The following is a 57,671-nucleotide window of genomic DNA, read 5'->3' as shown; positions in this document are numbered from 1 at the left end:
GCAATGCTTCATCGGCATTCAGGCCCCACATCACCAAGCGAAGCATCAAACGTTGCAGCGTTTCAGAGGGGTGGCATGCCAACGTATGCGATTGGTCAAGGTATACGTGACGATCTAAATCAGCAACGTTAAATTGCGCTTTATAAATGGTGGCTTTAAGTGCCATGATGTTCTTTCCTGCTCGTTTGCTGATGCATCTCCCCACCCATGGGGAAAATATGATGCCCGAGTGTAAGTCCTAGTTATTCCGCATTCAAATTCTAATTCGTACTCTGTCTGATATTTCTATCTACACCACAACAAATTGATTAAATTACCAACAATCACACGGTTATCCGCTACGCAAGCAACATCCTGAACGATGTCTTACCCCTGAATATCGATCAATTCAGCAACAGTGCATTCCCTCGCCACCAGCCGCTCTTTTTTCTTTTTCGGTAGCTGTTTGATCCGGTACTCCACTTGCATTGCCTTACGCTTGTCACCGATTTCCTCAGACCATGCCAAGCTCAGTGGCCCTTTGCCTTTAAGAAATTTGGCCCCCTGTGGGGTAGACTGGTGTTCACGGAAACGGCGTTCAACATCGGTTGTCACCCCGCAATAGAGCTGATTTGCCGCCGTTCTAATTAAATAGACCGACCATGGCGGGGAAATCTTCTCAGCCGTTTTTTGTTCTGTCATTACACCCTATCCGCGAATTCAAGCTCAACATAAAAAAAGCCCAGCAAACGCTGGGCTCGGTGATTCATTATTACTGATGCATGCATAGCCGCATGTATAGGCACATATATAAGCGTATGCGCCAAACGGTTATGACGTTAGTGAATCCAATAACGCTTTTAGCTCCGCCATCTCTTGTTTCAGTTCTGCCACCTCGTGCTCTAGCGACTCAATGCGCTCAAGATGCGCTGATGCCGCCGCAGGGGCTGTTGTGACAGAGGCCACCTGAAACGCGTCTACATCCACTTCACCACAGAAAAGGTGCATGTAACGGCAATCACGCTTCGTTGGCTCTTTCGGCAATTTCACCAAGAAAGGCCCTTTCGGATGGTCAGCTAAGTGATCCATTACCGTTTCCGCTTCTTTCACGTCACTGAACGTGCAAAGGCGATTGGTTCGTGTGCGGATTTCCCCTGCCGTCTGCGCGCCACGTAGCAGCATGACACAAAGCGCCGCTTTTTCTTGTGGAGAGAACTGGAACGTACTGAATTCTGTATTACAGAAACGGTGTTGATATTTGGCGACACGACTACCAAAGCCTGCCGTCACCTCTTGAATAAAGCGTTTCGCTTTCAATGCTTCAACCGTATCCAATACCGTCGCTTCATCCAGCGCCATCACAGGCTCTCGACTACTCTTCTGGTTACATGCGGTTGTTAATGCATTCAACGTTAACGGGTATTGATCCGGGGTTGTCACCTCTTTCTCAAGCAGACAACCCATCACGCGCGCTTCAATTTGTGAAAAGCTAATATCCATGATCTTCACTCACCCTTCTTTCATACAATACGAATTCAACTGGATAAACCTGCATCTTTTACTCTACCCCTGCCCACAAAGGCGGCATGGGTCTATACCAAGATATGTTCAGTGGAATTCGCACTGGCTCGCTGGGAGATTAGCATGGTCGGGGGTAACAACAAGCACAAAGTGTGTTATTTGGTTGTAAATTCAGCAAATGACACTGAAGTAAAATTTTTTTGTTACCCAGATCAAAAAAATCGCAATGCTTTACCGTGTTTTATGCCTAAGATCACGGCATAAGAAAGGCGGTGACGCAGGAAGTGGCGTGGTGGTATATAGGGGGGAAATTAATGGACCAGAGAATACCAGTCCATTTATTCTGCCTTTTTGCATCAATGCTTAGGTAAATTCTGCCGCGACAAAACGGTTACGCCCTTGCGCTTTGGCTTTATAGAGTACCTTGTCGACGATTTCATACATATTTTCAGCCGTCTCTAGCCCGGTGGGTACCCATGACACCATCCCTTGGCTGACCGTGACACTGTCTGCCGTTAAAGACTGTGAATGGGGAATATCCAACTGGCTAATCGCATCTTTCAATCGTTCACATTCGCGCACCGCACGGGTTTTGTCGCAATTGCTCAGCAGCACCACAAACTCTTCACCGCCGTACCGAGCCACCAGCTCCCCTGCTCGACTGAATTGAATTTTCAGTTCTTTCGCTACTTGTTGCAAACAGCGATCCCCTTCTAAGTGACCATAATGGTCATTGAAGGTTTTAAAGTGATCGACATCTATCATGATCACGGTAAACGGGAAATTATTTCGCCCGTGCCAAGAGATAAATTCGTTGAACTTCGCATCCAAATGTCGGCGGTTGGCAATACGGGTCAAACCATCTTCATTCACTTGCTGGGATAATTTCTCGTTGGCCGATTCCAATTTGTTGGAGGCATCTTTGAGTTGATGACGCATATCGGCAATACGCTGCATGGCTTTCAGTTTGGCCGCAAGCACAATCTTATTGACGGGTTTGACTAGATAATCATCACCGCCCATATCAATCGCCGTTGCGATCATCTCTGGTTCATCATGTCCGCTAAGGAAGATGATCGGCACCCATTCTGGATAGATCTGACGAATTTTTTCTGCCGTTTCAGTGCCCGACATCTCTGGCATACTGATGTCCAACAATAAAAGATCAGGGTCAAAAGAGGCGTATCGGTCGATCGCTTCTTTGCCCGACGATACTGCTTCAACCGTATGCCCTAAACGCTGCAGACGCATTGCTAACTGCATGCGTTCTAAGTGGACATCGTCAACCAGTAAAATCCGCATCGCTTCCATGTAGGTATCCTATTGATATATTAGCCATTCCCATAGGGTATTTATAGCACAGGTATGATGAGAACCCAGTTTTGTTCATCAATTTCAATCAACTCTCCCCTTTAACGTGATAAAGCTAACAGGTTTACGCATTACATGACTATTATTCGTTAACATGCGGGTTATAGTACCCGTATGTTCAACGCCTGAGCTTGTCACACATACAACGTACGGTTACTGTTGACATTTATTCAAAGGGCTTTAGGATTCCCACCCTAAACAATTCATGCTGTAGGAATTAGCGATGTCTGATATCGAAAACAAAGAAGAAAAAATCGTTGAAGAAGTAACATATACACTGGAAGATTGCTCTCCTGAGCTAAGCCATGTGATTAAATATGAAGAAGTACCTGCTGAGCTGCAGGACATGCTAATCAACGTGTACAAAGCTTCTGAGCCAACTTCCCGCGAAGCATGGAACCAACTACCGGCTAGTGCGCAAAACGTACTGGACAACTTCGAGCAGTTCCACGCGCTGATCGCACTTAGCCAGAGCTACTCAGGTGTCGATTTCCTAGGTGAGATGCAAGAGACAGAAAAACCTTCTGATATGTCAGACGAAGAGTTTACTGACTACAAAGCAGTCATGCTAGACAAAGTGCTACACAACTGTGTGAAAGACATGTGTAAGCAGCTGAAGAAAGCCCGTCAGAACCCACCAATGAAGCGTGAGTTCCAGGAAATCTTCAAGAAGTAATACCAGACAGGGAGCACGCGCTCCCTGTTTTTTCATCTAAATACTCTCTCGCCAACCGCCCCACCCTGACTCATCGCGCTTTCAGGGTATATACTTTTCTCCATCATCACTTTGTTACAGAAAGCCTTTTCATGCCTCAATTTTTTATACACCGTAAACGCTTCTTCCTCGTTTTGCTCACGCTTGTTTTTTCCGGATGTGCCGTGTACGCCGGCCTGAATTTCGATCAACGTTATGGCAAAGCGGTACCACAAGACCGTATCGTGCCCGCAGCAACACCGCTGGCCAATCACTACCTCACAGAGGTTAAACCTATTTTGGAAAACCGCTGTGTCGTCTGCCACGCTTGCTACGATGCGCCGTGCCAGCTCAAACTGTCTTCCGCAGAAGGCATCGATCGCGGCTCGAATAAAACCAAAGTGTATGAAGGCACTCGCTTGCTGGCCGCCAATACCACCCGCATGTTCATTGATGCACAAAATACCGCTCAATGGCGTGAAAAAGGCTTTAATGCCGTTTTGAATGAACGCGAACAATCGCCAGAAGCCAATACTCAAGCGGGCGTGATGGCGCGTTTACTGCAATTAAAACAATCGCACCCGCTGCCAGATCAAACGGTGCTCGATCATGAACAGTGGGGCTTTTCGCTCGACCGTGATCAGCAATGCCCGACCATTGAAGAAATGGCGCAGTATGAGCAAAGTTATCCGAAATGGGGGATGCCGTATGGCTTACCGCAAATCAGTGATGCTGAAAACACCACATTAATGAACTGGCTGACCGCTGGTGCGCCTATGGCCAGCGTGCCCGCCCCCGATGCAGCTATCCTGAAACAGGTTGATGAATGGGAAGCTTTCCTCAATGGCGAGACGTTAAAACAGCAACTTGTCAGCCGTTATATTTACGAGCATTTATTTGTCTCGCATCTGTATTTTGCCGATCACACCAAGCCGGTTTTCTTTAACCTCGTGCGCTCACGTACTGCACCCGGCACTCCGATTGATGTGATCGCCACCCGCCGCCCGTTTGACGATCCCGGTGTCAATCGGGTGTATTACCGTTTCCAACAAGTGCGTGAAACCATTGTTGATAAAACGCATATGCCTTATGCCTTGAGTGCGGCCAAAATGGCACGCTATGCCGATCTGTTTTTTACACCGACTTACACCGTTTCTGCCTTACCGGGCTATGCGCCTGAACTGGCCGCAAACCCGATGGAAGCGTTCAGCCAACTGCCCGTTAACAGCCGTTACCGTTTTCTGATCGACAACGCACAGAACACCATCATGGGCTTTATCAAAGGGCCTGTATGTCGTGGTCAATTGGCCTTGAACGTCATTAATGATCGCTTCTGGGTGTTCTTTGTTGATCCCGCCATGTCGGATACCCCCAGTGTGGATGCGTTTTATCAAACCCAAGCCCACAACCTGCGCTTACCGGCAGAAAAAGAAAGCAACACCTTGCCTATCCATAACTGGATCAACTACGCCAAACAGCAAGGGCGTTTCCTGCGTGCAAAAAATGCGTTTTTGGATGACACCTTCAAACATGGCGAACACCTGACCACCGATTTAATTTGGGATGGTAATGGCGTTAACCCACACGCCAGCTTGACGGTGTTCCGCCACTTTGACAGCGCCACGGTTACCAAAGGCTTGGTCGGTGCACAACCGAAAACCGCGTGGGTGATTGATTACTCGTTGCTTGAACGCATTCACTACCTGCTTGTGGCTGGTTTTGATGTGTACGGTAACTTTGGCCACCAGTTAATTACCCGCATGTATATGGACTTCCTGCGCATGGAAGGAGAATCCAACTTCCTGTCGTTGCTACCGACTGACGTACGTCGTCAGGAATTAGCCGATTGGTATCAGGGCGCGAATCAGCAGCTCAGTGATTTCTTGCAAGGCGACGTGAATGCGTTTGATCAGCCGACGGGTGTGAAGTACACCACCGCGGATCCAAAGCGTGAATTACTTAATCGTCTAAAAACCAAACTGGCACCTGTCACACCGCACCGTTATGACTTGCGTGAAACGCCACTATCAGCCAACGCGATCACCGCTTTAACGGATATTGATCGCCTACACGGCATTTATACGCATTTATTCCCAGAGCTGACCTTTATCATCGTTGAACCGACCGACGCCACAACGGAGCCTCAGTTATTTACGTTGGTGCGTAACAGTGCCCACAAAAATATTTCGAGCTTATTTGATGAAGAGTCAAACCGTGTGTATGCAAAAGATGACGTCACACTGGTACGTGGCTTAATTGGCAGCTACCCAGGCGCATTTTGGCAGGTGAAAGAAGCACAATTGCCATTACTGGCCGTTCAGGTGAAGCATGTGAAGAGTGAGCAAGATTATCGCGCGCTGCTAGATACCTTCGGCGTGCGACGTACGGCTGCTGACTTCTGGCCATTCAGTGACAAGCTGAACGAGATTAATCATCGTGATCACCCCATTGAAGCGGGCTTGTTAGACTATAACCGTATTGAAAACCGCTGATCCAGCGGGGTTTCATCATCATACAAAGGGCCATTATCGGCCCTTTTCTTTTATCAGTACCCATCAAAACAAGTGTGAAATGTAAATCAATGAAAATGAGATACTGCCAATGTGTCACTTATGAGTAAAATAATTGTCATTCGCCGTGACGATACAAGGTCATAGGGCAGCACAATGTCGCAAGGAGAGCATCATGGCAACATCCACCACCACATTACCTATTTGGGATGGATTCATTCGTGGATACCATTGGCTACAAGCGTTGTCGGTATTAGGACTGTGGTATACCGGCACGGAAGGCTTAATGGATTGGCATTTTTCTATCGCCTATTTCCTCATGGCGTTGTTGCTTACCCGCCTCATCTGGGGCGTATTTGGTAGCGATACCGCACAGTTCCAACAATTTGTTCGCCCTCCTCGCGCCGTATTGGCCTATTTTCAGCGCCCTGACAACGCCACCCAGCACGGCCATAACCCAGCAGGTGCCTACATGGTGCTGTTCTTCATGTTGTTATTGCTATCGCAATTGGTAACGGGACTTTTTGCCAATGACGACATTATTTCAGAAGGCCCACTAGCCTATATGGTCAGCGGGGCCACCAGCAGTTTGATGACCGGTATTCACGCACTGAACTTCGATGTGTTGTTAGGGGCGATTGGCTTACATGTCGCTGCGGTGCTCATCTATCTACTTAAAAAAGACAACCTGATTACCCCAATGCTTCATGGCAAAAAACCGTCACAAGGCCTCCCTGCCCCACAATTACGTAACGGCATTATCGGCTGGGGCATTTTCTTGGTGATCGGGTATGTGATTTACACCTACTGGGCAAAAGAGGTGGTGGCGTATTTATTTTGATCACAACGACGTCAATGCAATTCCATCAGGCCTGACAAATTAATCAGCCGCCGCCATACCATTGGTATGGCCCAACATACTATTGATGGTGACCTTGCTGCCAATAATAGCGTGCTGATACTCTTTTCATGCTAAGTCCTTTTCACCATGAAGCGAAAATCTTACCATCTAATAAAGTGTCGGAATCATAAAACCGCTACAAAGGCCTGTCTTCTGGATGGTCTTGATACCAAGCTTCAAGCAGCTCTCTTCCGAAAATGATTTCCGTCTGCATGTGCATACAAAGTAAAAAGATAACGAGCACCAAACTGACGCCGTTCACCCAGCGTAATGCTTGCTTCCGTTCTTCATCGTAGAAATACATACTGATACCGACAAGGATGAACGGATATGAAGCGAGCAATACTAACAACCAACCGAGGTAGCTGGAGATTGCCATTTCTGTCATTGCACCGGCCATTACAGCCTCCTGGATAAACGAGGGATTTTGTTTAACCAGTATCCAGACTTTTCGTCTAAACTCCCGCTGTCATTGACGCTATTTATGAATATTCTCGACCTGATCACTGCGCTATGGCGATCTCTGTCAATTTATTGCAGGGGAACGACGAACCAATGGTTGATGATGAAGAATGGGATGATAAAGAGTTACAGCTATTTACGGGAAAACAGAATAACGCAGGGCACGAATAGTTGACTCAACGAATAAGAAAGAACAATCGCCAAGCATGAGATGCCATCGTCGTTTGCTATAACCACATGTTTTCGCGGACTTCATAATGGTTAACGTGACGATCGGGATTTAATTTATACTTCTCATCTTCTGGATACAATTTAGCAATACTTATATCTTCGCCAGAAAATGCTTTGATACACTCAAGATCTTTCCAATACGTCAGTAACGTAATTTCTGCATCGCCATCTAAGTCTCGATTGAAAATTTGTGCCCCAAGAAAGCCAGCGGTACCCGACGTATCTTTAATGCCAGTTTCATATAAATAGGCGATAAAGCCTTCTTCGAATGCTTTAGGGCAAGTTGCTTTCCATTCCCTTGCTATCATAAATACTCCATTTTATCGTGTGGTGATAACGAATGACATGGACTCTCCCTCATCCGGCCCAGCTACACTTGATGAGTCTGGTTCAATAAAACCTCGGAGGCCCCCTATCACTTTTAATCTATAGCATTGATCTTATTACGCAATTCAACGCAAGTGAGTGTCAGTATCCATGGCGAAGCTACGACAGGCAACATGTTGAGCCACAAAACGGCCTTTACAACGTAAAACTCAGGGGGCGCTCTAAGGTTCTTGTAACGTTTTTGCAAACCTACCACCCTCGCTCATCGAGATGGGAGCGTGTGGCAGGAAGATGGTTGTGATCCGGCATTCGATGCTTCGAAATGGCGTCATATGGGATGAAAACATCGCCAAAAATTCGCTATTGACGCCATCGTCGTTATTTAGCGTGCGCTAAAGCAAAGTCATTCAACTCAGAAACTGTTTTGATTATGTAGACATCTTTACTACTCGAGTATTCAATTAGCGTAGCGGTGAAGTCATCGTTCCAGAACTTAGGACACAACTTAAGTGTCTTGTAGCTATTCACTGTCCCTTTTAATATTGAACTTCCATCAGGCCACCCCTCTGGCTTTACAAAGAGCCCTTTCAAAAGGCGCTTGGTCACAAACCAGTAGCTGACCGAGTATGGCAGATCGATGTAAACGAGAGTGTCTGCTGCCGCTAATCGCTCGTTAAAAGCACCGATGGGTCCAAGACCATCAATAACCCAAGATTCTGAACGCAGAATAGCACTGTGTGCAACGTCAAATTCTTCTCGAGCTATAAACTCACCGTTTGGTTTGTAAACGAGTGAATCTAGTTGATGAAGCGGTAAACCGCTTGCTAAGGCTAATGATTTGCTTACTGTAGATTTCCCGCTACCCGGCTTTCCAAAAACAGCTACCTTTTTCATTTAAATCCCTTTCAGAGGTTAATTCCCAAAAGGTAGAAAAAGAAAACCCACCTTCTAGGGTGGGGTCGATTTATCCAAAGTCTATCAAAATCCCACCATTCCTAAGGAATGATGATAATTCGTTTATTGAGTTGCAATAGATTAAATTTCATACAACCAATGTCATATAAATACGGTCAATTGTCAATTGTTCTACGCATTCAGGATAGTAGTTCGCAAAAGCATATAACACCGCCATAATTAGTGCCACGGCACACTTACCAAACCAGCCAAATTTCAGACCAAAAATGCGCAACAAAACGGATCAAGTCCAGCATCAAATTAATGGTATTGTTAGGTGAATTACTCACAAACCATCTCGGGACGTAAAGTAGGCTTTCCAGTAAATGCATCAAAGTACAATAAACTTTTATCACGCTCCCCCATCATCATTTGTTCTGCAATCATCAGTGCAGAAAAGTAACCCACAGGAGTTGATACTTTAGGGGCTCCATTCCGATAAGTTTGAATGTTTAATATTGCTTTTGAACTCTCAAACTTATCGGATTCAAGATTTATGCTTGCGACCATTCCATTGTAACCCTTGGACAATTTGGGATGAGTTACATACCCAGTGACCGAGCAATATGGAATACCATACGAGCAATTAACTTCAAATACATTTGCTTCTTCTTGCAATTGATATGAACAAATGCCCGCGAATGAAAATCCCGAATATACAAGCAACAACTGACCGAATACCTGTTTAATCAAAGCTACCTCAATTCACCTAACAACATGATATACGAAATGATGCTACGTTACCGCTCCACACATCTCTGTTGGCACATGCCAATATTATCATTAACACATTGATATTAATCGACTAATGAAAATCAAGAAAGATGAATTGTAGAATTATTCTACACATCACACGCTATATTTTCCGCATCTGCGTAATCTATCACGTTATGAAACGCGAAAGCCTTCAGACGTGAAAAAGCCGACAATCACGTCGGCTTCTGTAATGAGTCACTGCTCTGCGCATTTGACGCCATGCAATGATTACTTGTATTTATAATCACTGTGGCAAGATTTGCAGTTCTTCGCGGCCACACCAAAGGCTTTCTTGGTGGCGCGTTCATCCCCTTCCATCGAGACTTTCGCTAGGTTGTTCATGTCGGTTTGAAATTTTGTCAACTTGGTTGTAAAGCCCGCCCAATCAGACCAAATGGCAGGTTTCGCTTTGGTGTTATCCCCAGCCTCTGCCCCTTTAAACTGGAAGGCTTCTTCCGGCATTTGAGCCAGTTGCGCGATAAACTGTGCACGCTGGCTGAACTGGTTTTGATCCCAGTCTTTACGCCCTTTCACCATGTTGGCCATGTCACCAAAGTTCGTGGCGATCATGCTAAATGCCGCTTGACGGTATTCGACCGCCTCTGTCGGTTTTTCAAACGGACTGGCTGTTACCCCTGCGGCAAACAACACACCGGCAATCATTAGTACTTTTTTCATTGCTCACTTCCCTATTCTTTTATCACCCTTGACGGCGTCCCTCACCCTTATTTCACGGCGTGATGCCACTCAAGTGTCTGTGGGTATTTCGCCAAAATGATAACAAGTTACCGATCATTGTAAATAATGTGCAGTCGCATATTACAAACATTTACATAACCAATTCGCTACACACCCTACCCCATGTGATATGCCGCGTTTTATGGCACGTATTGGGACAGTTTCACCGCATCTGATTGCCCATTCTCGGATTCTTGCAGCACAACCGCAGCGAGGCTGGTATGATCTAACAAAACACACAATAATGAGCAAAGTCATGCAAGGAACGTTAAGTAAAATGCATTCCCACCTCGGGGATGTGGTGGAGTACCAATTACCGATTGGCGACCAACGTGTTGCCCTGAATCCCTACATTGCTCATCCGCTGAAGCTGACCTTTACCGGCAATATTTTCTGCGATGCGTGCGGGAAAAAAACCAAGAAAAGCTATTCACAAGGCCACTGTTTCCCGTGCATGAAAAAGCTGGCACGTTGTGACATGTGTATCATGAAGCCGGAAACCTGCCATTACGCCAAAGGCACGTGCCGCGAACCAGAATGGGGCGATACCCACTGCATGGTGCCGCATTACGTGTACTTGTCGAACACCTCAGGCTTGAAAGTGGGCATTACACGCCACACACAATTGCCAACCCGTTGGATCGATCAAGGGGCAACACAAGCGCTAGCTATCCTGAAAGTGAAATCCCGCTATTTATCCGGCCTGACTGAAATTGCCCTTGCCGAAATGGTGGCGGATAAAACCAACTGGCGCGCCATGTTGAAAGGCGATAACGCCAATATCGATCTGAAAGCGGAAGCCGCTCGCCTACTGCCCGCGATTGAAGCGCGTATTACGGAACTACTGAGTGAGTTTGGTGATGATGCGATTGAGCGATTGGATAACGAGGTTGTGGATATTCACTATCCGGTACAGCAGTACCCGACCAAAATTGCCTCACACAACTTCGACAAAGAACCGGTGGTTGAAGGTATTTTGCTCGGCATTAAAGGTCAGTATTTGATTTTCGATACCGGTGTGATCAATGTGCGCAAATTCTCCAGCTACGAAGTGACGCTAGAAACGCCATAATCGTTGCTTAACGAGACAAACAAACGGCGGCGAGTAGTCATTCCCCTCGCCGCCTTTTCCGTGTTTTTAGTTGAGCCGCTTTACCGCACAGGGCGACTACTTGGTTTTGGGCTGCACAAACGTGCGCTGACTGTCTACGGTCGCCACATCGCGAATGAAATTGATCCCCAAAATAATGCCCTGACCCGCCGTCAGCACAAATTCGGTTAACTCGTTCAATTCCCCCAGTTTGGCACGCAATTTCACTACGGCTTCACGGCTACCGCCATTTTTGGGTTTCACCCACCGCTCAACCGGTAATTCAACTCGCTGATCACCGGCTTTGAATTTAACCCATTCTTTGCCATCTCGCTCAAAGGCTTTCACGTTGGTGACGCCAATGCTCGACAGGGTCTTGTCTTTATCAACAGCGGCTTTGACGTGGGTTTTCGCACCAGGCAGCCACACCCACTCTTCACGGCCCAAAATGTATTTACCGTCCTGATTTTTGGTCACAACAGGCAAAGGTACAGGTTTAGGCTTGGGAGTAACAGGCGGTTTAACGGGCGGCTGAACCACGACAGGCAACGGTACAGGCTCTGTCGGCAAGGTAACAACTGGCTCCGGCAATGGCGTGACAGATGGTGACGTCGGTACGTTCCCTTCCATGCCGCCGCCTGTCTGGGTACCCGCTGTTTCTTGTTCCGCGCCTGAAGGGGATGGTGTTCGTTGTGCGGTCTGCTGTGCACAGCCCGCCAATAGCACCAATATTCCACACGCAATACTTCGTTTCATTGTATTCATCCCTAAAACCGTAACGTATTGGTTTAAGGATAGTAAATATTGCCCATAAAAAAATGCGCCTGTAACGGCGCATTTTTTATGTGTGATCGTAATGTCTAAATGTGAATGCCATCAAAGGCCTTAGTGGTTTAACGCCTGATGGAGGTGGTCAAATTTGCTCTGTAGCCATGCTTCGTCATACCAACCCATATTTCGGCTGTGTTTCGCATCATCCCAAACACTGAAGAACCAACGTCGCATCGCAAAGCCGTCATCCAGCCGATGGTGCGCTTGGTAACATTCCGCCAGTTGCAAATCTGGCCGCACGTCATACAGGTGAAAAAGATCCATTTCCCGATGCTTATACCCCACATCGCAAGGATCAAGAATGGCGGACACCTGATAGGTTTTCGGATCAAACAACACATTGCCGACGTGGCAATCATCATGCACTAAAGACGATTCCTGCGAGGTGGTTGATAAAATACGGTCTTTCATCTCCCACGCTCGGCTGTACGCGTCTTTCAACGGTTGTGAAAAGGGAGAGCCGCTGCTCATCACATAGCGGAACACGGGGCCCATCCAGCTTTCAAACGCACGAGGCAAATCGCGGGCATACTTTTCGCGGCCAATTTCAAAGCCAGAGGCAGCGTTGTGATCATGCAGCGCCAGTAAGAGTTCAAGGTAACTCTCACGAAATGCGGACACGGCTTTTTGATCCTGAGGCAAATTATGGGCTGACACGCCATCAAGCCAATCCATCATCAGGTAGTTGTAGCCTTCTTCGCGGCCAAAAAAGAGCACCTTAGGTACTGGACAAGGCAACGCGCGACGAAGACGCTCTAACCCTTCCACTTCTTTTGCCAGACGTCCTATTTCCCGAGAAAACTTCACCACCACACGGCCCTTATTCGAGGCCAAGAAGACAACCCAACCGTAAAAGGTTTCTTGAATGTCACTTAGATCTGGAGCTTGCCGGAACATCGTCTTATAGGCAAATTCAGCGATATTTTTTAGCTGTTGCTTATTCACCAGCACTCCTTATATTTCACACTTTTAATTCCCCCAAGGAATAACCATTAAATACATGAATTAACACGACTTATTTGGAGGTACTTTACCTTTATACCATACCTTGTCAGAGGCAGAATTTGGGTCATAAAAGTCAATAATGAGTTAGGGATCTCACAAAAACTTGTTAATTGGCGCGGATCATTGCCACCAACAAATGTATCTACGATGTTATCAATAATGAGTGGTCTAAATACGAGAATGGGAGCAGCTTAAAACTGTGGCTGAGGCTGATAATAAGTCCCTCAACAACTAATTAATATTATGCTTTATACACATAAGGTCATCGCTACAAAGTGACAGGGTCACCATAATATGATGACCTCTCTCGCATTATGCTTGAATCGCGATCCCAATGGCGTCTGACACCGCCTGCAATTGTTCTTCAGAATCCAGTCTTACCGACCAGCTCACCCCCGACCCCATCGCGGTAATCACATTAGCGCCACGCCCCATTAAGGTAATGTCATCCACCATCGCTTGTAACGTCGCGCGTGCCTGTCCGTCCAATCGCACCACGAGCTCATGTTGATTGGCAATCACTCGCCCTTCAGAAAACGTAATATTCATCTTACTTCACCGCTTTTTTCTGTTTCATTACTGCAATGGTTAATCGACTGGTGCACACCATTCGACCCCGTTCATCCGTCATATCAATTTGCCAGACTTGTGTTGTGGCGCCCAAATGCGTAGGGGTGGCCTTCCCGATGACCATCCCCGATCGCATAGCACGAATATGGTTGGCATTAATGTCTAACCCCACACAGTAATAGCCGTCAGACACACACATATTGGCCGCCAACGATCCCAACGTCTCCGCCAGCACGACCGATGCCCCGCCATGTAGCATGCCCAAGGGTTGATGTGTTCGTGCTTCAACCGGCATGGTGGCAGACAGGCTGTTGTCATCAAAGACGGTATAGACAATGCCAAGGTGCTCCACCAAGGTGTTCACTGACGTTTTATTCAAGCTGTCTAGGCTGAATGTTTTTTTCCATATTGACATGCGTTTACCCCAATATTATTTCTGTTTACGATCATACAGGAACTGAGTTATCTCACAATTAGCAATCTGGCTATCTTGTTCTCCCTAACATCGTGCAATAGGCAAGGTGAATATCGTCAACAGCGCCGCAACATTGCACTAAAAACCTTGAAATCTCGTGTTTACCATCCGTTAGGGATAGATTTCAGATAGGCATTTGCAGGTATAATTCCGACCTTGGAATTGCATTATATTTTGACAGGAGTCACGCATGAATCGTCCTTTGGCCATTGCCAGCCTTATCGCGGCCACTTTCGCCCTTACGGCTTGTAGCAGCTCACCCACCGGCCGCAGCCAAATGTTGCTGTATTCACAGCAAGATATGTCACAATTGGGCGCGCAATCTTTTGATGCGTTGAAAAAACAAGAAAAAATCAATACAGATAAAAAAACCAATCAGTATGTGCAATGTGTGACAAACGCACTGACCGCCAAACTGACTGGCGAACATGCCAATGAGCAATGGGAAGTGGTGGTGTTTAACAGCGATCAGGTTAATGCCTTTGCTTTGCCGGGCGGCAAGATCGGCGTGTATACCGGCCTGTTAAACGTGGCGAAAGATCAAGATCAACTGGCGACCGTGATTGGCCACGAAATCGGCCACGTGATTGCCCAGCACAGTAACGAGCGCCTTTCACGCAGCAAAATGACCGATGTGGGTTTAGAGCTGTCTAGCTTGGCCACCAGCGGCACCCAGTATCACGGCGCCGCAATGGCAGGGCTGGGCCTTGGGGTACAATACGGTATTTTGATGCCTTATGGTCGCTCGCAAGAATCAGAATCTGACATTATTGGTTTACGCATCATGGCGGAAGCCGGTTTTGATCCGAACGCCAGCATTGCCCTGTGGCACAATATGGCACAAGCCTCTGGTGGCAACCAACCACCAGAACTGATGTCGACGCACCCTTCACACGATACGCGCATCGATGATCTAAAAGCAGAAATCAAACAACTGCCAAGCTATAAAACACCGCGACCGCAATGTAGAATATAAGTCAGTCCGATTTCGTCAAAAAAGCCCCGTTCTAAGCACCGTTTCGGTGCTTTTTTGATCCTACTATTTTGCGCATTGACTACCGCGTGACGAGTCGCATCATGAATCTAGATATAAAATGGCTGGAAGATTTCCTTATGCTGGCCGAACTGCAGCATTTCTCTCGCGCTGCAGAAGCCAGACATATCACCCAACCCGCATTTGGTCGCCATATTCGCGCACTGGAAAAAGCCATTGGCCAGCCGTTAATTGATCGTTCAACCACGCCAATCAGCTTAACACCGGCGGGACGACAATTTCGGACGGTAGCAAGGAATGTGATTGCCCAAATGGAAGACGGCTTAAAAATGCTTAATGGCATCGAACAGCCTCTGTTAAACCCGATCCGTATTGCCAGTCCGCACTCTTTAGCATCACCGGCGTTGTTGGATCTGATCGAGCACATTAATCAAACCCAGCACGTGCCCTTCTCGGTGGATATTCTACGAGTGGATTGCGCGGTCGATTCACTGACCCAAGGCCAGTGTGACTTTTTTCTCGGGTTTGAAATTCATTCATTACTCCAGCCCCCTTTTGCCAATCTCTGTATTGGTCAAGGCGACTTCTTACTTGTCTCTGCCACACAAGACGATGGCACAGCGTGTTTTGATCCCCTTCATCACGCCACGCCGATGATCCGTTACAGCGCCGATTCCTACAGCGCCCGTTTAATCGAACAGCATCAACCCCGTTTAGCGCCCCTTAACACCTACCCTGTTTTTGAAAGCTCCATGTGTCAGTTACATAAAGACATGGCGCAGAGGGGCAAAGGGGTAGCGTGGTTACCGGATGTGCAAATCCGCGATGAACTCGCCGCAGGCACACTTACCGCCATTGATCCCGATCACTTCCGCTTTCCTTATCAGATTCGGCTTTATCGCAATTCCGCCCCGTTGCGTCATCCAGCACAGCAACTTTGGCAACAGTTAGAACAGGAAATCCAACAAGGGTGGCAACTCACTCACGCTTGGCACCGCCCTGCATCACCGCTTTCATTGCCTAAAACGTCATAAGCTGACAGGTCAGTGCCGATTCGGCACTGACATATCGATATTTGCATTTCACATTTCCCCATTTGAGGTAGATACTCCGCGCAAAAGCAAACGTTTGCGCAAATTGTTGCGTCAAAGAGGTTACTGTGGCACCCGATACACTTTCGCTTTCTGCGTTTTACCACCAATTTCCCAAAGCAGATCTGCACTACCACTTATTGGGCGGTGTGCGTCTTGAAACCATGCTGGCCTTTGCCCATAAATATGGCGTCGACCTGCCCGAGCATGAGGCAAAGTGCTACTACCGTGCCCACCAAGAGGTAGGTGGCGTTATTAAAGGCGGCATTGAAGCCCTGACATTTTTGTATCAACTGATGCGCGAACCGGAAGATTACGCCCGTGTATTGCATGAAGTGGCGGAGGACGCCCATGCCTGCGGTGTGCGCTACATCGAAACTTTCTGGAACCCAAGCGATACATCATTGACGTATGCCGAGGTCACCAACTCGCTCGCCCACGCCATTGACGATGTACAAGCACGTTTAGGCTTGGTAATCCGTTTGATCCCGTCAATTAACCGAGAAAAATCCCCAGAGGACGCGGTAGAGATGGTCAATGCGATGATCCGTTATCCGCACCCTTATGTGCTGGGTATCGGTATTGATTACAAAGAACATAACGCGCCTGTCGAGCACTTTTGGAAAGCCTACGCGTTAGCCAAACAGCATGATTTACGCTTAACCGCCCATTGTTCAGAATTTGGCCTGCACTGGCGCAACGTGGAAACCGGTATTGCATTGATCCAGGTTGATCGTATTGATCATGGCTACACCATTATCGACAACCCTGATCTGACCGCGCGATATGCCGAGCAAGGGATCCCGTTTACGGTCATTCCGTCGAATACCTATTACTTCAAGCAATGGCCAGAACACGAGCAATGGGCGCAGAACCACCCTATTCGTACCATGGCCAAAGCAGGACTCAATATCATCCCATGTACCGATGACTGGCACATTCACGACACAACCAGTGCCAATTGCTACCGCGTGATGGTGGAAGACTTTGGGTTTGATTTAGACAGCCTGCGCCAAATGCTGATCAACAGCATCGAAGCCAGCTGGATGCCCACCGACACAAAACAACAATGGCTCACTGAATGGACCGCGGAATTTGATCGCTTACGACGCACGCTGTGTACCGAGCCTGTTATTCCCGCCAATAAACACATTCACTATTGCCGCGCACGTTAACTGCATGACTGATTCGTACAACTAGGTACGATTTGTAGAGGGATACAATGGAAACTGTTACTACTAAACCGGGATTTAGCCTTGCTAATTGGTTTGATTTTAAAGGCAATAACACCAACCTTCGTACCGAAGTGATTGCCGGACTCACCACCTTCGCCACGATGGCATACATGGTCGCGGTTGTGCCTAACATGCTCAGCAAAGGCGGGATCCCGTTCAACAGCGCCTTGACGGTCACCGTGCTCATGACCGTGATCACCACCATCGCGATGGCGCTATACACCAACCGCCCGTTTGTCTTAGGCCCCGGTCTAGGCAGTGTGGCGATTTTTTCTTACACCTTATTAGGTAACGATGTACCGCTTAGCATTGCTGCCGGTATTGTCTTCATCAGCGGTGTGCTTTTCATGCTGGTGTCGTTCTTGGGCGTGCGTGATTTCGTTGTCCGCGTGATCCCACACAGCGTGAAAGTGTCGGTGGGCGTGGGCATTGGCCTGTTCATCGCACTGCTGGGCTTTAAACAAGCCGGTGTCGTGGTCGCTGATCCGCGTAAAAACGTGCTGATTTTCGGGGATTTAGCATCACTGGAAGTGCTGGTGGCCATGCTAGGCTTCTTCATGGTGCTGTTCTTTGTTTCCCGTAAAATTCAGGGCGGCATCATCATTGCTGTTTTGCTCACGACCTTGATCAGCTTGCCGTTGGGCATCACCAGCGTGCCGGATAACTTTTTCAGCATGCCAGGCAGCATTGATGACATGTTCTTCCAGCTTGATGTCATCGGCGCACTTAGCCCTGTTTACCTGCCTTTCTTGCTAGCGTTCTTTATTCCTGACTTTTTCTCTACGTTAGGGGCATTATTGGGCATTGGCGCACAAGCCGGCTATTTAGACAAAGACGGTAACTTGCCCGGCATTGAAAAGAACTTTCATGTCGATTCCAGTGCAACGACCTTCGGCGCCTTGTTCTCTTGTCCCGTACTGACAACCTATGTAGAAAGCTCGGCAGGTGTAGAAGCGGGCGGCCGCACCGGCTTTACCGCATTAGTCACGGCTGCGTGCTTCTGTTTGACCTTATTCTTGGCACCACTGGCGGGTATGATCCCAACCGAGGCCACCGCACCGGTTCTGATGTACATTGGTATCGCCATGATGAGCTCTATGCGCAAAATTAACTATGACGATATCACCGAATATCTACCGGCTTTCGTGTGTGTTGTCATGAGCGTGTTCAGCTTCAATGCGGGTAACGGTATTGCAGCCGCGATGCTGGTGTATGCCTTCCTAAAGCTTGCGACAGGCCGTTATAAGGAAGATCACTGGTCGGTATATCTCATCGCCTTAACCATGATTTACTACTTCTACATTATTTCCGCGCACTAATCCGCATACAAATGCACCGATACAAAAAGACCGACTTGAAAAAGTCGGTCTTATTTATTCAACAAAATGGACTCATAGACTACTTGGTGAGTTCTTTCCATTTGTCGCTTAATTCATCGGCCGCATCGTCAGCTTTGTCGGCAGCGTCTTCATACGCATCGTGCACTTCTTCAAAAGAACGCGCATCCATGACATCTTCGATCTCATCTTTGTATGTCACGCCGATATAAATACCCAGCCCCACCAATGCAATTACAATATATTTCAACATCATTCACACTCTAGCTTTCTATCAATCTGTCGTTACTGGCTTAGTCTAAGTGTATCTCTTATCGAACAAGTCGAATCAGTGATTTCCCCAGCAACCATTCCAACTCTTTTTCACTTTCATCACCAAATCGCTCTTGGCACATTTGGTATAAACGCTCAATGCCACGTTTTGAAAATTCGTTAGTGGTTTCAGCGGTTGCAATATGGTGGAACAGTAAACGTAATGTTGCGCGAAACTTTTCATCATCCAAAGCGAGCAACCAGCTATTCACAAACTCTTGCAATCCGGCGTTTAAATCCAACTTTTCAATGAATAAACGGAAAATTCGCCCATCAAGGGCATTGGCAAAATCTTGCTTTTTGGGGAAATGGTGGCTGATGCCGGTACGAGAAATGCCGGTCTGTTTGCTTAACGTGGTGTAGGACATTTTGTCATACCCCAAGGTCAGAATTTGATCAACAACCGCATCCATGATCGTCTGAATGGTGATTTCGGTATCTTCTTTACTACGCTTTGGCATAATGAGTTGACTCTATCATCTAATTCAATCAACAACATACCCGCAAAATTCCTCTGCAGGCCTTGTCACTACCCGGTCATACATGGGGCTCTGTGTTAGTCAGCGAAAACATCCGTTGGCAGGCCAAAAACACGTTGCCGTTTGCATGACGAAATATCCCTATACGGCGAATACTATGCGATGAATTTATATTCAATTTATCACATTACTTTTTCGTAAATCGCAACAAGTATAATAGAAACAAAAATTTATGAATAGGTTATTAAAGTAATAAAAAAACGCACCTGTTCCTATTTTGTTCTAGTTTGAAGAAGAGGTAAGCCTTTTTTTTGCATATCGGTTATTGACAATCAACACTTGACCAAGACCTTGAGTTAGCATTATTTTAACAAGAGCATAACAACAAAGGATCGTATTATGACGTTACCTCTGCACACGGATCCCTTAAGCACGTCGGCAACGGCTTCCCCCCTGCCTACCGACATGATACTCAAATGGGCCAATGAACGCGCCAATGATGTCTATCTTCGTCAAATCATCAACCGGCAATTCGTTGATTTCACGTATGCAGATGTTGCCGATCGTGCACTTAAACTGGTGAGCGCACTGCGGGCACAAGGGCTTCAACCGGGCGATCGCATCGCGATTGTGTCCAAAAACTGTGCCGAATGGTTTATCACTGACTTGGCCTTAATGCTGGGGAGTTACATCAGTGTACCGATATTCCCGACCGCAGGGGCTGACACCATTGAGCATTGTTTAACGCACAGTGAATCAAAGGCTGTCTTTGTCGGTAAGCTGGACGATGCCACCGCTATTTCCACGGTCATGGCCGCCCACCCTGACGTATTTTCGATTGCCTTTCCCTATCCGTCGGCACCAGAATGCAACGCTACCCTTGACGCCTTTATTCAAGGCCACGCGCCAACAGAAGAACGTCCTACTCATCATGATGATGACTTGATGTCGATTGTGTATACTTCCGGCACCTCTGGTTTACCCAAAGGGGCTTTGCTCAATTACGGGGCGTTTTCTTGGTCTGCCCAGCGGTTAGTGGATCATATTGGTATGGTAAAAGGAGAGCGTTTATTTTCTTATTTACCGCTCGCCCATATCACTGAGCGGGTGTACATTTTTGGCGCGTCCGTCATGGCGGGTATTCAAGTTGCGTTCCCTGAATCACTCGACACCTTCATTGACGATGTCAAAATGCACCGTCCAACGTTGTTCATTTCCGTCCCGCGACTGTGGACGGTCTTTCAACAACGGATCTTCGACAAACTGCCCCAGAAGAAACTCAATCTGCTGCTGAAAATCCCCTTCGTTTCCGGCTTGATAAAACGCAAACTGGCCGATGGACTGGGCTTGGATCAAGCCCGCGTACTAGGCTGTGGTTCTGCGCCCGTTTCCCCTGCCCTGTTACGCTGGTATGAAAGTATTGGCCTGAACATCACCGAAGCGTGGGGCATGACCGAATCTTTTGCCTATAGCACGCTCAACCATCCTTTCCGAAGCGATAAAATTGGGTCTGTCGGCAACGCCGGTCCAGGCATCGAAGTGAAAGTGGCGGCGGATGAAGAGATCCTTGTTCGCAGCCAAGGACTGTTTGCCGGCTATTACAAGAACGAAGAAGCCACTCAGGCCATGTTTGATGATGATGGCTGGCTCCGTACCGGTGACATCGGGTTTATGGATGAAGACGGCTATCTCAGCATTCAAGGCCGTAAAAACGATACCTTCAAAACCGCCAAAGGGAAGTTCGTCTCACCGGTGCCGATTGAAAAGCGGATTGTTGACATCGGCAATATTGAAATGCTATGTGTGGTGGGCTCTGGCATGCCCGCCCCCATCCTCTTGGCCGTGCCGCATGACTACCCAAATTTCGATCCTGCCCGGTATGAGAAAAGTATTGAACGCATGGTCGCCATGATCAACAACGAGTTAGAATCACACGCCAAAATCAAAGGCGTGCTCATGATTAAATCACCGTGGAGCATAGAAAATGGCATTCTGACGCCGACACTCAAAATTAAGCGACACTTGCTTGAGAAACAATATCATGACATTGGCGCGCAATGGCCAAAAGACACCCTCATTCAATGGGAAAAGTGATCGCCCGTCAAAGACCAGCCTAAAAGGCGAATCAATCCCATAAAAGCCACCGTTGCGTGGCTTTTTACTGTCAACAAAATCAACAAAGTTATTTACAAAACAGATACTTAATTACCTTGTTTTTTCCCGTTATTTTACGCCGCCATCGAGTTGATATTGCTTACACTTTTCACTGCAATAAAAATTCACCCCTCAAAAAAAGTTAAACTGCGTCGAAATTTTTCACCCTCTCCCCTTCGAGGTGACACCCTTGAATAGCTGAACATTTCTTGGGGTGATACGTTGAGTGCATTTATTATCACTTTACTGCAGAAAATATGAAAAAGCCCAAGACTTTGAAAGTGTTATTACTGCTTGCTCTCTTTCCGCTCAGCCACTTTTCCCATGCTGAAACGATCACATTAACCGGTGCACAGAGCACGGACGGGGGCCTAACGTTAACCGGACCTCAACACACAGAATCCACACCTAATCAAACAGGTGACACGCAAGCGACCCCAACACAGCAAAATCTAGAAGAATACATTCGCCACCTGAACAGCTATGGCCGATTCAGTGGCAATGTATTGATCGCGAAAAACAATGAGGTGGTGTACGAGAAAGCCATTGGCTACGCCGATGTGAAACTCAAACGCCCAATCAATAAAGACAACTTGTTTAAAGTGGGCTCTATCACCAAGCAAATGACCGCGGTGACGATTTTACGCCTTCATGAACAAGGTAAACTCGACATAGACCAGTCTGTCTACCAATACTTCCCTAAATTGAACGATGCGAAAAACATCACCATTGCCATGCTGTTGAACCACACAGCCGGTTTGTATCGCGACCCGTCATGGCGCGAATACGACCAAAGTTGCTCTTCCAACGCATTGGTGAAAAACATCATCAATAAGTCGCGGGTGTATCCACCGAGCAAAATGTTCAACTACAACAACGCAGGCTATTACTTGCTGGGTGAAATCATTGAGCAAGTCACTGGCACACCTTACGAAGATTACATTACCGCTGAGATTCTCAGACCACTGGGCATGAAAGACAGCAGCATGAAACTGACCCTTTCTTTCCAGTTGGCGAAGTCTTACGAATTGTCTGGGCTTGTTGATGCACACATCACCCCACCAGGTTGTGCATGGGCGGCAGGTGAACTCATCACCACCGCGCGTGACTTGTTGGTATGGAGCCGTTCACTGAATACCGGACAAATCATCTCCCGAGAGTTGGTCGCACGCATGTACGAAAATCAATTTGGCGGATTCAATGAAGAAATTGGCGGCACATCTTACTTTATTCACCAAGGCGAAATTGATGGTTTCAAAGCGGTCTTGATCCAAGATCCTAAGTCGGATCTCACCATCATTGCCTTGAGTAATTTGTTCAATACCAATATCGACCTGCTTTCTATCGATTTGGTTAAAATCATGAACGATGAGAAACCGGTTGGTCGTGTCATTCCACCGAAGACCAATTTTGCCAACTGGCAGCATGATATTGACGTCATCGGTAATTACTTGGATAACGATGGTGTTCCTCTTCAAGTCGTTTATAAAGACGGGGTACTGAAAGCCAAGGTCAATCAATTTAATATTCCCTTGAAAATTCAAACAAGGAACAGCCTGTTCGCCGTCGGCATTGATAACCAGATCCGAATCAACCGCAATGACAACGAAACCACCAACGAGATTGTCTTCTTCTCGCGTGATGGCCGTTACTTATCCAGGTTCTCCCGTATTTCTAAATAAACCCCATACATCCGGCTGCCTTGTGCAGCCGGTTTCTTCTCAATTCACGCCCTGCGCGCTTTTCTGCTTTGATCAGCACGTTTTCACACAAACCCAAAATAAACCCTATTTTATCAGTACGTTATTACCTTCTTTGCGTTTTATTCCTTTCCGCCATTTCGGCAGGCATTCCTTCGATAACCGCCTGTTCCCCGTGTTATTCACCAGAAGGCGTGCCTACCTGTTATTTTTTTTCATTAACTTTCCATAAAAACAGTTTGATCAGAACCAAAACCAACCTTTACAACACGAATGATTACACCCTATTACACACACTCAACACCGTTATATCGACGAGTAATGAAAAACAAAAACAACATAATTACAATAAGATAAGTAAATTTCGCAGCCGCTACTTTCGCTCATCACACTTCAGTTTCGCCCAGTAAAATACTTAGATGTGGTTACATTTTTATCCACTATTAATCCTGATAAACTGAGCTTACGATAAGCATTAGTTTTACTCATTTTACGAACTTCAGAATTGCGGTCATAGTCGCACTCCGACCGAATACATATTACCTCCCGTATTTTCAACGTCGCGAACACTCAGTGACCTAAGGGTCCCAATAAAGCCACTTTCTTTCCGGAAAGGGCTTTTATTTTTTTGTCTGCTTTTTGGAGAATAACGTAGTGAACGAGCACGCTACTGTGGCACCACGTACGAGTGTTTGGGTACCAGTTACTGGACTCACCATTTTCGCAATCGCTTCAGGCTATTTAATGAGCCTGTTACCGCTCTCTTTGGTGAGTCACAACATTCCTACTCACGCCGCCAGTTGGTTGGCCAGTATTTTCTACGTAGGTCTGTTACTTGGCTCTATGTTAATTGAGCCTATTATCAAGCGCATTGGCCACCGTATGGCCTTTATTGGCTTTATCGCCCTTTTGGCGTTGTCTGTGGCTGTCATGGCGGTGTACACCACGCTCGGTGTATGGCTGGCGGCGCGTTTCATTGCCGGTATGGCCGTGGCGGGTATTTTTGTCGTGATTGAATCTTGGCTGTTGATTGGTGACAGTAAAGAAGAACGCGCCAAAAACCTTGGCCTTTACATGACATCGCTCTACGGTGGCACCACTGTGGGTCAGTTTGGTATCGGTATGTTTGGTACTACCGGCATGACACCGTTTGTTGTTGTCGTCATGTTGCTTTCGTTCGCCATGCTACCTGCATTCGTCTCGAAGAATGCCAACCCTGCAATTGAAGAGCATGTTAGCCTAACATGGAAACAAATTTTAGGGATCAGCAAGCCTGCACTGATCGGCTGTTTAGTCTCTGGCATCGTAATGGGCTCGATTTACGGTCTATTACCACTGGCTTTGCGTGCATCGGCAACAACGTCTAACAATGACCAAATCGGGGTATTGATGGCAGCGACGGTATTAGGCGGTATGTCTATTCAACCGATCATTGGCAAACTGTCTTGCCGTATGTCGAAATCATTGTTGTTGGCACTGGTGAGTATTCTTGGCGTGTTCGCTATGGGGATTTACCAACTAGACCAAAATTACATGACACACATTGTGGCGTTGGCGCTATTGGGCATGTCTGCGTTTGCACTGTACCCAATCGCAATCACACTGGCGTGTGACGGCATTGAATCATCGTCTATTGTTTCAGCAACGCAAATTATGCTGTTCAGCTACAGCGTAGGCTCGGCATTAGGCCCTGTGGCAGCACAGTACTTTATGCGTCAGAGCATTGGTTTGATGGGCTTTTTCTTTGCGGTATTGCTTGCAACGTCAATTTATATGTTGATTGTCAGCATGAAGACCAAACCAACGATCATTGCACAGTAAACATAAAATAGATTGCGTATACCAGATGGACAGTGAGGGTGGCACGGAGCAAAACGTGTCACTCACTGTTGATGAAATGAGTCGATGAATAGATAGGTATTTGTTCAGTAAGCGAAACATTTTATACCTATAAAAAAGAGCGGGCGCGACATTCGTCGCGCCCTTTGGTCTTACTTGCAGCAATCCGGCTACTAGGGTGCTCCCTGCATCATTCCATGATTAAGCTGTATCCGTCAGCGTCATCCTTTCTCTATCTATCCTAGATATGTCCTTTCGGTCCGCCTTGACCCATCAAAACATCCTGTCTTGACTCTCATCTCCTTCCTGGAGGTGTCCTTGACTTCAATCCTGAAGTGGTTCCTTGCATGTCGTCCTGACGAGTAAGCATCCTACCTACCCTATCGATTCCATCCGACGTTCCCTTCACAGTCCTTGTCCGATAAATCTTCCTGATTCACCGCCCTCATCCTGAGGTTGCCAACGTCCGTGGCTGCTTCCTGTTCCGTTCTGTCAGTTCCTTCCGACGAGGTACAGACTACGTGATTCCTGAGTACAAACAACCTACAGAGATCACACTTTTTGATCCTCTTAAATCAAGACTCAGCCGGTGTTTTCTAAGCCTCTGTTCTGCAAACATAATTCACCTTTAAAGATGAACAGAAAGTATAAAATTATTTATAACGAGTCATAATTTGTAAGCGATCTCGCACAAAGGGAGAGCATTATGCTCTCCCTCTCTGGCCTTCACTGGTGAAATATTGTGTCAAAATCAGCCCTTAACACACGTTCACGCCGTTTCTGCCCATTTTTCTAACTTACCCAGTAGGATGGATTTTTTGAATGGTTTGGCGACATAGTCATCCATACCCACATCAAAACACTTACTGATATCTTCATCGAGCACACTCGCTGTCAAGGCGATAATAGGTACTGCGGCTTTGCTGTTCGCACTTTCCCATTCTCGAATATTTTTCGTCGCCGTGAATCCATCCATCACAGGCATCATGCAATCCATCAGTACCGCGTTATAGACCTTCTCTGCGGTGATCATATCTACCGCTTCTTGGCCATTGTGGGCAAATTCACACGCATACCCCGCCTTGGTTAAAAACAAACCTGCGACACGCTGGTTGACCTGATTATCTTCAACGATCAATATTTTCTGCTGAATCGCGGCAACCGCTTCTATCGCAGTATTGGTCTCCACGTTCCCTGATGCCGTCACGGTTTGTGTCAGGGCTGTTTGCACCACTTTCGAAAAGCGATGTCCCAACAAGGGTAATGAAATAATCCCCATAATGTTGTCGTCGACACCGCTATGATCATCGGCATGCTGACAACCCAATAAGATAGGTAAACGAGGGCAAGCATCACGTAGCTGCTTAAGTTCCTGCGCCACATTGCCCGCATGAGAGGGGCAATACACCAAGGCATCAACCTGTTCATTCGCAACATCAGGCTTAATATCATGGGAAACTGTCGTATTTATGCCGTAAAAGGCACTTTCAAAGCACAAGCGCTCCACGACATCGGCACGCTGGGGTTCTGGCGCAATAATGCGTAAGGTTTTCCCTTGGCACTCTTTGAGTACGTCTGCTTTTTGTTGAATTACCTCAACGGTTAACGTGAAATAGAAGGTACTTCCCTGCCCTTTTTCTGATTCAAGGGCAATGTTACCCCCCATCAAATCAACCAATTGACGACAGATCGCTAAACCAAGGCCTGTCCCACCAAATTCGCGGGTGATCGATCCATCTTCTTGGGTAAACGGCGCAAAGACCTGCTTTTGTTTATCCTTCGCTATGCCGATCCCGGTATCCGTGACAGCAAAACGCAGACTCGCTTTACCGTCATCCGTACTCGCCTGCTGGCGAATCGAAATCGTCACACTGCCCGATTCGGTAAATTTCACCGCATTAGACGCCAGGTTCATCATCACCTGCCGGAGTCGGTATTCATCCATTTTCACGATATCGGGCACATCATGATCCAACGCGACATTTAATGCCAGACCGGTTCTTGCCTTCGCCAAAACAATCGACATGGTATCGTAGGCCACTTCACGTACGCGGCATTCACTCGGTGAAAGCACCAAATTACCCGATTCAATTTTCGATAAATCAAGAATGTCATTAATGAGTAACAACAAAGTTTGCGAAGACGTTTCAATGGTTTGCACGTATTCTGATTGAGAGGGCGTCAGTTTGGTATCGGTCAAAATACCGGACATCCCAATGATCCCATTCAGTGGCGTACGGATTTCATGTGACATGTTGGCCAAAAACGAACTCTTGGCCAAACTGGCCTTTTCCGCTTCCTCTTTTGCTTGGATCAGGTTTTTCTGATTTTGTACCCGCTCCTCTATGAGCTGGTTGAGCTGATGGCTAAAGACCGTAAATTCATCATTACCGTCCACGGTAATTTTGGCGTTCCCCGCTTTGGGGCGCTCCAAATTGGCCATGCCCTGTAAAATACGGTCAAGGTAGCTACCAATACGATGAATAAGGTTAGTGCCCAACAATATCAATAAGAGCGTTGAAAACACGATTGCCACTAAATACGCCACAATCATCTGCTTCGCATGCTGAATCGACGTATCGATATTCGCGGTCAGTTGCTGACTTATCTCTTCAACCACAAATTGAATAAGGGAAAGACGCTTGTCGAGTGTGGCAATATCTTGGGTGCTGTCGCGTCCTGCAAGCTCACCTGAAAATACCGCGTTGCGGATTTGGAAACTGTCCGCAAAGGCTGAATCAGCAAAAATCTGGCTGAGTAGATCAATCTGTTGTGGGGTCGCATTGATCGTTAAATAGCGCTCAATGGTTAATTGCTGGCGCTCAATGACGGTATCAAGGGGGTCGGTAAACTCCGTCAGTTCAGGGTGGGTATACATTAAATGGATATACCAGTTTTCTTGCTGGGCCCATAACTTCAACCATTGCAGTTGATACAAAATCGACAATTGTTGTTCAATACTGCCATCGTGCACATCCAGCGCGGATTTTTCTAGCAACACCAACCGTTGTACGGCGAGATCCACCCCCCATTCGGACCAATCATTAATCTCTTCGGCAGCAATATCAGAATAATCATCAATCAATACCTGCATCTCTTCATTGATGAGTTGCATCTGTGCCGTTGTTTCCGCATTAAATGCTTGGCTGCTTAATGCCGCCATTTTCGACGTAAACAACACCGCTTGCTGGGTTTGTTCTGTCGCAGGGCGATCATTCAATTTTGACAACTTTAATTCATGCACAGCGTCCGAAAATTCAGAGCCCGTTGCTAACAGTGCCATGCGCGCCTGTAAGGCATTCAAGTTGTTCACGCGTTCAAACAATAACTTTAACTCAACCACCGTATAAATAGAGGCAAAAATCAGTGGCAATATCACTAAGCAAAGTAGCCTAAGTTTTATTGAGAAGCCATTCAATAGGCCCATAGTCGCTCCTTGTTAAAATTATTGTCTTGCCTAGTTGTAGTAACATCAATGTCTACTATCATTTATAGCAGGGTTAATTAATGATGATGGAAATTTATTGATGTTCAATGGACTGAGTTTTCTCACTTTTTTTCCAGCATTACTCATCGGGACGTCGCTGATGTTAAGTAGTGTGACCGTGCAGGCCAACACAGAGCAGGAGGTGGAATTTGCGGTATTTTCGATGAATGGGGATCTTCCTCCATTAACGAAAAGCAAAACAAGAATGCTATATAAAGGAAAGACTAAAAAGATAAATGGCAGTATTAAGATTATTTTGGTGGATTTACCTGAGCATTCCATGCTTCGGGAAGAATTTTATACCATGCTGCTCGGTAAATCCGTCACGCAAATGAATGGCTATTGGGCCAGTTTGTCCTTTTCAGGCAAAGGGACGCCGCCGGAAGAACTGAACAGTGGCGACATTAAAGATATTCTTGAGTGGTTAAATGCCAACCCCAACGGCATTGCCTATGCCCCCATCAGTGCCGTGCCTGAGAACGCCAATATTTTAATCACCGTCTTACAAGGAGAGTAAAGACATGGCTAAATTCCCTTTTCTTCCGCTGTCTTTGCTTATGATCCCTTGCAGTGGAATGGCGGCGATTTCCCTTACCGACAACCTATCCATCAGTGGGTTTGGCTCAACCTCTATTACACAATCTGACAACAGCGTGCCGATTTTCGTCCACCGTGAAATCAGTGACGATACCTGTTATGACTGTGATACCACTTTCGGGTTGCAAGCCGACTTGGCTTTATCCGATGCGTTCAATGCCTCTGTACAGGTGATTAAACGCCCGCAAGATGAATGGTCCGATCCTGAATTGGAATGGGCGTACCTCAGCTATGAATACGACAATTTTACCTTCCACGGTGGCCGATTACGTATTCCGCTTTTTTTGGTCTCACAATATTATTACGTGGGTCAAGCCTATCCGTGGGCGCGTCCACCGCAAAGTGTATACGACAGCTTATTAGGGGTGACGTTCTATGATGGCCTGAGTGCCACATGGCAATTCGAGTTAAATGATGAATTGGTGATGAGTGCTTCGCCCTTCTATGGCTTTGGTCGTAAAAATGACATAGAGATTGGCGCATCAAAAATCACGGTGGATGCCGATTACCTGGCCGGATTGTCTGCCGAATTAAGTGGGTTTGATTACCGTATTCATTTCAGCTATCTGCGTACCGTCTACACCATGACGTCGGATATTAACCCTGAAGAAGAAACGCTCAACATTTACACCCTAGGGGCAGAATACCTATGGCATGACTGGCAGTTTATGGCTGAAGTACACACTGATAATATCCAGAGTAACTGGTATATTTCTGCGGCCTACACATGGGATAAGTTTACGCCTTATGCCGTATATGAAGAGAGCCACCAGCGCCGCAAAACACGCGGAGCAACCTTGGGCGTACGTTACGACGTCACACCGACGATTTCCCTTAATGCGGAATGGCAAGGGGTGTACATGACAAGCTCCGATTATGATCAGTTTGATATTGGCCAATTTATAACGCCACCCGCCGTCACGGGTGAAGACAAAGATGCCAACGTGTACACCTTGATGTTGAATTTTATCTTCTAACCTTTTTACTGCTTATACATGCGCCACTCAATGCACTAGCACTAATGATATCAATAAAAAGAGGCCACCTCATCGGTGGCCTCTTTGTCTTTCATAATGCTGTATGACTTAACTCACATCACTTAACTGACGTTATTTAACCTGCGTGATTAAACCAGACTATTTAACCAGCATGGCCGCACCGAATACACCGGCGCTGTCACCCAATTGCGGTTTCACAATGTGGGTATTTAGCACAGGATTGAACAAATGCGGCAAAATCGCTTGCTTGCCTTGTTCGTACAATGAGTCAATGTTACCCACCCCACCGCCGACAACAATCACATCGGGATCAAGCACATTGATGATACGCGCCACGGCGACACCAAAATATGCATGCATACGATCAACGGTTTCTGACGCCAGCGCATCCCCCTCTTGCGCCATCGCTAAGATTTGAGGCAAGCGAACTTTCGGTTCCGTTTGGGCTGACTGATTGTAGAAACGCTCTAAGCCGGTTCCTGACAAAACGGTTTCAACACACCCATGCTGACCACAGTAGCAAGGAGCACCATCCAGCTCTAAGGGGTTATGCCCCCATTCACCCGCAATACCGTGGCAGCCGTATAATGGCTTGCCATTGACCACAATACCCGCCCCGACACCGGTACCCATGATGATACCAAACACCACTTCCGCATCCGGATTAATCGCATGTGCCGCCCCTAGTTTGGCTTCTGCTAAGGCAAAACAGTTGGCATCGTTCGCCAGTTTCACCGGCACACCCAAACACGCGGTTAAATCTTTGTCTAACGGCTGGCCGTTAAGGTGAGTCGAGTTACAGTTTTTCATCACGCCGGTCGCGGGGTCTAGCGTACCCGGCGTACCAAATCCCACCGCCGTAGGGGATTCCCCTACCAGCTCAATACAGCGGTCAATCAGGCGTTTAATTTGGTTAATGACATGCTGATAGCCTTTATCGCCTTCCGTGGGAATGCGCTCTCTTAATACACAACGGTCATCGTCATACGCCATCACCGCACATTCAATTTTTGTGCCGCCCAGATCGATTCCCCAGTAATACTTACTCATCAGTGTCTTCTGTCCTTATTAGATTTAAATATCTGTGTTTACATAACCCGTATTTAGCGGTCCGTCTTTGCAGAGCCGCATGGTGCAATGCAATCAGCAAAGCGCTTAAATTCAGCCATACTTAGACTAAAGCGTTGTGATCATTTGCTTTATATCCCCTCATCATAGGGGATTAGCAATATTTTTAACGCGTTTTACCGCAGACTTTGGAGATAAAGTGATGTTTTTGAAAGAAGCACGAACTGGCGATCTGGTGGATGTGGTGGATATGTCATCACTGGTTAACCCGTTTTATTCACAAGTCACGGTGCAATACCAGTCTGGTGAAGATCTTGCCGATCCGGTAAAAATCAACAAGCAGCAACTGTCGTTCCCTTCCGGCGAAGACTTGCCGGAATGTTGGACCAATGGGTTCTATCGCCAGTATCCACAGAGATAACAGACGACTGATTTTTCGGCACCATCCGGCTTTTCAGTGGAAACAAAAAAGATAGCCCGAAGGCTATCTTTTTTTATTGTATACGTTCTCTCTCGTCACACTAACCAGCTAACTACGCGCTCATTACAACGCAAACTGCTTACAAAGTAAGGTGACTCACTCGCTGGCTAATTTGCGTCGTCAGACGCTCAACGCCCTCAGACAGGGCGTTAACCTGCGCATTGTAACCGTCTTCAGCCAGCGGCACCTGAATGAAAAATGGCTGACGGATCACCGCCTCCCCCTCACCATTCACCACCATCCACTGGCCACTCAACTGTGCCAGACCTGAATAATGGCCGTTAAACTGCGTGAATTGCAGCTGCAATTTAGGCAGATCCATCGCATTCACCACAGGCGTCAGCTGATCAAACCAGTAGGTCGATTGCTTTTGACGCAAATCGTCAATCACCGCACGGGTAAGCTGCTTTGACAGGCTTTCTGCCCACAAATTATGTTGCGCTTGCACCACTTCGGTCGGGCTCACTTGGTAAACCAATCCGGTGCCGCCCAAATGTTGCGCCACCTCAACAGGGCGCACAATCATGACTGGCTGTTGCGCAGTCGCACTGAGCAGCGTCGTTGACGCCTCATTCATTGGCAACAAATAGGTCGTGGTCACCGGCTCTGCGGTGCTGCTGCATCCTGCCAAAACGAGCACTGCGGCGGCTAAAAGGCTTTTATACATGCTTATTGTCCTCGTACCGGAATCGGATCGGCCGGTTTTTCACCCGTGAAAATTAATGAATTCGGTTTCTCATTGAGCTGTCTCAACACGGGCTGCAGCTCCGTCATCACTTGCTCAAACTGATCGAGTGCTTGCTGCAAGTTCTGATACGGCGCGCCTTCCGGCCCATACCCATTTAAGGTTTCTTGGATCTGCTGCAAACTGTCGCGGATTTCCGTCGGGATCGCCTGTGTGTCTTGCTTCGCCAACAACTTATTCACCTCATTGGCCACTTTTTCTGCCGCAACCATTGTTTGTTGTGATGTTTCCAAGGTGCGGTTAAGCGTCAGTAACGTATCTTCAACCGGCAGGTTGTTGATCTTATTCAAGATAGACGACACTTGTTTCTGGAACTGCGCAAACCCACCCGCTTTGGTCGGGAAGATGTCGTAGTTGGCATAATGGGTGTTCTTCGGCATTTTATCGTCCGGATACACCTCGGTATCAATCAACAATGCACCGGTGAGCAAGTTACCGGTTTTCAGTGTTGCACGCAGGCCATTTTTAAATTCCGTCTCAAGGCTTGCCTTTAACTCAGCCAACGACGTGTAATGCACATGCGTATTCACACGGCCCAGCTCAATGCGAATCAATACCGGAATGTCTTTATTGGTGAAGCCTTCACTTGCCGTCGGTAGATTCAATGGGACTTTTTTCACCGTACCGATACGAATACCGCGGTATTCAATCGGTGCACCCGGTTTCAAGCCGCGCACTGACTCATCAAACAGCATGACGTATTCAAGGTATTCATCAAAGAAGCGTTCACGCACGTCTTTCATATTATTGTACAGACGGAACTTCGACATCTGCTTGGTGACCAATTCACCCGGCTCACGGCCATTCGGCACTTTGAAACTCACACCGCCGGTGATCAACGATTCAATCGAGCCGATTTTTAAATTAAAACCTTCCGCCGACATTTGCAGATCCACCCCAGAGGTTAACCAAAAACGGGTGCGTTTACGGATCAAACTGTCATAAGGCTGGAAAATAAACAGGTTATAATGGGCTTTTTTCGTTTTGGTATCGAACGTGGTTTGTTCCACTCGGCCAACGGTAAAGCCTTCATACAAGACCGGATCACCCACCGCCAATTTACCCGCTTCGTTATGGCTAAGTACTATGCGCAGCCCTTTTGCATCTGGCGGCGCAACAGGCGGCACGTCCAGCACTTCAAAGTGGCGTTTATCTTTTTCTGAACGCCCAGGCTGAAGCTGAATATAAGAACCGGACAGCAAGGTTTCTAACCCTGACACCCCAGACTTACCAATGCGCGGCTTCACCACCCAAAACAGGGTGTCATCTTTCAGCATTCGCGCAGCGTCTTTGTCCATTTGTGCGGTTACTTCAATCGCACTGTAGTCTTCGTTCAGTGTCACACCGGTGACCACGCCGACTTTTACGTTCAGGGCTTTGATCTCGGTTTTTCCGACTTCAATGCCTTCTGCGGTATCCATTTTCAGAGTAATTTCCGGCCCTTGGCTGGTCATAAACTGAAATAACATCCAAATACCGATGCCGATCGCGATCATCGGCACTAACCAGATGGAAGACACCTGCTTTATCGATTGGGTCTTTGCCCTTGATGCTGGTTGCTCGCTCATAAACTCGCTTTCTCTTTATAATGGTTTTCACGCGCAGAAGATGCCGCAACATCTGTTTCCTTCTGCCAGAAGACTCGAGGGTCAAACGTCATTGCCGACAACATGGTGAGCAACACCACACAGGCAAATGACAGGGCGGCGGGACCGGGATAAATCGCCATGAGATTTTGCAATTGCACCAAGGCAACCAAAATCGCCACCACGAAGATATCAATCATCGACCAGCGCCCAATAAATTCCGTCATACGGTATAGCTTAAGGTTTTTTATCGCTTTTTTCTCATCCGACAGCACCCCTTTCTTTGCGTGGATATACAACCAAATCAACGCAAAGACTTTCGCCATCGGGATCACGATACTGGCAATGAAAATCACCGCGGCAATGGGGTAGGATTTTAACTGCCACAATAACACTACCCCTTCCATGATGGTCGAACCTTCCGTTTTGCCTAAGCTGACGGTATACATCATGGGGTACAAGTTCGCGGGCAGCAAAAAGACACAGGCAGCAATCAACAAGGCCCATGACCGCTGTAACATTCTGTCGGGGGCATACGGGTGTAATTTACCGTGACAACGGCAACAACGGGGATGTTTCTCGTCCGTCATCGGGTTCAACTGCGCACAAATATGGCAACTGATATGGTTATGATCGTGATGGCAATCGCCTGCTTTCACCCCGTCAATGGGCTTAATCGGCAAGAATTGTAACCACAGCCATGTGCGGTCAGCCATCGAGACGCACTTCACCACCAGCAAGGTATACAGACAGAACGCCCAAAAAGACATGCCCAGTCCGATATCCGCCAACGAGGCAATTTTGATCAAGCTAACCAATACGCCGATCAGAAACACATCCACCATCAACCACGGTTCTATCGTGATCATGGCGCGACATAGCCGCTTTTCACCGACTGAAATAACCTTGCTGGATTTGCCGGTCAATATCCGTCCGGCTCGGTAATACAGGTACAGTAACGAGACTAAATAGGCCGCTGGTAACACTAACACCGTCAGCAACAATAGAATCGCCAACAAACTGTTTTCAAACACATTCAGCATCGTTGCTGCGTGCATTAACGTGATTTCTTGGCTGATCCCTTTAACGCTGAATGACATGAAAGGAAAGCTGATACTTGCCACCAACATGACGAGGCAAGCGATCCCGTAAGAAAGGGGACGTTGAAACGGCTGGGCAATACGTTTGACTAACGTATGTTCACATCGAGGGCATGACGCTTTTTCATTATCTGCCAACACTGGCAGTTCAACCACTAAACCGCATTCTTCGCATCCGACAAGCATTGGTGGCTCTTGTGGTTTGCTCATGTAACACCCTGACAATTTGACATTAAATCATTATATACCCAACCTCACAGAAAATAGTATCAAACCCTTAAATAAAAAACACCATTCATAATAAGCACCCACAAACGCCGTTCATACAGCGCTTGGATTTCTACCCTATTCCGCCAACAACGCATCCGTTTTTGCCGCACAAATACAATCATTTTTATGCAGCCCGTTGGCCGAATGGCTCCACCAACGCACGGTCACTTTCCCCCACTCCAACGTAATTTCTGGATGGTGCTTTTCTGCTTCGGCCAAGGCCGCGACTTTATCGGTCAGTGCCCAGGCCAATTTGAAGTTTTTAAACACAAACCGACGTTCTAACTGCTGAATCCCCTCACGCTCTATCACCGTCCAGTCCGGCAATTCGACCATCAAACGCGCCAACTCGGCTTCCGTCACTGTCTGCGCTCCCACCTGGCACGCTTCGCACTGTAATGTCTTTAATGCCGTCATCACTGATCTCCTTTGCTTGATTTATGTTCTTCCGCTTATCTTATGTTTATCGCTTTCTCTCTACCGTCTTATCTTCTTTCGCACATCAACCGTTTTCGGTCACTGCATGCGTTGGCTTCACCTTGGCTTCAAACAATGGCTTATGCAGCCCTTTGGCTTTCGCCTCTGCCACTAACGCCATGACATCCATTTGAGCGACATCGTATAACTGCTGAATCGAGTCCAGTACAAAGTAGACGGGCTGCATGATGTCGATGCGGTAAGGCGTACGCATGATTTCGACCGGATCAAAAGGCTGGTGAACCGGCTTCGTCCTCTGACTGTCAGCCTGCAAATCGTCATCAGCCAACAAAGCGTATTGGGTTTCCCCTGGCGACGATAAAATCCCGCCCCCGTAAATCCGCGTCGCGGGCGTGTCTGCCGTGCCTTGTGTTTCTTTCAGTAATCCGAACTCCACCGTAAACCAATACAGACGCGCCAGATAAACCCTGTCCTCATGGCTGGCATTTAACCCAAGCTGACCGTATTTATGGGTAAATTCCGCAAACGCCGGATTCGTCAGCATGGCACAATGCCCAAAGATTTCATGAAAAAAGTCTGGCTCTTGCAGGTAATCAAACTCTTCACGGGTACGCAGGAACGTCGCTACCGGAAACTGCCGCTGAGACAATAGCGAGAAGAACCGGTCAAAATTGATGAGCGCCGGCACCGCCGTGCATTGCCAGCCGGTGGTTTGGCGTAATACGTGATTGATTTCTTCAAGCTGTGGTACACGGTGCGTCGGTAGATCGAGTAAATCCAGTCCATGCAAGTACGCCTGACAGGCACGCTGAGGCAAGCATTGGCGTTGCCGAGTCACCAAATCATGCCACACCGCATTTTCTTCCTCGGTCCAATGTACGATCCCTTGCGGGTCCGGTTTCTTTGATACGTATTGCGTCATACAGTCCCCCTAACTCGCAAAAAAACTCGCAATAAAACGCCTTATATTGAGCGTAGGTAGGGATAACACACTCAATAAAGTCGGTCTCAACATTGAGTACCTAGCAAGCTGTAAGCAAATTTTTACAACTGTGCGTTAGCTTCCTCGTCGATTTATTGCTGTATTGCCCCGTGTGAACCAAAGTTAAATTAATCCTGCTATCGACTCGCTACTCTCTGTCGGTTCACTCGCCAAGCAAGGAGGACGCCATGCCACAATGGTTTCAGTTTCCCATCACCGAAGGACGTGCCTCGCGTCAGGCGCATTGTGATTTACCGGATGGCACGTATGAGCGCGAATGCGGCAAAGAAGGCTTTTTCGGCCCCGCCAGCCACATGTATCACGCTCACCCGCCGACAGGGTGGATCCAATGGGAAGGGCCATTGCGTCCCCGTGCGTTGGACACCAACAAGCTCGATGCCACCGTGGATTCCCCATGGCAAGCGCCCCTGCTGCTTTCTAACCATCAGCTCAAACTGCGGATCTGGCGTTGTGACCATGCCATGACCCATTTGGCGCGTAATGGTGACGGGGATGAAGTGTTTTTTATCCATCAGGGCCGTGGCGATCTGTTTTGTGATTACGGCCATTTACCGCTTGAGGACGGTGATTATGTGGTGCTGCCTCGCGCCACCAGCTGGCGTCTCGTCCCGCATACACCGATGACGCTACTGATGATTGAAGCGACCCACAGCAGTTATCAAATGGCCGATCGCGGCTTGATTGGCCAGCATGCGATTTATGACCCCGGCATGTTAGAACACGCCAAAATCAATGACAGATTTCTCGCCCAACAAAGCCAAACCCAAGCCAGTAATGAGCAACCGTGGCTGGTGCACCTCAAAGCGCGCAATCAACTCAACATTCTGACTTACCCGTACAACCCGTTAGATGCACAAGGCTGGAAAGGTAACCTGACCGCCTTCAAACTCAATTGGCGGGCAATTCGCCCCATCATGAGTCACCGTTACCATGTGCCGCCTTCTGCCCATACCACCTTTGTGGCTGATGGCTTTGTGATTTGTACCTTTGTTCCCCGCCCGATGGAAACTGATCCCGGCGCATTGAAGGTGCCGTTTTTCCACAACAATGATGACTACGACGAAGTGCTGTTCTATCACCGCGGTAATTTTTTCAGCCGCGACAACATTGACGCGGGCATGATCACTCATCACCCTTGCGGCTTCTCTCATGGCCCCCACCCCAAAGCCTTGGCGGCCAGCTTATCCGCTGATGCGCCCGTGAAAAAAAACACCGATGAAGTGGCCGTGATGATCGATGCCCGCTACCCACTGGATGTGGCGGACTTACCGGAGGGGGTAGAAAACACCGATTATGTCTACGCTTGGTTAACCCCCACGCCGCCGCCGTCACGCTAATGCGAGACGATCTGCTGTAAGGAGATAAACGCCGTGAAATTTGCCTCTCTCAACCAAGGCCGTGATGGACAGTTGATCATCGTTTCCCGTGATTTACGTCTTGCTGTCCATGCCCACGATATCGCCCCGACGCTGCAATTTGCCCTCGATAATTGGGCATTGGTCGCCCAGCCTCTGCAACATCTTTATCAGCAACTCAATGACGGCCACGCCCCTAATGCGTTTCCGTTCAATGCCCGTTTGTGCAGTTCACCGTTGCCGCGCGCCTACCAATGGGCCGATGGCAGTGCTTACGTCAACCACGTTGAATTGGTCCGCAAAGCCCGCGGCGCTGAAATGCCTGACAGCTTTTGGACCGATCCGCTGATGTACCAAGGCATGTCGGATCGCTTTTATGGCCCGACCGATGACATTTTGATGGCCGATGAACGCTGGGGGATCGACTTTGAAGGGGAAATCGCCATTGTGACCGATGACGTCCCGATGGGGATCCGTACCGAAGAAGTCCACGATCACATTCAGTTACTGATGCTGGTCAATGATGTGTCGCTCCGCCAGCTGATCCCCGCAGAACTGGCCAAAGGCTTTGGGTTCTTTCAATCCAAACCGTCGACTGCGTTTTCTCCGGTGGCTGTCACGCCGGACGAACTGGGGGAACACTGGCATGAATTTAAACTGCACCACCGCTTACGGGTATCGCTCAATGGTCAGCACTTTGGCCACCCCCATGCCGGCACGGACATGACGTTCAATTTCGCCGAACTGGTGCAGCACGCCGCCAAAAGTCGGGCGCTCAGTGCGGGTAGCATCATTGGCTCGGGGACGGTATCCAATAAAGATCGTAGCCAAGGTTCATGCTGCATCGCAGAAAAACGGATGTTGGAAATACTGGCACATGGTGAACCTCGCACCCCCTTTATGGCCTTTGGCGATACCGTACGCATTGAAATGACCGATGACCAAGGGCAATCCATTTTTGGGGCCATTGAACAAACCGTCACGCGCTACACCCACCAGTATCGCGAAGACGATTTGAATCACCACAACCCGCACCGTCTTTAATATCAACCGCCTCTTTAACCGCGTAGTGAGCATGGCACGCACGGATAATAAACAGGGTTCGACTATGAAGCTTTATGATTATTACCGCTCATCGGCAGCGTATCGGGTCAGGATCGCCCTTAACCTCAAGCAGGCCTATTACCAGTCTGTCGCCATTTCCTTGCTCGACGATGCACAAAATGCCGCCGCGTACAGTGCGATCAACCCGCACCGTTTAGTGCCCGGATTAGACGCGGGCTTTGGGCTTGAATACGGTCACGCACCTGACGGGCACGTGAACGATGGCGAACAGCCGAGCCACCACGCACAAGGCGTACTCGGCCAGTCATTAGCCATTATTGAATATTTGGATGAACGCTTTCCCGAACCACCGCTGTTGCCGAGCGATTTATGGCAAAAAGCCCGCTGCCGTGAAATGGCCTTGACCGTGGCGTGTGATATTCACCCACTCAATAATTTGCGGGTATTGAATTACCTCAATACGGAATTTGGCGTGCAGCAGAATGAAAAAATGGTGTGGTATCACCACTGGCTGGAACGCGGTTTTCAAACCTTGGAGGCTTTGATTTCCCGACAATCCGCCGCGCTTAATGCGGCACCAAACGCTCACGGCAATAACAGCCTCCACCCCAGCACCGGCACTGACACCAGCTGCAACGCCAGCAACGCACAGCAAACACCGCGCTTTTGTTGTGGCGACACCCCGATGCTGGCCGATTTATGTTTGATCCCCCAACTGTACAACGCCAAACGGTTTGGGTTCGACCTCCAGCCCTTTCCGCACTTACTCGCCATCGAACAACACTGCTTAGCCCTGCCCGCGTTCATTGCCGCGCACCCTGACAATGTCGGTGATCACTGACGAGGAGATCAATGATGACAACCTCACAACCGCAAACCGATGCCGCATCATCTTCCACGCCCTTGTGGACGCCCTCTTCGGATCGCGTCCACAACAGTTTGCTCTATGCCTTTATGCAGCGACTCACCCAGCAGGGACATGGGCCATTTGCCGATTACGCCCAGCTTCACGCATGGAGCGTGACACACAGTGATATTTTTTGGGATCAACTGTGGGATGCCTGTCAGGTCGTGGGGGCGAAAAAGCCGCCCGTGTCGTATTACCCGCCAGACAGCAACATCCCCGCGAAAGACACTCAATGGTTTCCGCATGCCAAACTCAATTACGCTGAAAACATCCTGAAAAATTGGCACCGAGAGGCCGAAACCAACGCCCTTGTCTTTTACCCTGAGGGCCAACCGCAACAAGCAGAGTGCCTGACGTGGCAGCAGCTTTATCAGCAAACTGCACAACTGGCGCAATACCTCCACCAAGCAGGCGTGCGTAAAGGAGATGTGGTAGCAGGCTACCTGCCCAACCTGCCGCATACCGTGGTCGCGATGCTGGCCACCAGTGCTCTGGGGGCCATTTGGACCTCCACCTCACCGGACTTTGGCGCCGACAGCGTGGTGGAGCGCTTCGGACAAACCGCGCCAAAAGTCCTGTTCTTTGCCGATGGTTACACCTTTAACGGGCAGGCTTATGCCCTGCATGACAAAGTCGCGGCTATTGTGGCGCAACTGCCCTCGCTGACGCATTGTGTGTCAGTGGCTTATCTCGCGGTGTCTTATTCTTCTTCTCGTTCTTCTTTTCATCCCTCTTCTCGCCCTGCTTCTCATTCTTCAGCCCATGACCCATCGGATACACCGTCGGATACACCGTCGAGTGCGGCGCAAGCACATCCCGTACAAGCGACATGGGAAAAGATATGTGAAGGCTCTGGCCCCTGCGAACTGGGTTTTGTGCCTGTGGCATTTAATGACCCGTTGTGTATTTTGTATTCCTCCGGCACCACCGGCAAACCCAAGTGCATCGTGCACACCGTGGGCGGTACCTTGCTCAATCACCTGAAAGAGCATCAGCTGCACAGTGATATTCAGCCCGCCGATACCCTGTTTTACTACACCACCTGTGGCTGGATGATGTGGAACTGGCTTGTCTCCGGCTTGGCATCAGGCGCCACCTTGGTGCTGTATGACGGCTCACCGTTTTACCCTGACGGCAACGTGTTGTGGGATCTGGCCGATGATGCGGGCATTACCCACTTGGGCGTGTCTGCGAAATACCTTGAAAGTCTTGAAAAACACGCCATCGCTCCGCGCCATTCTCATTCCCTCACCGCACTCAAAACGCTGTTCTCTACCGGCTCTGTGCTCTCACCTGAACAATTTGATTACGTGTATCAGGCCATCAAACCGGATCTGCAACTGGCTTCCATTTCTGGCGGCACCGATATCTGCGGCTGCTTTTCCCTCGGCAACCCGATCAGCCCCGTGTACCGCGGCGAATGCCAAGGGCGCGCATTGGCGATGGATGTACAGGTATTTTCAGCGCAAGGTGCGCCGCTGCAACAGACGCAAGGGGAACTGGTCTGCACCAACAGTTTCCCCAATCAGCCGTGGGGATTCTGGCAAGATGCTGATGGCGCGCGCTATCACCATGCCTATTGGGATACCTTCCCCAATGTGTGGCATCACGGGGATTATGTGTCGCTACAGCCCACTGGCGGCATGGTGTTTTATGGGCGCTCCGATGCCGTGCTTAACCCTGGGGGCGTCCGTATCGGGACCGCCGAGATCTATCGGCAGGTGAATCGTTTTAACGCCGTTGTGGATGCCGTGGTGATCAGCCAAGATATTCCGTTATCTGCGACAACGCCTGACAGTCAGCCAGCATACCTCGATCCTGCAAACCGCAACCCAACACGCCACAATCAGACAAGCCACGATGTGCGTGTGGTGTTGTTTGTGCAGTTAGTACAAGGGGTCACATTAGATGACACACTCAAACAGCAGATCTGCCAACGGATCCGCGAGCAATGCTCCCCGCGCCATGTGCCTGCGGTGATATTGGCGGTCGATGACATTCCCCGCACCCGCTCAGGCAAGCTGGTGGAATTGGCCGTCCGACAAGTGGTGCATCATCAACCCGTGGACAACCTCGGTGCACTGGCCAACCCCGCAGCGTTAAACGGCTTTAAAAATCGGCCAGAATTAGCCCTGCCGTGACCTTGTTTTATCTGGAATGTGAGCGGGATTGCTGATTTATCCAACGACTGAAAGTGACCGAGTAACGCATCAAGACCCTAAGTGATATGATGACAGCCACCAATCAGGATGAATAAAACGAATCTATGAAGCGCATTCCAACCAATATCATTACCGGCTTCCTTGGTGCGGGTAAAACCACGGCGATTTTGTCACTTTTGGCGCGTAAGCCAGAAAATGAAAAATGGGCCATTCTTATCAATGAATTCGGCAACGTCGGTGTCGATGGGGCAATTCTTGATCAACAAGGCGCCATCGTGAAAGAAGTCCCTGGCGGCTGCATGTGTTGCGTGGCAGGTTTGCCGATGTCTGTCGGCATCAATGCCCTGCTGGCACAAAAACCCGACCGCCTGCTGCTTGAGCCAACCGGCCTTGGGCACCCAAAAGAGATCATCAGCAAGCTGACCTCTGACACCTACCAACAATACATCGATTTGAAAGCGACGATTACGCTGGTGGATCCTCGTCACTTCTCTGACACCCTGTACACTGACAACCAAAATTTCCAAGATCAAATTGCACTGGCCGACGTCGTCGTTGCCAATAAAGTGGATCAGTGTGTGGATTACGATCTGTTCGCATTTGAAACCTACGTTGAGCAAATCGAACCGAAAAAGGCCGTCCTTGGTCAAGTGGAGCAAGGCAAACTGCAGTTAGACTGGCTGGACATTGATCGCTTAGCCCGCCATGCGGCGCACAGTCACGATCACCACCATCACGCAGACAGCGAAGAAGCGGCACCACTGCCGGGTTTTGAGCTGGCACCGGGGCAAACGTTCGTACGTAAAGAAAACAGCGGCCAAGGCTACCGTAGCTGTGGTTGGTTCTTTGCCGCCGAGCAACTGTTCGATTTTTCCCAACTTTTCTCACTACTGACTAATCTTAATGCACAGCGTGTGAAAGCCGTGGTGAATACCGAGCGTGGCTGTTTTGCGTTCAACGTCGTCAACCAAGTGGTGTCAGTGAATGAGCTGACACTGGAAGGCTTTGAATCGCGCATTGAAGTGATCAACAAAGAATTGCTGCCATGGGATGAGCTGGAACATATCCTTTGTGCGATGACGAGTGAAAAATAACCCAATTTTCACGCGAACTAGCACTATCACCCATAAAAACTCGCAAACAAAGAAACAATCTGATTACATATTGCTTTCATTTCAATAGAAATATCAGAGTGTTTATTTTTCATGCTGGCACAGCCGCGAGTGATACCGCTGCTTTGCCGCATGAATCATTCACAGCCTGAGTCATCAGGCTGATACGACGCAAGGAGCAACTATGCTTAACCCTGCAACCGCCCAGGCGGTTATTGATCACGCACTGTTTCTCGGTGCGGATTTTGCCGAATTATTCGTAGAACACCATCAGTCGAGCTCTGTTGAGCTGATTTCCGGCGAGATTGACAAGATCAACTCCGGGATTGATTTCGGGATCGGCGTACGCCTGTTCTTCGGCCATAAAGTGCTTTATGGCTACACCAACAGCACCGACGAAGAAGAACTGAAACGCGTTACCGACCTGCTTGCCGCCAAAGACAAACGCGATCAAATCGCGACAGCCGGATCACTGAACCTGAGCCGTTATGCCAACAAGCATCAGTGCCAACAGCCACTGAGCCAAGACGGCCACCTTGCAGCGAAAATCGAATTCCTACGCCAATGTAATACTGCCGCCCGTGCGGAAGATGAAAAAATCAATCAGTTCATTGGCCGCATTCTGCAACGTGAACAACAAATCGAAATCTTCAACTCGACCGGTTTACACATTGGCGATACCCGCCACTACACCCGCGTAGCCGCCACCGCAATTGCCCAGAACGGTAGCGAACAATCTACCGGCTTCGAAGCACCGGGGGCACTGACAGGCTGGGAGTTCAACAACCGCCTGGATGCCAATGAACTGGGTCACACGGTAGCAAAACAAGCGATGGTCAAACTGTTTGCGGCAAACTGCCCATCCGGTGAAATGCCCGTCATTATCGGCAACGGCTTTGGTGGCGTTATTTTCCACGAAGCATGTGGCCACCTGCTGGAAACCACCTCTGTCGCGAAAAAAGCCTCTGTCTTCCATGACAAAATGGGCGAAATGATCGCACACCCTGCGGTCAGCGCGGTGGACGATGGCACGATGGAAAATGAATGGGGCTCTATCAACATCGATGATGAAGGCATGGAAACCCAGCGCACCCAGTTGATCAAAGATGGCAAACTGACCAGCTTCATGGTTGACCAAATGGGCGCACGCAAAACCGGTTACGCACCGACAGGCTCTGGCCGTCGTGAATCGTACAAGTTTGCCCCCACCTCCCGTATGCGTAATACCTTCATTGAAGCGGGCGACAGCTCACTAGAAGAAATGCTCAGCACGGTTGAACGAGGTATCTACGCCAAGAAGATGGGCGGCGGCTCAGTACAGCCGGGCACCGGTGAATTCAACTTCGCCGTGCAAGAAGCCTACCTGATTGAAAACGGTAAGATCACACAGCCGCTAAAATCCGCCACCTTGATCAGTACCGGTCCGAAAGTACTGAAAGAAATTTCCATGGTCGGCAATGATTTCGCCCTCGCCGCCGGTATGTGCGGATCGGTCAGTGGCTCCGTGCCAACCACCGTTGGCCAAGCCGCGCTTAAAGTTGACAACATTCTTGTAGGGGGTAACTAATGGCGGATCAACAACAACTTCAAGCCGCGATTGATCAAGTACTGGAACGCGTAAAAGCGGCCGGCGCCGATGCCGATGTGATCGCCAGTGGCAGCAACAATTTCTCCTTGAAAGCCAATGCCGGCGAATTGGACGAGTATAAAGTGACATCGGGCCAAGTGATTGGTGTTCGCGTGGTGAAAGATCAACGCGTCGCTACCAGCTACTCCGAATCACTCGAGCCTGCCAGCTTGGATCTCATGGTAGAGCAAGCCTTGGTGAACGCGACCTTCACCCAGCAAGATGCACATCAGCAGATCCGCTGTGCCAACAGCACACTTACCACTGATTGCCCAGAGATTTATCAGGCCGATACCGCAACCGTTGATGACAAAATCGCCCTGGCGCTCGCGCTGGAAAGCGGTGTTGTCGCGCTGCCTAACGCCAGTTCTTCGCCTTACAACGGGTTTGGTGAGTCCGACAGCCAAGTGATCCTCGCAAATACTTTAGGCACCCGCTGCTACCACCAAGAACGCTCTACCTACTGTTACGCGTACACCTTGTATGAAAAAGACGGTAAGCAAGCGATGCACGGTGGCATGTCCACCGGTCGTCGCTTTGATGAGCTGGATGCCAACTACTGTATTCACCACGGTTACGACATGGCGAAAGCCCTGCTTGACGGTGCACCGGTTAACACCGGCAGCTACAGCGTGATCTTCGAGCTCGATTGCCTAAGCAGCCTGCTGGGGGCATTTGGTATGTGCTTTTCTGGCCAATCGGCCATGAAAGGCATTAACCCGTGGCGTGACAGCGTGAACAGCATGGTGGCCAGCCCACTGCTGACCGTGTCTGACACGGCGTATGTAGACGGCGGCTCGTCAATTAAAGCTTTCGACAGTGAAGGCTATGCCACACGTGATACCATTTTGATCGGTGAAGGCCAGCTACAAAGCCTGCTGCATAACAGCCACACCGCCAGCTATTTTGGCATTGAGAACACCGCCAACGGTGCGCGCTCCGCCAAAGGCGGCTTGGGTGTGTCCGGCCGTCATACGGTGATTGCTACGGGTACCAGTTCACACGCAGAGGTCACAGCGGGCGAATATCTGGAGTTGGTTGAACTGCAAGGCGTTCATTCTGGTGCCGATGCGGTCAGCGGCGATTTCTCATTCGGCGCGAGCGGCTTCTTATGCCGTGACGGTAAACGCGTGCAGCCCGTACGTGGCATTACCGTTGCAGGTAACTTCTATCAGATGATCAAAGCCATTGATGCGGTCGGCGATACGTTACAGCGCGATCACTCACGTGATTTCTTTGCCCCGATCATTCGCTTTAACAAGCTAAATATCGCAGGCAAATAACGCTTAGCCAACGCGTATATTTCACAAAAGGCGGATTAATCACCCGCCTTTTTATTTTCTATACGCTTAAATATGCAATCTTTTATTCCTAAAAAATCTATTAATAAATAGATTACCGCAACAATGCTTTATATTTATTCGCAGAGAAAATCAGAAGACAAAACACAAAGCAAAGTAACATTCCGCTACACGCTGTGTATTTATCCATGATGCCACATCGATCAAAATACAACCAACGCAGTCACAAAAACAACATACGTGATTGTTATTTGGTATTTTTTTAGCTCTCCTGATATTTCTCTGACATAAAGCATCCATAATCCACATCAACAAGAACGATGCATCAAACCATGAAAAACACGCAGTGATTACCACGAAATAACACGACGTTTTTACCGTGAATAATCATTCAGATGAAATATAGGCATGAAAAAAACTTTGACTTCCGTGTCTAGATTATTGTTACAATATGCGTGTTTTGAACAATGATACATTTTCAAAAATAACAAAATCCCACAATGGAGATAACCATGAAACGTTCTATTGCACTTGCTACTGGTCTAATTCTAAGCACAACTCTTATGGGTTGTTCAAGCACTGAAGAAGCTGAGCAACTAAGCCAGCTGACGAACAAAATCGACACGCTTTCTGAGCAAGTTTCTACTCTTCAAACTCAACAAGACGCAATGGCTGGCGCTGTAAACGATGCACTAACTGCATCTGACGCGGCTTACCAAGAAGCAATGCGTGCTAACCAGCGCATCGACAACGTTGCTCACTCTTACAAGAAGTAAGTGTCCGCAGCCGGCGTATTCATGGCCCGTTAACGGCGCAATGAAATAACCGCATTTAAAAAGGCCGTGTTGGTAAACAACACGGCCTTTTCTCTTTTGTCTGTCCTGTTACGGTCTATTTTTTCCAGCCCGCTTCACTTTGTCGCGCCAATTAGCCAATCGCCCGATAGGGATCGACCTCAGCATAGGTATTGGTGCTCGCTCCTCCAAGGGCAGGCTCAAGGTATTCGCGTATCGCTTGCAGTGACTCCCCTTCCCACATGCAATGACACAGCGTTTCTCTTTCTAGCACGATCGCAGAGCGCAACTGTATCCCCAATGGCGGGTGCGTGAATGTTCCGCTGGCCTGTTGCCAAAACAGGGTGGGATCGGAAATTTCGTGCTCGGTAATCACATACATTGCCTTACCTCCGTCTTGCTCGCGTATACCGATATGCTTCTTTTGAGCATACTTGCTCTGCGTCAAAAAGGAAATTTACCGTTTCGCAACATTACGCTGTATAGGCATAAAAATGCACATTTCTGGCACGCCTTGCACGTTTAACAAAAACGAGGCGGCTACTATTTAAACAGTTATGCAAACACTGTGTAAAGATCCAGCGTAAAAACAGCAAAAGCCTTATTTTATAAGGGTTCGCAGGCCATTTTGCGGTATCCTTAGCCACCTTTTTTTTGCTTAGTGGCCTGCACAATAGGTGGGAGCCGGTGAGCGCAACCTGGGCAACGATGTTTGTTGCAATAATTTTATATGCTTTACGACGACAACTTACCAATTAGATACCCGAAGGGTAAATTTGCAATGTGCACCGTGTACAGTTTTACCGGTGCGTCTATTCTTGCTTCGATCATTTTCTCGCTGCTACTGTTTTTGTCTATCGACGAAGACCCGATCATGCAGATCCTGTTTGGTGGCTTGGCCATCATCTTTGAACTCGGCAAGTTCTTTGCTTGGTATGAGTTTGGCGAGCGACGCGCACGCCGTAACTATGCCGGTGCGATTTCGGCCTTTGCCTTTTATGCGGTACTGGCGGCGATCTCTATTGGTGGGTCTATCGGGGGCATCAACAGCGCCACTAACCAAGCACAAAGCCACGTGAATGTGCAGCAAAGCAAAATCAACAGCTACAACATGCAAATTGCAGCGATTGATAACCAAATTGCGCTTAACAATGAAGCCGCTGAAAAATACATTCAGATGGAACGCATCGCGACCGGCGTAACCCGCATTCAGCGTGAGAACGACAAACTGCGCCAGCAGCAGCTTGACCTTGCCGCAGAACGCGACAGCTTGCCAGTGGTCAGCCAAGGCTCGGTGGTGGGCTTAATTGACAGCTTGGCCAAATCAATGAGCGTACAAACCCAAACCGCACAGTTGGGCTTGGTGGTGTTCCTGTCTGTCTTGTTGGATTTCTTCGCGGCATTCTTCGTGGGCCTGATCGGTGAAGAGTTGCGTTTCCGCAATCAGTTCCGCCGTGGTCACCCATTCACGATTGATGCGTACACCACGGAAGCGAAGCAACCAGAGCTTCTGTCGCACACCATGTCTCACCCAACGACGCATTATGAAACACACATGGAAGAGGCGACGCCAGAGCCGACACCGGAGCCTGAAGCGCCGAAGAGCCTGTATGAACAAGCGATTGATGCATTGAGTGCCAATCAGGTGAACTGCACCAAACGTGCAGTAACCCGTTACCTGAAAGTGAGCAGTGAAGAAGTCGACGAGCTATTTCGCCAGTTTATGGAAGAAGGCATTGTCAGCAAGAAACCAAACAACCACTACCAGTGGCATGGTGTACCCGCGGAATAACGCGTACATACCCTTTTGCACTTCGCTGCTAGCGAATCATTGCTGAGATCAAAAAAGCCCAAGTCGTGTAATGTGACTTGGGCTTTTTTATGAGCAAATCTGGGAGGAGATCCTGGAACCTAGATCCTAGAAACTCGCTCTAGGAACTAGGCACGAGGAACTAAATTCTAGACACGCGTTTCTCGCATCTAGAATCTCGCTTATAGGCCTTTCTTATACTGCGTCTTGGTCGATGGTGAAATCAACGCATGCAGCGGTTGACCGTCTTGCTGTGCGATTTGCTGCTGAAACGCGGCAATCACATCGGCTTTGCTTTCTCTGACCTGTGTATCGGTTTTGATGTTACGCAAATCAATCATCAACCCATTTAATGCCAACGGCAGATCGGCCATCACATCCGTATTCAGGTAGTTTGTCTGGCTGTACATGGCATTGTGATCACCACGTTGCTTGGCCAACACAAAGTTTTCCCCTTTCAGGCTCAAGATCGATGCTGTTTTATCGCACTTACGCAAACATTTATCATCAAAACGCGTCTTCTTACAGCCGACAGTCTGGAGGAAGAAACACTGACGGCTAGTCATCAGCATGATGGGGTGATAAACACTGTAATGCAGTTCAAAACCTGCTGGCTTGACGATCTGCTTCACCTGTGTGCGGTTAATTTCATTTGAAATGAACGCGCCTTTACAGCCAAATTCTTCTTTCAGGCACAACAGACTGTACGAGTTAGTGATATTCATATGCGGGCCAGCAATCCAATCGATACCCAACTCGTGCGCCGCAAAGCCCATACCGAAGTTATTGGTCACGATACGCGCCGGTTTTACCGTCTCAAGGAAGGTCACTGCCGCTTGGTAGTGATCGCCAATCAGAATCGCAGGGAACCACGGGATCAAATGCGAATTCGCACTGAACAGATCCTGCATCGCAGTCAAGTTCATCGCCATGGCTTCTGGCATCTGGTAGTACAAGGTCGCATCAGAGTCGGCAGCCAATGCCACATCTTCAACAGAAGAAATCAACACGCTCAGAGACGGGGTGGCTTGTTCATTCGCTGTTTCTGATGCAGTTTCCGCAGACGTGAATGCCGGCAGCGTCACTGGCGCGACTAACGGCTTACCACCGTTCAATGCGATAGCAATCTGCTCACGCATCTCTGTCTGCTCTTTATATGGCATGTACAGGCTTTCATCGACTCCTGATACATCTACCTCAGCAATGGCGTATTCACAATTAGCAAAGCCTGCTACCCACTTCTGTACCGCATCATGAGACAGTGTTGGGCGGTGACTCTGTACCAATGCCACGTCGGAAGTCAACGTCATATCGCAGCCTTCACCGGTGATCGTCACCGACAATGGCGCACCTTCTACCGCAGAAACTGTCACCGCCAATGGCAACTTCGCAATATTCAGATCGTGTGTTCTTGTTTCAACCGTCTGGATGATGTCAGTCTTATCGTCATACAGCTTTTTCTTAATACCTTGCACGGACTCTGGCGTGGTACAACTGTGGATTGTCGTGAAATGCTTCACCGAGTGATCACGCGGGTTATCAATAAACATACCTTTATTGATTTCGCCAGTCAGATACGCATTCGAGAAGTCACGGTTAAACACCGTGTACAGTTCTGTGGTATCTGTCAGTAACGCTTCGTTGTTGCAGTAACGGTCGATCTGCTGACGCCAGTTATCCACCACGGTGTACACGTAGTGCGATTTCTTGATACGCCCTTCCACCTTCAGCGAGTACACACCGGCATCCGCCAGTGCTGCCATATCGCCAAAGGCGGAGTTATCTTTCATGTTAAGCGGGTGCTCGGTACCGGTATCCGTGACTTGGTATTTATCACGACATGGCTGGCTACAGCGGCCACGGTTACCCGAATTACCATTGCGCACTGAGCTCATGTAACACAAGCCAGAAAAACCAATACAGTAAGAACCGTGTACAAACACTTCCATCAGCACGTTATGTTGGTGACCAAACTGCGCCAAATGCTTAATTTCACGGATATTCAACTCACGCGACAAGTTCACGCGCGACGCGCCCAACTGCCCCATGAATCGGATTTGGCCTTCGTTGTGCGTATTCACCTGCGTAGAGGCGTGCACATCCAAGGTTGGGAAGTGTTTTTTGAGGATATAGAACAACCCCAGATCCTGCAGAATCACGCCATCAATTTTGGTGTTAACCAATTGATTTAGCAACGCAATCACAGCGGGGATTTCACGCTCAAGAATAATGACGTTCAGCGTAAGGAAGATCTTACAGTCGTATTGATGGGCAAGACGGACAATCCCGTTCAAATCATCAAACGTCAGGTTCGCGGCACGATTACGTGCATTGAAGTGATCCAACCCGCAATAGATGGCATCCGCACCCGCGACGATCGCCGCTTTGATGGATTCAATATCACCGCCTGGTGCCAATAGCTCAAATTTGTTCTTCATCACGAGATTACCTAGTTGCCAACCGCTTTCACAAAGGGGGCGTATTCTACGTGGTTCAGGGTGAAAATACTATTCAGTGAAGCGAGAACGCGAGAACGCGAGAACGCGAGAACGCGAGAACAGCGTACACATCTCAGAAGAAGGAACAAACACACTATGACCCAAATAAACAAGGTATGACCAAAGAAACACCGCGTCACCAAAAGAAACAGGGAGCCATCTGGCTCCCTGTTCTAGAATACGGTATGTCGCAGTGCGGTTACGATTGCATCGCAGGACGCAGTATTTCAGCGTTCTCCGGTGCTGATTGCTCATGAATTTTCGCCAAAATGGCAGAAATCGGGACAATCGGCCCCATCATATTCACTCGCAGTGGTGCACCCGCGCTGGCGTAATGCAAGTCAGACGAATCCGCACTGGAATAATTGTATTTGTAATTGAACTTATCCGTTGCCATATGCAACAGATCGAAATCTTTGCGGTGGCACGAAATGTATGCGCGCCAGTACATCGCATCCAGCACTTCACTTGGCTTTTCTGCCCGAATAATGAAGCGCCAACTTCCCTCTTCCCCGTAAAAATCGAGCGGGAAGGTTCGTTTTATTTTTCTTCTATTAAACAAGGTCAATCTATCCACTTAACCAGCCAATCAGGGGGATTATGCAAGGATTAACAGAGAATGGAAGAGAAGATCGACGAAAAATAATAATTCTGACATAACTGGTTATTTTTCATTTCATCTATACAGGCCGCTCCGCAACCCCTCTTCCCTCTGTGCTTTCACTTGTCTTTCACTTGGGACGTTGACTTACATTTCATCCCACGCGCACCAAGCCATTTACACAATGACTTCTTATAAGAAAGCACCGATGTCTCAATTTTGCAAATATATCGCCAAGGTATAAACGGATTTTTTCGCTAAAAATCGTCGCGAATCACTCTTCATTACAAGATCACAGCAACTGATAATGTTAATATCAACGCGCAAATTTACATTTGCTTACAAATTGATAGTTTTCAACCCTCCATGAACATAGAGATACAGCAATGTGGAATAGACTGAATAAGTCAATGATGGTATGCCAAATGATGTTTGGTTTATCATTTTACGGCGTGATGGTGATCCTGACTCGATTCTTCCTCGAGGATCTCAATTACAGCGAAGCCGACACCATGATGGTGGTCGGTGCGTTCTCCTCAATTGGCCCCTTGTTTGCTATTGCCGGTGGTTTCATTGCTGACAAATTTTTGGGCGCCTATCGCTCACTCACGATCAGTTACTTAGGTTTTGCCATCGGCTATGTGCTGTTGGTCATGGGCGCGTCATCACTCAACGTTTCTCTGAGCTTGATCGGTATTGCTCTTGCCAGTTATTCACGCGGCTTAATGTCGCCGTCTTACCCTAGCCTGTATAAGCGCACCTTCCACAGTGAAGAAGACTTTGAAAACGCTTATCCGGTTAACTACTCCGTCAACAATATCGGTGCCTTCTTGGGGCAGTATTTATTCCCGATGTTTGTGTTGATACTGGGCTTCAATGGCAGCTTCACACTGTCAGTACTCATGGCCACCATCGCCTTTATTCTATTACTGGCATCACGCAAACCGCTGATCGCAGTAGCGACAGACATGGATCAGCAACCGGTTGGCATTAAAAACTGGATCGCGTTCACCGCCATCTCAGCCTCCATGATAGGTCTGGTGTTCTTCATGTTCTCTAACATGGATATTGGCCAGAACATTGTGTACGCCATTGGTTTGGCCGCGATTGGTTACTTTGTCTTCCTGATGATGAAAGCCAATAAAGCGGACGCGCTGAAAATGGGCACCATTTTGATCATGACCGCCCTTACCACCGCGTTCTTTGTTTACTACGGCCAGATGATGACCTCCATGACCTTGGTGACCATCAATACCATGCGTGGCGATCTGTTCGGGATTGTCCCTATCGCACCGGAAGCCTCTATGGCGATGAACCCATTGTGGTGCATTATTGGTGGCCCGTTGGTTTCCATGACGTTTTCTGCGCTTGAAAAGCGTAACATTCACTTTTCTACCGCGACCAAAATCAGTTTCGCCTTTGTGCTCACCGCGATTGCCTTCGGCATTCTCACCATGGCAGTAAAAGCCATTGGCACAGATGTGGTGATCCGTCCGGAAGTGTTCTTGCTGATCCACTTCTTCCAAGCCATTGGTGAAGTGATTGTGGGTAGCCTTGTGGTAGCGTTCATTCTGTCAGTGGCCCCGAAACACATTGAGAACTTCTCTGTCAGCTTGTTCTCTGTGGCGATGGCACTGAGCGGCATTATTGGTGCAGTGTTCTCAACCTCAATTGCACTTGAAAAAGGCCAGGTGATCACACAAGCCTTGGTGAAGCAGCTCTACGGGGATTACTTTGGCATGTTGACCATGCTGGCAGTTGTGATGGTGGTGGTTGCCCTACTCGCCTCTGCCCTTGTTCGCGTGATGCTTAACAAAGCCGAACAGTGCACCGAGCAAGGTAATGCTGAAAACAAACACGATGACGCGGTACAGGCAGAAGCATAATCGGCTTAACGCCTAACTTTAGCGCATATGTTATCGACGGCCCCGCTTGCGGGGTCTTTTTTATGCCTGTTGTTTATGGGTGGTTTTTACCGCCGTGTTTATACCGACACAGCGCCGATAAAATAAATCACGGGGTCAGGTAAAGAAAAAAGCGTCAGTGAACATCATGGGAAATGTGAATGGCGTATAAACAGAAATAAAAACGGAGGAATTACAGGCGGAAATACCATTTTTCGCCTAAAAACACAGCGATACAAACGATTGCGTATGGGTTTTGGTGGGTATATCTTCGTGAGGATAACACAAAAAAAAATGGATTATCAGACTTGTTAATAAAGTTTCTGGCTCTATAATGCTGAAAACCGGAGCGTCTGCCAACGCTCCGGTTTTTTTGTGCCTGCTTTACGGTGATCTAACCGCTACCTGCCAGTAGCTGAAAGCCGAAAAGCAAATATTCGATAGAAAAGTCGATTTATAGAAGGAAATGACCAATGCGTATCGAACAAGACTTGAAGTTGGGTTTTAAAGATGTACTGTTTCGTCCAAAACGTTCAACCCTAAAAAGCCGTTCTCAAGTTGAATTAACCCGCGATTTTACATTCAAGCACAGCGGTCGTCAATGGTCAGGTGTACCTATTATTGCTGCTAACATGGATTCAGTCGGTAGCTTCAACATGGCTAAAGCCCTTGCGGCGCACGGCGTAATGACGGCCATCCACAAGCACTACACAGTAAGCGATTGGGCTGAATTCGTTAAATCGTCTGATGCAAGCGTTCTGAACAACGCAATGGTGTCTACCGGTACGTCTGAAGCAGACTTCCAAAAAACCAAAGACATCATGGCGCTGACTGACGATCTTATCTTTATTTGCATCGACATCGCGAACGGTTATTCTGAGCACCTTGTTGAATACGTACAGAAAGTACGTGAAGCCTTCCCTGATAAAGTGATCAGCGCAGGTAACGTGGTTACTGGCGACATGGTTGAAGAACTTATCCTTGCGGGTGCTGACATCGTGAAAGTGGGTATCGGCCCAGGTTCTGTATGTACGACTCGTGTGAAGACTGGCGTGGGCTACCCACAGCTGTCTGCCATCATTGAATGTGCGGACGCAGCACACGGCCTAGGCGGTCGTATTATCGGTGACGGTGGCTGTTCATGTGCGGGTGACGTGTCTAAAGCCTTCGGCGGCGGCGCAGATTTCGTGATGCTTGGCGGTATGCTGGCTGGCCACACAGAAAGCGGCGGCGAAGTGATTGAGCAAGACGGCAAGCAGTTCATGAAGTTCTATGGCATGTCTAGCCAGAGCGCGATGGACAAGCACTCAGGCGGTGTAGCAACCTACCGTGCTGCTGAAGGTAAAACCGTACTGTTGCCATTCCGTGGCACGGTTAACAACACGATTCAAGACATCATGGGTGGCGTACGCTCAACCTGTACGTATGTTGGCGCAGCGCAGCTTAAAGAGCTAACAAAACGCACCACATTCATCCGTGTGCAAGAACAAGAAAACAACGTGTTTGGTAAAGAGTGATTTCGGCTTGGCTGAAGTGACGTTATCACGTTGATGATCGATTGAAGGCCGCTGATTAGCGGCCTTTTTCTTTGAGGTCATATGCCACAAACATCACATAATTCACTTTATAATAATGCCGTGCATTCAAACGAATATATAATCACCTTTTTGCATTGCAAATGGTGACACATATGGATTTTATCGAACGCCTTCAAGCCCTTTCCAAGAAAGTTTCTCAAGTTTCCGATAATCTAGCGACAGAAGAAGCAACAAAGAATGCTTTAGTCATGCCCTTCTTACACTCTGTATTAGGCTATGATGTTTTCGACCCAAACGAAGTTGTTCCTGAATTCACCGCTGATACAGGAACCAAAAAAGGAGAGAAGGTTGACTACGCTCTACTGAAAGATGGCGCTGTTCAAATACTCATTGAGTGTAAAAAGTACAGTGAGCCCCTTTCGACTAAACATGCCAACCAACTCTTCCGCTATTTCTCCGTCACGAATGCACGTATTGCTATTTTAACTAATGGTGCACAGTATCAATTTTATACCGATTTAGATGCCCCAAATAAAATGGATGAAAAACCATTTTTAACACTAGACCTTGAAGATCTTGATGAACATGCTGTTCCTGAAATAAAAAAACTAACTAAATCATCCTTTGATGTTGATTCCGTTGTTGATGCTGCCGGTGAATTAAAGTACCTAAATCAAATAAAGAAAGTGCTCGCTGAACAATTCAATAACCCAGAAGAAGACTTCGTAAAGTTTTTCACCTCAAGAGTTTATGATGGTGTTCAAACTGCAAAAGTTAAGTCACAATTTCTAGAAATAACAAGTAAAGCCTTAACACAGTTTTTAAATGACAGCATTAATGCCCGATTAAAATCCGCAATTGGTGGTAGTGAAATCATAGAAAATCAAAAAGTTGCAAGTGTGGAAATAGCATCAATGTTAGAGACTCAAGATGTACCTGAAAAATCAAAAGTAACAACAACAGACGAGGAAATCGAAGGTTTTAATATTGTCAAAGCCATTTTAAGACAAAAAATCGAAGCCCAAAGGATATACTCTAGAGATACACAGAGCTACTTTGGCGTCCTCCTCGATGATAACAATAGAAAGCCACTATGCCGATTATGGTTCAATACCAAGCAAAAATATATTGGTATCTTTGATGAAAGTAAAAATGAAACTCGTTATCCGATTGATACTGTAGATGATATTTTCAATTATTCTGAACAACTTCAAAACACATTAGCTTTATACGAATAAAAGCTATCACGGTGTAAGTATACTCTATACTTACACCTAATCTTGAGTGCGAAGATATACTATTTTATTTCCGTTTCGTGATGAAACAATATCATACAACTCCTCCATTGCCCTACATTCACAACGATGTAAACAATCGCGTCATGAATACTATCACCTTTCTTAGAGTAATATTTACCCTCCCCTATCCATCATTAACATCAAACCATTGAATAATAAATATTAAATAAAAAACAAAGCCGATAGATGTAGGTTTAAAGCTCGACGCTCAACACGTCATTCTCAAACACGATATGTCAGTTGCTATCTCGTACGAGGAGACGTTGAAAATACATTCAAACAACGGCGACTGTTATCTTGTGTTTTGCAAGCAAGATAATCGCTATGAGCAGAGTGCTAATCAAAGCACACAAACACGTTATCGAATTAC

The 57,671-nt window shown here is 48.0% G+C and carries 51 protein-coding genes (1 of these 51 running past the window's edge); 26 read left to right on the top strand and 25 right to left on the bottom strand.

Translation table 11 applies throughout. The annotated features are described in order from the left end of the window. The 4 genes from ACSF8W_RS07640 to ACSF8W_RS07625 all read right to left on the bottom strand — a co-directional run. Positions 1 to 166 carry the 5' end (the start) of a YaeQ family protein gene (locus ACSF8W_RS07640; RefSeq protein WP_500846412.1) on the bottom strand. It extends 374 nt beyond the left edge of the window, so only the first 166 of its 540 coding nucleotides appear in the window; its start codon is at positions 164 to 166; its stop codon lies beyond the left edge, outside the window. 200 nt (positions 167 to 366) lie between these two features. Further along, a complete protein-coding gene (locus tag ACSF8W_RS07635; protein ID WP_500846411.1) occupies positions 367 to 681 on the bottom strand; it encodes a GIY-YIG nuclease family protein in 315 nt (104 codons plus the stop codon). A 129-nt stretch (positions 682 to 810) separates the two neighbouring features. After that, on the bottom strand, positions 811 to 1,479 hold the full coding sequence (locus ACSF8W_RS07630; RefSeq protein WP_500846410.1) for a YceH family protein: 669 nt from the start codon (positions 1,477 to 1,479) through the stop codon (positions 811 to 813). Positions 1,480 to 1,863: 384 nt separating this feature from the next. After that, positions 1,864 to 2,811, bottom strand: coding sequence for a GGDEF domain-containing response regulator (locus ACSF8W_RS07625; protein WP_500846408.1), 948 nt, complete (start codon positions 2,809 to 2,811; stop codon positions 1,864 to 1,866). Between the two features lie 283 nt (positions 2,812 to 3,094). On the opposite strand from ACSF8W_RS07625, the gene ACSF8W_RS07620 reads away from it, so the two are divergent. The 3 genes from ACSF8W_RS07620 to ACSF8W_RS07610 all read left to right on the top strand — a co-directional run bounded on the left by ACSF8W_RS07620 (position 3,095) and on the right by ACSF8W_RS07610 (position 6,916). Beyond that, positions 3,095 to 3,547, top strand: a complete 453-nt coding sequence (locus ACSF8W_RS07620) for a DUF3069 domain-containing protein (protein WP_500846406.1) — start codon at positions 3,095 to 3,097, stop codon at positions 3,545 to 3,547. Positions 3,548 to 3,693: 146 nt separating this feature from the next. Continuing rightward, positions 3,694 to 6,057 carry a fatty acid cis/trans isomerase gene (locus ACSF8W_RS07615; protein ID WP_500846707.1) on the top strand — a complete coding sequence of 788 codons (2,364 nt, stop codon included), beginning with the start codon at positions 3,694 to 3,696 and terminating at the stop codon, positions 6,055 to 6,057. Positions 6,058 to 6,250: 193 nt separating this feature from the next. Next, positions 6,251 to 6,916: a cytochrome b/b6 domain-containing protein gene (locus tag ACSF8W_RS07610; RefSeq protein ID WP_500846404.1), complete on the top strand. Its 666-nt coding sequence runs from the start codon at positions 6,251 to 6,253 to the stop codon at positions 6,914 to 6,916. A 196-nt stretch (positions 6,917 to 7,112) separates the two neighbouring features. On the opposite strand, the gene ACSF8W_RS07605 is transcribed toward ACSF8W_RS07610, so the two are convergent. From ACSF8W_RS07605 to ACSF8W_RS07585, 5 genes are all read right to left on the bottom strand, one after another. Then, positions 7,113 to 7,364 carry a hypothetical protein gene (locus ACSF8W_RS07605; protein WP_500846705.1) on the bottom strand — a complete coding sequence of 84 codons (252 nt, stop codon included), beginning with the start codon at positions 7,362 to 7,364 and terminating at the stop codon, positions 7,113 to 7,115. A gap of 301 nt (positions 7,365 to 7,665) precedes the next feature. Next, positions 7,666 to 7,977, bottom strand: a complete 312-nt coding sequence (locus tag ACSF8W_RS07600; protein WP_500846402.1) for an antibiotic biosynthesis monooxygenase family protein — start codon at positions 7,975 to 7,977, stop codon at positions 7,666 to 7,668. Positions 7,978 to 8,374: 397 nt separating this feature from the next. Then, positions 8,375 to 8,890: a P-loop NTPase family protein gene (locus ACSF8W_RS07595; RefSeq protein ID WP_500846401.1), complete on the bottom strand. Its 516-nt coding sequence runs from the start codon at positions 8,888 to 8,890 to the stop codon at positions 8,375 to 8,377. A gap of 342 nt (positions 8,891 to 9,232) precedes the next feature. Beyond that, positions 9,233 to 9,643: a hypothetical protein gene (locus ACSF8W_RS07590; RefSeq protein ID WP_500846399.1), complete on the bottom strand. Its 411-nt coding sequence runs from the start codon at positions 9,641 to 9,643 to the stop codon at positions 9,233 to 9,235. 291 nt (positions 9,644 to 9,934) lie between these two features. Next, positions 9,935 to 10,384 (bottom strand): c-type cytochrome, encoded by a 450-nt coding sequence (locus ACSF8W_RS07585; protein WP_500846397.1) that lies wholly within the window; start codon positions 10,382 to 10,384, stop codon positions 9,935 to 9,937. Positions 10,385 to 10,688: 304 nt separating this feature from the next. Here ACSF8W_RS07585 and ACSF8W_RS07580 point away from each other — a divergent pair, with 304 nt between their 5' ends. Next, positions 10,689 to 11,516, top strand: coding sequence for a DUF2797 domain-containing protein (locus tag ACSF8W_RS07580; protein WP_500846395.1), 828 nt, complete (start codon positions 10,689 to 10,691; stop codon positions 11,514 to 11,516). Between the two features lie 96 nt (positions 11,517 to 11,612). Here the strand turns inward: ACSF8W_RS07580 and ACSF8W_RS07575 are convergent, their stop codons facing one another. The 4 genes from ACSF8W_RS07575 to ACSF8W_RS07560 form a co-directional block, all read right to left on the bottom strand. Further along, entirely contained in the window at positions 11,613 to 12,290 is a 678-nt protein-coding gene (locus ACSF8W_RS07575) for a putative ATP-dependent zinc protease (RefSeq protein WP_500846393.1), read from the bottom strand. A gap of 129 nt (positions 12,291 to 12,419) precedes the next feature. Further along, positions 12,420 to 13,310 carry a phosphotransferase gene (locus ACSF8W_RS07570; protein ID WP_500846392.1) on the bottom strand — a complete coding sequence of 297 codons (891 nt, stop codon included), beginning with the start codon at positions 13,308 to 13,310 and terminating at the stop codon, positions 12,420 to 12,422. Between the two features lie 372 nt (positions 13,311 to 13,682). Beyond that, on the bottom strand, positions 13,683 to 13,919 hold the full coding sequence (locus ACSF8W_RS07565; protein ID WP_500846390.1) for a DUF3389 domain-containing protein: 237 nt from the start codon (positions 13,917 to 13,919) through the stop codon (positions 13,683 to 13,685). Between the two features lies 1 nt (position 13,920). Continuing rightward, positions 13,921 to 14,355 (bottom strand): hotdog fold thioesterase, encoded by a 435-nt coding sequence (locus ACSF8W_RS07560; protein WP_500846389.1) that lies wholly within the window; start codon positions 14,353 to 14,355, stop codon positions 13,921 to 13,923. 250 nt (positions 14,356 to 14,605) lie between these two features. Here ACSF8W_RS07560 and ACSF8W_RS07555 point away from each other — a divergent pair, with 250 nt between their 5' ends. The 4 genes from ACSF8W_RS07555 (at position 14,606) to ACSF8W_RS07540 (ending at position 19,054) form a co-directional block, all read left to right on the top strand. Continuing rightward, positions 14,606 to 15,391: a M48 family metallopeptidase gene (locus ACSF8W_RS07555; RefSeq protein WP_500846388.1), complete on the top strand. Its 786-nt coding sequence runs from the start codon at positions 14,606 to 14,608 to the stop codon at positions 15,389 to 15,391. A 101-nt stretch (positions 15,392 to 15,492) separates the two neighbouring features. Then, positions 15,493 to 16,443 (top strand): LysR family transcriptional regulator, encoded by a 951-nt coding sequence (locus tag ACSF8W_RS07550; protein ID WP_500846386.1) that lies wholly within the window; start codon positions 15,493 to 15,495, stop codon positions 16,441 to 16,443. A 125-nt stretch (positions 16,444 to 16,568) separates the two neighbouring features. After that, positions 16,569 to 17,675, top strand: coding sequence for an adenosine deaminase family protein (locus ACSF8W_RS07545; protein WP_500846384.1), 1,107 nt, complete (start codon positions 16,569 to 16,571; stop codon positions 17,673 to 17,675). 47 nt (positions 17,676 to 17,722) lie between these two features. Continuing rightward, on the top strand, positions 17,723 to 19,054 hold the full coding sequence (locus ACSF8W_RS07540; protein ID WP_500846383.1) for an NCS2 family permease: 1,332 nt from the start codon (positions 17,723 to 17,725) through the stop codon (positions 19,052 to 19,054). Positions 19,055 to 19,133: 79 nt separating this feature from the next. Here ACSF8W_RS07540 and ACSF8W_RS07535 read toward each other — a convergent pair whose 3' ends face one another. Both ACSF8W_RS07535 and ACSF8W_RS07530 read right to left on the bottom strand, forming a co-directional pair. Beyond that, positions 19,134 to 19,328, bottom strand: coding sequence for a YtxH domain-containing protein (locus ACSF8W_RS07535; protein ID WP_428478589.1), 195 nt, complete (start codon positions 19,326 to 19,328; stop codon positions 19,134 to 19,136). Between the two features lie 55 nt (positions 19,329 to 19,383). Next, positions 19,384 to 19,845 carry a TetR/AcrR family transcriptional regulator gene (locus ACSF8W_RS07530; protein ID WP_500846381.1) on the bottom strand — a complete coding sequence of 154 codons (462 nt, stop codon included), beginning with the start codon at positions 19,843 to 19,845 and terminating at the stop codon, positions 19,384 to 19,386. A gap of 483 nt (positions 19,846 to 20,328) precedes the next feature. On the opposite strand from ACSF8W_RS07530, the gene ACSF8W_RS07525 reads away from it, so the two are divergent. The 3 genes from ACSF8W_RS07525 to ACSF8W_RS07515 all read left to right on the top strand — a co-directional run bounded on the left by ACSF8W_RS07525 (position 20,329) and on the right by ACSF8W_RS07515 (position 25,538). Then, a complete protein-coding gene (locus tag ACSF8W_RS07525; RefSeq protein WP_500846703.1) occupies positions 20,329 to 21,957 on the top strand; it encodes an AMP-binding protein in 1,629 nt (542 codons plus the stop codon). Positions 21,958 to 22,274: 317 nt separating this feature from the next. Next, positions 22,275 to 23,699, top strand: coding sequence for a serine hydrolase domain-containing protein (locus ACSF8W_RS07520; RefSeq protein WP_500846379.1), 1,425 nt, complete (start codon positions 22,275 to 22,277; stop codon positions 23,697 to 23,699). Between the two features lie 672 nt (positions 23,700 to 24,371). Further along, positions 24,372 to 25,538 (top strand): MFS transporter, encoded by a 1,167-nt coding sequence (locus ACSF8W_RS07515; protein WP_500846377.1) that lies wholly within the window; start codon positions 24,372 to 24,374, stop codon positions 25,536 to 25,538. Positions 25,539 to 26,325: 787 nt separating this feature from the next. On the opposite strand, the gene ACSF8W_RS07510 is transcribed toward ACSF8W_RS07515, so the two are convergent. Next, a complete protein-coding gene (locus ACSF8W_RS07510; protein WP_500846376.1) occupies positions 26,326 to 28,983 on the bottom strand; it encodes a hybrid sensor histidine kinase/response regulator in 2,658 nt (885 codons plus the stop codon). A gap of 100 nt (positions 28,984 to 29,083) precedes the next feature. Between ACSF8W_RS07510 and ACSF8W_RS07505 the strand changes: the two genes are divergently transcribed. After that, positions 29,084 to 29,560 (top strand): hypothetical protein, encoded by a 477-nt coding sequence (locus tag ACSF8W_RS07505; protein ID WP_500846374.1) that lies wholly within the window; start codon positions 29,084 to 29,086, stop codon positions 29,558 to 29,560. 4 nt (positions 29,561 to 29,564) lie between these two features. Beyond that, positions 29,565 to 30,617, top strand: a complete 1,053-nt coding sequence (locus tag ACSF8W_RS07500; protein WP_500846372.1) for a porin — start codon at positions 29,565 to 29,567, stop codon at positions 30,615 to 30,617. Positions 30,618 to 30,776: 159 nt separating this feature from the next. Here ACSF8W_RS07500 and ACSF8W_RS07495 read toward each other — a convergent pair whose 3' ends face one another. Beyond that, entirely contained in the window at positions 30,777 to 31,688 is a 912-nt protein-coding gene (locus ACSF8W_RS07495; protein ID WP_500846370.1) for an ROK family protein, read from the bottom strand. 220 nt (positions 31,689 to 31,908) lie between these two features. Between ACSF8W_RS07495 and ACSF8W_RS07490 the strand changes: the two genes are divergently transcribed. Next, the gene (locus ACSF8W_RS07490; RefSeq protein WP_500846369.1) at positions 31,909 to 32,127 is read left to right on the top strand and encodes an acetyltransferase; all 219 of its coding nucleotides are present in this window, start codon (positions 31,909 to 31,911) and stop codon (positions 32,125 to 32,127) included. 139 nt (positions 32,128 to 32,266) lie between these two features. Here ACSF8W_RS07490 and ACSF8W_RS07485 read toward each other — a convergent pair whose 3' ends face one another. From ACSF8W_RS07485 to phhA, 5 genes are all read right to left on the bottom strand, one after another. After that, positions 32,267 to 32,854: a PqiC family protein gene (locus ACSF8W_RS07485; RefSeq protein ID WP_500846367.1), complete on the bottom strand. Its 588-nt coding sequence runs from the start codon at positions 32,852 to 32,854 to the stop codon at positions 32,267 to 32,269. Positions 32,855 to 32,856: 2 nt separating this feature from the next. Further along, entirely contained in the window at positions 32,857 to 34,500 is a 1,644-nt protein-coding gene (gene pqiB, locus ACSF8W_RS07480) for an intermembrane transport protein PqiB (protein ID WP_500846366.1), read from the bottom strand. Beyond that, complete coding sequence (locus ACSF8W_RS07475; protein ID WP_500846364.1) at positions 34,497 to 35,828, bottom strand: PqiA/YebS family transporter subunit; 1,332 nt, start codon at positions 35,826 to 35,828, stop codon at positions 34,497 to 34,499. Before ACSF8W_RS07475 ends, pqiB begins: the two co-directional genes overlap by 4 nt. Before the next feature lie 135 nt (positions 35,829 to 35,963). Further along, positions 35,964 to 36,305, bottom strand: a complete 342-nt coding sequence (locus ACSF8W_RS07470) for a 4a-hydroxytetrahydrobiopterin dehydratase (RefSeq protein WP_500846362.1) — start codon at positions 36,303 to 36,305, stop codon at positions 35,964 to 35,966. Between the two features lie 85 nt (positions 36,306 to 36,390). After that, complete coding sequence (gene phhA, locus ACSF8W_RS07465) at positions 36,391 to 37,248, bottom strand: phenylalanine 4-monooxygenase (protein ID WP_500846360.1); 858 nt, start codon at positions 37,246 to 37,248, stop codon at positions 36,391 to 36,393. Between the two features lie 248 nt (positions 37,249 to 37,496). On the opposite strand from phhA, the gene ACSF8W_RS07460 reads away from it, so the two are divergent. From ACSF8W_RS07460 to ACSF8W_RS07425, 8 genes are all read left to right on the top strand, one after another. Next, positions 37,497 to 38,666, top strand: a complete 1,170-nt coding sequence (locus ACSF8W_RS07460) for a homogentisate 1,2-dioxygenase (RefSeq protein ID WP_500846358.1) — start codon at positions 37,497 to 37,499, stop codon at positions 38,664 to 38,666. A 33-nt stretch (positions 38,667 to 38,699) separates the two neighbouring features. Continuing rightward, entirely contained in the window at positions 38,700 to 39,728 is a 1,029-nt protein-coding gene (locus ACSF8W_RS07455; protein WP_500846356.1) for a fumarylacetoacetate hydrolase family protein, read from the top strand. A 64-nt stretch (positions 39,729 to 39,792) separates the two neighbouring features. Next, entirely contained in the window at positions 39,793 to 40,590 is a 798-nt protein-coding gene (gene maiA / locus ACSF8W_RS07450) for a maleylacetoacetate isomerase (protein WP_500846354.1), read from the top strand. An 11-nt stretch (positions 40,591 to 40,601) separates the two neighbouring features. Beyond that, positions 40,602 to 42,797: an acetoacetate--CoA ligase gene (locus ACSF8W_RS07445; RefSeq protein WP_500846352.1), complete on the top strand. Its 2,196-nt coding sequence runs from the start codon at positions 40,602 to 40,604 to the stop codon at positions 42,795 to 42,797. 125 nt (positions 42,798 to 42,922) lie between these two features. Beyond that, on the top strand, positions 42,923 to 43,912 hold the full coding sequence (locus ACSF8W_RS07440; protein WP_500846351.1) for a CobW family GTP-binding protein: 990 nt from the start codon (positions 42,923 to 42,925) through the stop codon (positions 43,910 to 43,912). A gap of 202 nt (positions 43,913 to 44,114) precedes the next feature. After that, complete coding sequence (locus tag ACSF8W_RS07435; protein WP_500846349.1) at positions 44,115 to 45,497, top strand: TldD/PmbA family protein; 1,383 nt, start codon at positions 44,115 to 44,117, stop codon at positions 45,495 to 45,497. Continuing rightward, positions 45,497 to 46,840 (top strand): TldD/PmbA family protein, encoded by a 1,344-nt coding sequence (locus ACSF8W_RS07430; RefSeq protein WP_500846347.1) that lies wholly within the window; start codon positions 45,497 to 45,499, stop codon positions 46,838 to 46,840. Before ACSF8W_RS07435 ends, ACSF8W_RS07430 begins: the two co-directional genes overlap by 1 nt. A gap of 530 nt (positions 46,841 to 47,370) precedes the next feature. Further along, positions 47,371 to 47,634: an Lpp/OprI family alanine-zipper lipoprotein gene (locus tag ACSF8W_RS07425; RefSeq protein ID WP_428479004.1), complete on the top strand. Its 264-nt coding sequence runs from the start codon at positions 47,371 to 47,373 to the stop codon at positions 47,632 to 47,634. Positions 47,635 to 47,785: 151 nt separating this feature from the next. Here the strand turns inward: ACSF8W_RS07425 and ACSF8W_RS07420 are convergent, their stop codons facing one another. Continuing rightward, on the bottom strand, positions 47,786 to 48,034 hold the full coding sequence (locus ACSF8W_RS07420; protein ID WP_428479003.1) for a hypothetical protein: 249 nt from the start codon (positions 48,032 to 48,034) through the stop codon (positions 47,786 to 47,788). A gap of 399 nt (positions 48,035 to 48,433) precedes the next feature. On the opposite strand from ACSF8W_RS07420, the gene ACSF8W_RS07415 reads away from it, so the two are divergent. After that, a complete protein-coding gene (locus tag ACSF8W_RS07415) occupies positions 48,434 to 49,444 on the top strand; it encodes a Preprotein translocase subunit SecY (RefSeq protein ID WP_500846345.1) in 1,011 nt (336 codons plus the stop codon). A gap of 200 nt (positions 49,445 to 49,644) precedes the next feature. Here the strand turns inward: ACSF8W_RS07415 and ACSF8W_RS07410 are convergent, their stop codons facing one another. Both ACSF8W_RS07410 and ACSF8W_RS07405 read right to left on the bottom strand, forming a co-directional pair. Next, on the bottom strand, positions 49,645 to 51,900 hold the full coding sequence (locus ACSF8W_RS07410; RefSeq protein WP_500846343.1) for a peptidase U32 family protein: 2,256 nt from the start codon (positions 51,898 to 51,900) through the stop codon (positions 49,645 to 49,647). A gap of 259 nt (positions 51,901 to 52,159) precedes the next feature. Next, on the bottom strand, positions 52,160 to 52,537 hold the full coding sequence (locus ACSF8W_RS07405) for a hypothetical protein (protein ID WP_500846342.1): 378 nt from the start codon (positions 52,535 to 52,537) through the stop codon (positions 52,160 to 52,162). Between the two features lie 410 nt (positions 52,538 to 52,947). Between ACSF8W_RS07405 and ACSF8W_RS07400 the strand changes: the two genes are divergently transcribed. From ACSF8W_RS07400 to ACSF8W_RS07390, 3 genes are all read left to right on the top strand, one after another. After that, positions 52,948 to 54,447 carry a peptide MFS transporter gene (locus tag ACSF8W_RS07400; RefSeq protein ID WP_500846340.1) on the top strand — a complete coding sequence of 500 codons (1,500 nt, stop codon included), beginning with the start codon at positions 52,948 to 52,950 and terminating at the stop codon, positions 54,445 to 54,447. Between the two features lie 491 nt (positions 54,448 to 54,938). Further along, complete coding sequence (locus tag ACSF8W_RS07395; protein ID WP_500846338.1) at positions 54,939 to 55,982, top strand: GMP reductase; 1,044 nt, start codon at positions 54,939 to 54,941, stop codon at positions 55,980 to 55,982. A gap of 173 nt (positions 55,983 to 56,155) precedes the next feature. Further along, positions 56,156 to 57,241 (top strand): type I restriction endonuclease, encoded by a 1,086-nt coding sequence (locus ACSF8W_RS07390; protein WP_500846336.1) that lies wholly within the window; start codon positions 56,156 to 56,158, stop codon positions 57,239 to 57,241. Positions 57,242 to 57,671: the final 430 nt, after the last annotated feature.

It is taken from the genome of Photobacterium sp. 270122K, assembly GCF_059941365.1.
Note: the sequence above shows the minus strand (reverse complement) of the source record. Positions and strands in the feature narration are given on the sequence as shown.

Excerpts from the sequence above, each read along its gene's own strand:
- ACSF8W_RS07520 (WP_500846379.1), top strand. The coding sequence starts at position 22,275 with ATGAAAAAGCCCAAGACTTTGAAAGTGTTATTACTGCTTGCTCTCTTT.
- ACSF8W_RS07425 (WP_428479004.1), top strand. The coding sequence starts at position 47,371 with ATGAAACGTTCTATTGCACTTGCTACTGGTCTAATTCTAAGCACAACT.
- ACSF8W_RS07600 (WP_500846402.1), bottom strand. The coding sequence starts at position 7,977 with ATGATAGCAAGGGAATGGAAAGCAACTTGCCCTAAAGCATTCGAAGAA.
- ACSF8W_RS07635 (WP_500846411.1), bottom strand. The coding sequence starts at position 681 with ATGACAGAACAAAAAACGGCTGAGAAGATTTCCCCGCCATGGTCGGTC.
- ACSF8W_RS07605 (WP_500846705.1), bottom strand. The coding sequence starts at position 7,364 with ATGACAGAAATGGCAATCTCCAGCTACCTCGGTTGGTTGTTAGTATTG.
- ACSF8W_RS07485 (WP_500846367.1), bottom strand. The coding sequence starts at position 32,854 with ATGTATAAAAGCCTTTTAGCCGCCGCAGTGCTCGTTTTGGCAGGATGC.
- ACSF8W_RS07460 (WP_500846358.1), top strand. The coding sequence starts at position 37,497 with ATGCCACAATGGTTTCAGTTTCCCATCACCGAAGGACGTGCCTCGCGT.
- ACSF8W_RS07540 (WP_500846383.1), top strand. The coding sequence starts at position 17,723 with ATGGAAACTGTTACTACTAAACCGGGATTTAGCCTTGCTAATTGGTTT.
- ACSF8W_RS07565 (WP_500846390.1), bottom strand. The coding sequence starts at position 13,919 with ATGAATATTACGTTTTCTGAAGGGCGAGTGATTGCCAATCAACATGAG.
- ACSF8W_RS07525 (WP_500846703.1), top strand. The coding sequence starts at position 20,329 with ATGATACTCAAATGGGCCAATGAACGCGCCAATGATGTCTATCTTCGT.
- ACSF8W_RS07530 (WP_500846381.1), bottom strand. The coding sequence starts at position 19,845 with ATGCCAAAGCGTAGTAAAGAAGATACCGAAATCACCATTCAGACGATC.
- ACSF8W_RS07495 (WP_500846370.1), bottom strand. The coding sequence starts at position 31,688 with ATGAGTAAGTATTACTGGGGAATCGATCTGGGCGGCACAAAAATTGAA.
- ACSF8W_RS07435 (WP_500846349.1), top strand. The coding sequence starts at position 44,115 with ATGCTTAACCCTGCAACCGCCCAGGCGGTTATTGATCACGCACTGTTT.
- ACSF8W_RS07585 (WP_500846397.1), bottom strand. The coding sequence starts at position 10,384 with ATGAAAAAAGTACTAATGATTGCCGGTGTGTTGTTTGCCGCAGGGGTA.
- ACSF8W_RS07505 (WP_500846374.1), top strand. The coding sequence starts at position 29,084 with ATGTTCAATGGACTGAGTTTTCTCACTTTTTTTCCAGCATTACTCATC.
- ACSF8W_RS07500 (WP_500846372.1), top strand. The coding sequence starts at position 29,565 with ATGGCTAAATTCCCTTTTCTTCCGCTGTCTTTGCTTATGATCCCTTGC.
- ACSF8W_RS07630 (WP_500846410.1), bottom strand. The coding sequence starts at position 1,479 with ATGGATATTAGCTTTTCACAAATTGAAGCGCGCGTGATGGGTTGTCTG.
- ACSF8W_RS07580 (WP_500846395.1), top strand. The coding sequence starts at position 10,689 with ATGAGCAAAGTCATGCAAGGAACGTTAAGTAAAATGCATTCCCACCTC.
- pqiB (WP_500846366.1), bottom strand. The coding sequence starts at position 34,500 with ATGAGCGAGCAACCAGCATCAAGGGCAAAGACCCAATCGATAAAGCAG.
- ACSF8W_RS07475 (WP_500846364.1), bottom strand. The coding sequence starts at position 35,828 with ATGAGCAAACCACAAGAGCCACCAATGCTTGTCGGATGCGAAGAATGC.
- ACSF8W_RS07535 (WP_428478589.1), bottom strand. The coding sequence starts at position 19,328 with ATGATGTTGAAATATATTGTAATTGCATTGGTGGGGCTGGGTATTTAT.
- ACSF8W_RS07420 (WP_428479003.1), bottom strand. The coding sequence starts at position 48,034 with ATGTATGTGATTACCGAGCACGAAATTTCCGATCCCACCCTGTTTTGG.
- ACSF8W_RS07620 (WP_500846406.1), top strand. The coding sequence starts at position 3,095 with ATGTCTGATATCGAAAACAAAGAAGAAAAAATCGTTGAAGAAGTAACA.
- ACSF8W_RS07395 (WP_500846338.1), top strand. The coding sequence starts at position 54,939 with ATGCGTATCGAACAAGACTTGAAGTTGGGTTTTAAAGATGTACTGTTT.
- ACSF8W_RS07415 (WP_500846345.1), top strand. The coding sequence starts at position 48,434 with ATGTGCACCGTGTACAGTTTTACCGGTGCGTCTATTCTTGCTTCGATC.
- ACSF8W_RS07625 (WP_500846408.1), bottom strand. The coding sequence starts at position 2,811 with ATGGAAGCGATGCGGATTTTACTGGTTGACGATGTCCACTTAGAACGC.
- ACSF8W_RS07575 (WP_500846393.1), bottom strand. The coding sequence starts at position 12,290 with ATGAAACGAAGTATTGCGTGTGGAATATTGGTGCTATTGGCGGGCTGT.
- ACSF8W_RS07400 (WP_500846340.1), top strand. The coding sequence starts at position 52,948 with ATGTGGAATAGACTGAATAAGTCAATGATGGTATGCCAAATGATGTTT.
- ACSF8W_RS07470 (WP_500846362.1), bottom strand. The coding sequence starts at position 36,305 with ATGACGGCATTAAAGACATTACAGTGCGAAGCGTGCCAGGTGGGAGCG.
- ACSF8W_RS07550 (WP_500846386.1), top strand. The coding sequence starts at position 15,493 with ATGAATCTAGATATAAAATGGCTGGAAGATTTCCTTATGCTGGCCGAA.
- phhA (WP_500846360.1), bottom strand. The coding sequence starts at position 37,248 with ATGACGCAATACGTATCAAAGAAACCGGACCCGCAAGGGATCGTACAT.
- ACSF8W_RS07445 (WP_500846352.1), top strand. The coding sequence starts at position 40,602 with ATGATGACAACCTCACAACCGCAAACCGATGCCGCATCATCTTCCACG.
- ACSF8W_RS07440 (WP_500846351.1), top strand. The coding sequence starts at position 42,923 with ATGAAGCGCATTCCAACCAATATCATTACCGGCTTCCTTGGTGCGGGT.
- ACSF8W_RS07410 (WP_500846343.1), bottom strand. The coding sequence starts at position 51,900 with ATGAAGAACAAATTTGAGCTATTGGCACCAGGCGGTGATATTGAATCC.
- ACSF8W_RS07555 (WP_500846388.1), top strand. The coding sequence starts at position 14,606 with ATGAATCGTCCTTTGGCCATTGCCAGCCTTATCGCGGCCACTTTCGCC.
- ACSF8W_RS07490 (WP_500846369.1), top strand. The coding sequence starts at position 31,909 with ATGTTTTTGAAAGAAGCACGAACTGGCGATCTGGTGGATGTGGTGGAT.
- ACSF8W_RS07430 (WP_500846347.1), top strand. The coding sequence starts at position 45,497 with ATGGCGGATCAACAACAACTTCAAGCCGCGATTGATCAAGTACTGGAA.
- ACSF8W_RS07510 (WP_500846376.1), bottom strand. The coding sequence starts at position 28,983 with ATGGGCCTATTGAATGGCTTCTCAATAAAACTTAGGCTACTTTGCTTA.
- ACSF8W_RS07595 (WP_500846401.1), bottom strand. The coding sequence starts at position 8,890 with ATGAAAAAGGTAGCTGTTTTTGGAAAGCCGGGTAGCGGGAAATCTACA.
- ACSF8W_RS07390 (WP_500846336.1), top strand. The coding sequence starts at position 56,156 with ATGGATTTTATCGAACGCCTTCAAGCCCTTTCCAAGAAAGTTTCTCAA.
- maiA (WP_500846354.1), top strand. The coding sequence starts at position 39,793 with ATGAAGCTTTATGATTATTACCGCTCATCGGCAGCGTATCGGGTCAGG.
- ACSF8W_RS07560 (WP_500846389.1), bottom strand. The coding sequence starts at position 14,355 with ATGTCAATATGGAAAAAAACATTCAGCCTAGACAGCTTGAATAAAACG.
- ACSF8W_RS07610 (WP_500846404.1), top strand. The coding sequence starts at position 6,251 with ATGGCAACATCCACCACCACATTACCTATTTGGGATGGATTCATTCGT.